The sequence below is a fragment of the Chitinophaga terrae (ex Kim and Jung 2007) genome (genome assembly GCF_900107795.1).
GTDB lineage: Bacteria > Bacteroidota > Bacteroidia > Chitinophagales > Chitinophagaceae > Chitinophaga > Chitinophaga terrae.
In genome coordinates this window covers 1-57671 of sequence record NZ_FNRL01000030.1, presented here as the reverse complement: position 1 = coordinate 57671, position 57671 = coordinate 1, and the positions used below count along the sequence as shown (strand labels likewise).

The window sequence follows — 57671 nt, the reverse complement described above, 5'->3', positions numbered from 1 at the left end:
CGGCAAAACCAATCCATATCTCCATTTCCTGGAGGAGCGGGCGCAGTTGGCCGATACCACTTCAGGGCGTAAGCCCGGCGGCTTTGTTCCGAAACACGACGCCACCACCCTGCTGAACACTGGTAATACAGATGCGCTTTACGCTTACCAGGGCCCCGACAGCGCTTATATGGACCGTTTGTGGAGAGGCACTACCAGCGTGGAAGCGGCAGACAAAGACGGTTGGGTGGTTTCTATCACCCCCAGCGGCGGATGGCTGCCTGCCTGCATAGCAGGAAAAACAGGAGTAGGTATGAGCCAGCGGGCGCAGAGCTTTGTGCTCGATTCGGCTATCTGCCCCTTTAACGTAATAGCTCCCGGCAAACGTCCGCGGGTTACCTTAACTCCTTCCATGGCGTTGAAAAATGGCAGACCATACCTCTGTTTTGGCGTACAGGGAGGCGATACGCAGGATCAGAACCTGCTGCAGTTCTTCCTGAACGTAGTGGAATTCGGGATGACCGTACAACAGGCGTCGGAAGCCTCCAATATCAATACCAATCAACTATGGCTTTCGTTAGGCGGCTCTACGATCAAAGACAGGGCCCCTCACCCTGGCGAGATCCTGTTGAATAAAAATACGCCTGAAGCAACCCGGAAGGCATTGGAGCAGATGGGCTACCATCTGAGTTTTGGAGAAAGAACAAGCGGGCCTATTAACGCCATCTATATCGACAGCGCCCATGGTTCGCTCTGGGGCGGAAGCAGCAACCATGGCGAAGACTATGGCATTGGCTGGTAGTTAACCGGTTAAGATATCTGAAAGGGGCGTAAGATGTATTCCTGTAAGGAAAGATCTTACGCCCCTTTTCCATTTATATTGTTTTGCCGGCAACTATTCTGTCCGGGTCCAGATCTCGTGGATCGGGTCACCTTTGGAACTTAGTCCTGAGTGATCCCAGTTATCGCCTTCCACTTTGCCTTTAAAAGACAATGATGCGCCAACGCGGGAATTGTCCCTGGAAAAGAATTCCAGTTTCTCAGTATAGGTACCGTCTTTAAAAGTATACGTACCTCCTCCTGATCCGAAGAACTCGCCGGTTTCTGTATTAATAGCAACCCATTGAAAGCGGGTGCCTGTGAGGATTTTAAGCGTTCTCCTGGCGGCCAGGGGAATGGAGTTCATCTTACCGTCCTGTTCCCGGGACGTGATACGCCAGTTGCCTGCAAGTGGTCCTTCGCCGTCGTCGATTTTTGTCCATTCCTGGGAAACGCCGCCCCCGGAGGTAGTTAAACGCCCATTGTCCATACTGACAGGCACTTTAGAGGTCTGGCCAACCTGTGACTTATCACTGGTATTGTAATACATGGTGATGGCCACTTCTCCGTTTTCGCCGCCTTTCCATGTACCGCCGTAGCTGGAAAGGAATTCTTTTTCCTTGTAATCTGTAACGGTGAACCAGGTTGGAGTGATGAGCAAAATGCTGGTTACATCGCCGTTCGTGGACTTCCATGCGCCAATGGGGGCTTGTTGGGCGGTTAATTTTCCTAACAGGGAAAAACATAACGCCAGCATTACAGATAGTGTTTTCATAACATAAGCTTTAAGGTAATAACTCGAATACAGGTTTAAGCCTCCGCCCAGCCAGCCCGGTTGGAGCAACTTTCTATGCAATGTTCTGCAAATCTTTCAAATTCTTCTTTAAATAATTCTTCATACACAACATAACCAATAAATCCAACAATTTCAGCTTCTGCGTCGCAGGTAGCCAGGGAAGGGTCCTGGTCGATCTTTTCATAATAATCTTTTCCCATGCCTACAATAAAACAGCGGCAATAGAGGAACCCGTCGTCGCTCCCGTCTGTATAGGCCTGAACCTCCTTCCTGTCGATCTGGTAAAGCTTTTGTTCCATCCAGCGATTGAACCGGGTCAGCTCTTCTTTGCTGAGGGTCAGCAAAATATCGCGGATATTATTGGTAATAGGACCATATACGCTTCCCGTCAGATCTTCGATAATAGCGGCATCATTTGTTTTCAATACCTCGTTACGCATCTTCAGCAATTCAGGAGAAGCGGCCCAGGCATCTTCAATGACCTGCCAGAACTGGTATTCATTCATAATTCAGGATTTATTGGTAACGAAGATATTTTTCAGCAACGCATCAGATATGCGTATTAAATGGTGATGGTGCCAGCGATCCTAAGCCTGTCGCGCATAGAAAATAAACTTACATAATTATTTCTTACTATACAATATAACCATCCCGGCCCGGCGATATTTTATTTTATTATTAATTTTGTCTCCCCTAAATTTACTTTTATTCACCTTAATTGTTCGAGTCTAAATTACTGGTTTTGCTGAATCAAATGCCAACAGACGAATCATTCCTGCTTCAACTTGTTGCCAAAGGCGATACCGCTGCTTACACTCAACTTTTTAACTATTACAGCCCGCAGGTCTTTGATGCGGCCTTGTTATACTTAAAAGACGAACAGGCGGCAAGGGAAATTGTCCAGGAGATCTTTTTAAAGATCTGGCTGAAGAGGGAAGAAATGTCTGGCGTTAAAAGCTTCCGCGACTACCTCTTTATCCTGACCCGTAACCGCGTATATGATGGGTTCAAGAAGCAGCTGGTCAGGCTGAAAGCTATGGACTACCATTTCAAGCATCTCCCCGATTCCCAGAACGATACAGATCACCTTTTGTTACAAAAAGAATACGCCGATATTGTTAATAAGGCTGTTGAACAGCTCCCGCCCGAAAGAAAAAAGGTTTACCTGGCCAAAAATGCCGGCTGGAGCAATGAAGAGATCTCCAACCAGCTTAACATCTCGGTCAATACAGTAAAAAAACAGATCAGCCTCGCCACAAATTCGATTCGCGCCTTCGTAAAAGCGCGTATCCAGAATGATATTCCCCTGACTATCCTGTTGCTTCTTCTCCTGAAAAGATAGGCTGGCAGCCATTCTTTAAAAAAAGTTAAATTTTTTTTAACCTGCATACTCCTTTTGGAATAGTTGCGCGTCTTTAGAACTGCCCGACTTTCTAAACGCATCAACTTATGAATGAATTACAGCAATTGCTCGAAAAATACAAACTTGGTCAGATCAGCCATGAAGAGCTGTTGCGCTTGCATTCGCTCATCGAGTCAGACGATTATGCGCCGGAGGTGAAAGCCGATATACTGAATACATTATATCAACCGCCCCCGGTAGAAAGCAAATGGAAGGAAGAATATGGAGAAGCGATCCTGGAGGAAGTTTTCAATAGCTCCCGCCGCAAGGTGTTCCCGTTTAAGGTATGGCAGATGGCAGCGGCCATGGTAGCAGGTATTGCTATTATCGGGGGAGCATTGTTACTCAGGAAATCGCCCTCCCAGCCTGCCAGGCAAGTTGCGGTTAATATTCAACCAGGATCTGATAAAGCCATGCTGGTGCTGGCCGACGGCAGAAAAATCCCGCTCGACAGCAGTGTTCAAGGGTCATTGGCGCAACAGGGGAGTACAAGTATTGTCAATACCCAGGAAGGGCTCTCCTACCAGTCAAACGGGCAGGATAACCAGGTGGTATACAATACAGTTGTTACTCCCCGGGGTGGTCAATACCAGCTCACCCTGGCAGATGGCACCAAAGTTTGGCTGAATGCCGCCAGCAGCATACGTTTCCCTACCTCCTTCGATAAAGGGGAAAGAAGCGTGGAGCTAACCGGCGAAGGCTATTTCCAGGTAGCGGCCAATGCCAGCCAGCCTTTTAAAGTGAAGGTAAAAGGCAACTCCGATATGTCGGTAGATGTACTGGGAACAAGTTTCAATATCATGGCCTACCCGGATGAACAGGGAGTGGTAACTACCCTGGAATCGGGCGCTGTACAACTGGTACACGGAAATACCAAAAGCCTGCTGGCGCCGGGCTACGGCGGTACGCTGCTGCAGGGCTCCGACAATTTCAATATTCAGAAAGCAGATCTGGAACAAGCGCTTGCCTGGAAAGATGGCAAATTCAGGTTCCGAAACACCAATATATATACAATCATGCGGCAGATCTCCAGGTGGTACAACATAGATGTGGCCTACGAAGGCGATCTGTCCGACAAACGGTTCACCGGACTTATTTCACGCAGAGAAAATGCATCATCATTATTACAGATCCTTTCAGCCACCAAGCTGATAGACATCGAGTTCAATGGAAACAAAATCCTGGTAAGGCCACACGTCCCTGCAGGTCACTAGTAAATATTAATCCACTTATGAATTAATCACTTGAATATGAACAGTATTGAAACTTAAACTTATCATCACTTGTCAAAAAAAACCGGAAGCACTGCAATGCCCCCGGTGAATGCTGGCAATTTCAATTCCCTTACTCGTTAGAAACTGATTTTTTTAAGCCAACAACACAAATGTATGGAACTACTCGGTACATGCAAAGTCCGTGGTATAAGCGGGCGTATGCACAGAAAATTATTCCTGATTATGCGATTAACTGCAATACTGACATTGGTATTCACTCTTAATCTGAGCGCTAAAACTTTTTCACAAACCGTTAGCATCAAGGGTAAAAACCTTCCGCTGTACGACGTATTCAACGCAATCAATCGTCAAACCGGTTATGAATTTATCTACGATGAAAAACTGCTGCAACAAGTCGCTCCGTTAAATCTGAATATGCACCAGGCGCAACTGACTGACGTTTTGAATGCCTGCCTGGATAAAAGATTATTTCAATATTCCTTTGTTGATAAAACCATTGTTATCAGCCCTAAAGGGATTGCCAGTTCTGCAACTGATATCCTGCAGCAGGTAAGCCCGGTGCATGGCGTGGTTAAAAGCCCGGCTGGCGAGCTGCTTCCCGGCGTATCTATACAGATCAAAGGCACCAGCAAAGGAACCATTACCGATGAGAAAGGAAACTTCTCCATCAACGCCAACCCCGGCGATGTGCTGGTCATCAGCATGGTAGGTTACGAAAGCAAACAGGTGACAGTAGGCAACGATAAGAACATCACTGTTTCCCTGGCCCCGCAAGACAGCCAGTTAGGCGCCGTTGTGGTAACAGCACTGGGTATCAAACGCTCTGAAAAGACAATTACTTATGCTACCCAGCAGGTTGATGGTTTAGAGATCACTAAAGCAAAAGATCCGAACCTTATTAACACCCTCAATGGTAAAGTAGCGGGTCTGACCATCAGCTCCAGCTCTTCCGGCGTGGGCGGATCGGCTAAAGTGATCCTGCGCGGTAATAAATCCGGCATGAACAGCAACCAGGCATTGTATGTGATCGATGGAGTTCCGATGAACAACAACCTCACCAACCAGCCTACCAGCGTTTATGGCGGTAGTACGGCTTACGACGGAGGCGACCCGATCTCCAACCTGAACCCTGAAGACATCGAAAGCATTTCAGTACTGAAAGGCGCTTCCGCCGCCGCTCTTTATGGCAGCCAGGGCGCTAACGGCGTGATCATCGTTACCACCAAATCCGGTAAAGCAGGCAAAACACTGGTTAGCCTCTCTTCCGGTTTCAACGTAAGCCAGGCGGCATATAAACCAAAATTCCAGAACAGTTACGGCCAAACGGCCCCCGGATCCACTACCAGCTGGGGCGATAAGATCAGCGGAGGAACCGACAACCTCTCTTCCTTCTTCCAGACAGGTACCAATTTCACCAACGCCATCAGCCTTTCAGCCGGTTCAGAAAAAGCACAGACCTATTTCTCTTATGCCAATACCAGCGCAAGAGGTATTGAGCCGGGAAATAAGCTGGGCAGACATAACATCAACTTCAAAGAAACAGGTCACCTCTTCAACGACAAGCTGACAGCTTCCGCTGATGTGAACTACATGACCCAGAAAATTGACAATACGCCGCTCTCCGGGTTCTATTTCAATCCACTGACTGGTCTGTACCTGTACCCGCGAGGAAAAGACCTCAGCGTATATAAGAACCAGTTCGAAGTGGCTGATCCGAGCAGGAACTACCTGATGACCCAGAACTGGGCATTTGATGAAGATGTTCAGCAAAACCCCTGGTGGATCATCAACCGTAACCCTAATTCGCTTGACCGTAACCGGTTATTGCTGAACGCCAGCCTGAAATACGATGTAAACTCATGGTTCAATGTACAGGCCCGCGGAAGCATAGACAGGATCACCGATACTTACGACCAGAAAGTTTATGCAGGTTCCCAGAATGCAGTTTCTTCCCCGAATGGCGTCTATAATTTCAGCAACAATACCGTTACACAACAATACGGTGACCTGATCGCCAACTTCAACATACCGGTAAAAGATTTCCAGATCACCGGCCTGATAGGCGGTAGCATCAGGGACATAAAAACCCAGGGCATATTCATGAACTCCGGCAAGGATGGATTATATATCCCGAACGTTTTCACCCTGCAGAACTTCCAAAAGATCAATGCCAATAATACAGGTACCAGCCCTGAAAAACACGGGCAATGGCAATCTGTTTTTGCCAGCGCGAATATCTCTTACAAAAACTGGTTATTCCTGGATCTGACAGCCCGCAACGACTGGTCTTCTGCCCTGGCGTTCACGCCAAACATGTCTTACTTCTACCCGTCTGCGGGCTTGAACGTGATACTGACCGAAGTAGCCAAGCTGCCTGATTTCATCTCGTTCGCCAAAGTACGCGGATCATACGCCGAAGTAGGAAACTCTCCGTTACCTTACCAGAGCAACCCGGCTGAGAACACCATTGGCCCCGGTGGAAACATCATCGTAAGTACCGCTATTCCATTCAAGTTATTAAAACCTGAAAAAACAAAATCGCTGGAATTCGGTACCGAATGGCGTTTCTTCCAGAGCAGGTTAAACGTGGACCTCACTTATTATAAAACCAATACCCATGGCCAGACCATGGAGATCCTGGCTCCGCAGGGAACATTGTACAACACTTATTTCATCAACGCCGGTAATATCCAGAACGAAGGTCTGGAAGCCATGGTGAGATATGATGTACTGAAAGACAAGAACCTTAGCTGGACAACAGGTCTGAACTTTGCCACTAATAAGAACACTATCGTATCATTGAGCGACCAGGTAGATCGTTTCTCCCTCAGCGGTCAGTCAGGCGCTAACTACGCTTCCCAGTTCAAAGTGGGCGGTTCGTTCGGCGACATCTATGGTACTGTACTGGCAACAGATAACCAGGGCAGAGTGCTGATAAAAGACGGAGCTCCGGTAAAACAAGGCGGAGACATGGTTTATTTAGGCAACGCCAATACAAGATGGCAGTTAGGTTGGAATAACAACTTCGCTTATAAGAACTTCACTTTCTCTTTCCTGTTAGACGGCAAGTTCGGAGGCAAGGTAGTTTCTATCACCCAGGCGATGATGGATAGCTATGGCGTATCGCAGGCTTCTGCCGATGCCCGTAATGCAGGCGGAGTAAAAGTAAACGGCGTGGATGAGAACAACAATCCTGTCAGCGTAGTGGATGCACAGAAATGGTATTCGGTGGTAGGCGGCCGCGAAGGCGTTTCTTCTGCTTACCTGTACGACGCTACCACTATCAGGTTGCGTGAAGCGGCAATCGGTTATATGTTCCCGATAAAAGACAAATTCTTTAAAACATTAAAGCTTTCACTGGCTGGCCGCAACCTCTTGTACCTGTCTAAGAAAGCGCCATTTGATCCGGAGCAAACTATGTCGACAGGCAATGGTTTAAGCGGTGTAGACATTTTCATGCCGCCTGCTACACGCAGTTATGGTTTAACACTGAATGCTTCCTTCTAATTTGTCACTGAAAACTGATTACAATGAAATTATCTAATATACTTCGTGGTTTTAGTGTCCGGGCGCTTGTCGCAACCGGTATCTTATCCGCTTCTCTAATCGCTTGTACTAAAAATTTCGAGTTGTACAACACCAACAACACAGGTGTTTCTTCAGATCAGTTAGGCCCGGATTTCAATGGGCTGGGCCTCTATCTGAAATCTGCCCAGATGGCGATCTACAACTTCTCCGGGGGCGGCGATCCGAACTCTTTCCAGTTACAGCAGAACCTGAATGCCGACTGTTACAGCGGTTATTTTATGACGGCTACCAACTTTGCCAGCGGCGTTAACAATACTAACTACGGCCTGGTAACAGGATGGAACGGTGAGCCATTCAAAGTGGGTTACCTCAGCGTGATGTCTCCTATTTTTAAACTTCGTGCAACAGGAATAGAAAAAACCTTTCCTGCCGTATGGGGCGTTGCATTGATAGTGAAAGTAGCCGGTATGAGCCGGGTTACTGATATCTATGGTCCTATCCCTTACAGCAAGGTAGGATTGAATTTAACCACCGTGCCTTACGACAGCCAGGAGCAGATATACAATCGTTTCTTCCTGGAGCTGGACACCGCAGCGCAATACCTGCGCGCGCAAATTGCAGATACCAAACCGCTGCCATTCAACTTCGGCAATTTCGACGTAGTATACAACGGCAACTTTACCCAATGGCTGAAATTCTGTAACTCGCTGCGCCTGCGCCTGGCGATGCACATCAGGAATATAGCGCCGGAAAAAGCGAAGGCAGAAGCAGAAATTGCGCTGAATCCGGCCAACGGCGGCGTGATCACTGATAACGCAGATAATATGAATGTAAAGGTTGGACAAGGATTCACCAATCCGCTGGTATTCATTTCCACTATCTGGGAAGATATACATATCAATGCCAGCCTGCAATCTTATCTCACAGGATATAATGACCCGCGTATTGCCAAATACATGAGCAAGTCAACCGACGACAAGTCAGCAGGCCAGTACCTGGGTATCCGTATCGGCAGTGCAGTATCAAAAGACAACTATGGCAAATACTCTTTCCTGAGCAAGACTGCATTCAACCTGAATTCACCGGTTCAGTTGATGACGGCAGCAGAAGTTTACTTCCTGAGAGCGGAAGCCGCGTTAAAAGGATGGGCTAATGCCGGCGGATCAGTGCAAAGTTTATACGAGCAGGGAGTGACCGCCTCCATGAATCAATGGCAGGTGCCGATAGGCGATTACCTGTCGAATAAAGACAGCGTGATGGCTGATTATAAAGATCCGCGGAATTCGGTTAACGATATCAAAAAGGTATCTACCATCACTATCAAATGGTCTGAATCGGCGGCTGAACCGGAAAAACTGGAACGTATCATCACCCAGAAATGGCTGGCAATGTTCCCTGAAGGACAGGAAGCATGGACAGAGTTCCGCAGAACAGGTTATCCTAAACTGTTCCCGGTTGTGGAGAACAAGAGCGGCGGAACTATCGATACAAAGATCCAGATCAGGAGATTGCCTTTCCCGCAAAATGAATACAGCACCAACCCGGCTACGGTGGCAGAGGGAGTGAAATTGCTTGGAAATAAAGATGAAGGAGGCACCCGCTTATGGTGGGATACCGGAATAAATAAATAGTTTAGAATAGTGAATCTTTCAAACGCCCGTTGAGTATTTACTTAACGGGCGTTTTCACATAACCTGCTTCTTGTTGCAGCGCTTCTATTCCATTAGCCAAATACACCAACGGCGCATTCCAGTTAATGGCTATTTCATTAGAGGCATAAGAAGCCGTTTGATCTGTATAAGCTCTTTCAGGATCTGTAAATTCATATTTGCATTTATCCTGCATCCCGGGGTTAGGCCCCCCTGCCACCAGGCCGGGAACCGGTTCGGCAATCCCGTCGGCTGCCGATGGCCGGTGATGAGGGAACATAGGTGTTTTGCTTCCATACCCTGTTACGAACGAATATCCCGTCGCATTTCTTCCTAAAATATAATCCAGGTTTTCCAATGCCCTGTTCACATACCGTTTGTCGCGGGTGAGGCGGTAAGCAAATAACAGCAACATCCCCTGGTGCGCTGCCACATCGTTGCTTCCCCAGGTAAAATCACGCACCGACTGCCCCATTACCGTATGAAAAGCAGAGTAAAAATCCAGGTAATGCGTGGCCAGTTTTAACACATCTTCCTGCAGGCGGGTCGACAAAGAAGATGACCGATCTTTGCGCAACATGGTATAATAGCCCAGCATAGCGACGTTGCCCCAGTTAGGCAATTGTACGGTATTGGGTAAATAGGCTTCGAATGCCCGCAGGAATGCCGCATCTCCAGTTGTGGAATAAAGCTCGGCTGCAGCCCATACCCATTCGTCATGGAAGCGGTTATCGCCATATGTACCGGTAGAGATAGCGGGGCTGTATAGCTTGTTGATGCTATCCTGGTTATAAGGTACCCCGGGATGTCCTTCGGCCCATTTCCATGCTTTCCGGGAAGCCTTCAGGCAGCTGTCGGCCAGGGCGGGTAAAAAAGGTTTCAATACCCTGGAAGCCTGCGCAGTAACGGCGGCAAAATCGAGCGCTGCTGCCGTGCTCTTTTGTACTACGTAACGGGTAGCCCTGGCTTTATCGGGCATTACCATGTTATCGAAACCGGCGTTGGTGCATTTGTGATATACGCCTCCATCGTTGGCATCCTGCATGGTCAGCATCCAGCGCAGGTTATAGATCGCTTCATTGAGCAGGTCGGGAACCTGGTTGCCGCTTTCAGGAATATTAGTAGAAAGATGGTTAAAGTATTCAGGAAAATCTTCGTAGGCCCCTAACAGTGTGCCCATGGTGATACCGGAGTTGACGATGTATTTATTGTAATCGCCGGCGTCGTACCAGCCAAGAGGAGTTGGGATTTTAGTACCGGCGGGCCTGAACTGGTCAGCAGCGTTGGGATGGATGGTCACGTCGGCATCCGGATGCCCGGCAGCACGCGCCCATTTGCCTGCATAGGCGGGCAGCAGGGGCATGGAAGCCCGCTGGTAATAGTATCCTTTCAGCACTGCAATAGCTACAGCATTCATCACAGCCGGCCTGATGTAAAAAGGATAAGAGGTAACGGCGCCCGGCACCGCGAGCCGGTAAGTACCGGTATCAGAGAACGCTGAAAAATCAATCAGCCTGGTAACCAGGTTTGAATTGGAAGAATGTTGTTCTGCTCCCAGCTTCCCTGTAAAAACGGTATCCTTTGCTTCATTTAACAGGTAAAAACTGGCAGCAGTTACAGGACCCGCTACCACAGCGAATTTAGGGGCATAAGGATAAAAGCCCGTCTGGTTTAACATAATCTCGCTCTCTGCGCTTGCTCTACTACTGGCGGTTAACAGGTAAAATAAACTAAAAGCGATGAGTCGATAAATTGACATAACTGTTTGTTTAAAGCCATCGGACAAGGTAGCGCATTTTTTCGTGGATACAGAATACCTGCGATACTATTAAAAGCAACTTTTTTATGTTATATTACGGTAACACTCATTAGATCTTTTCAGATGACACAAAACAAGAGCTTGAAGAAGACACTTACTCCGTTTATGTTGTGGGGACTTGGAGTAGGATACGTTATTTCAGGAATGTATTTTGGATGGAATCTGGGTTTGGAAAAGGGTGGTACGGGAGGTATGGCCCTTGCTACGCTGGTGATCATGATCATGTACATCACCTTTACTTTCAGTTATGCAGAACTGGCCTGCGCTATCCCCAAGGCAGGCGGCGTGTTCGATTATGCAGGCAAGGCAATGGGTCGCAACTGGGGCTTTATTGCCGGTATTGCCCAGGTAGTGGAATTCATTCTTGCCCCTCCAGCCATTGCATTTGCAATTGGCGCTTATTTCAATGCATTCATGCCACAGGTGCCTATCCTGGGCAGCGCAATCTTTATCTATCTCATTTTTACCGGACTGAATATCTATGGCGTAAAAGCCGCTGCCAGTTTTGAAGTGATCGTAACGATACTGGCCGTAGGGGAATTGCTGTTGTTTTCAGGTCTCACCCTTCCTTCCTTTAAAGCAGAGAACCTTACTCATCATGCATTACCCAACGGCTGGCAGGGGGCCTTTGCTGCTATTCCTTTTGCCATCTGGTTCTTTTTAGGGATAGAAGGAATTGCCAATGTGGCGGAAGAAACAAAGAACCCGCAGAAAGACATCAGCAAAGGATTTGGATGGGCCATATTTACGCTGGCCATATTATGTATACTGATCTTTGTATCGGCAACCGGGATAGCCGGATGGGAGACCATCGTATACAAGAACGGAAGCAGCGGCGAAACTTCCGACTCTCCCCTCCCACTGGCCCTGGCCAGGGTAACAGGGCCGGATCATCCTATGTATCACCTGTTGATCACTGTTGGCCTGTTCGGGCTTGTTGCATCCTTCCACGGACTTATACTGGCCGCCGGCAGATCTACCTATGAAATGGGAAGGGTACAAAACCTGCCCGCTGTTTTAGGCAGGATCTCTCCCCGCTTTCATACGCCGGCCAACGCTTTGGCCGCCAACATGGTTATAGGCATCCTGGCGCTGTTGTCCGGGAAAACTGCGGAGATCATCATCCTGTCTGTTTTCGGGGCGCTCACGTTGTACATATTTTCCATGATCTCGTTGTTGTTGTTAAGAAAGAAAGAACCCGGCCTGCACCGTCCTTTCAGGGTGGCGCTATACCCGCTTTTCCCCCTGTTGGCACTCGGTATCGCGATCATTTCCATTGTGGCGATGTTTATCTTCAATCTTTACTTAGGCATCATTTATTTCTCCATACTACTAATCAGTTTTCTATTATATCTCATTATTAAACCTGGCCAAGTATGAATCATCCTGATATTTTATCGTATGTTCAGCATCACCCTGCCGGGAAGGTGAAAATTGCGATCGCAGATATTGATGGCGTATTGAGAGGAAAATATATCTCTGCAGAAAAATTCAGGTCGGTAGTTCAGGGCCGGCTTGGGTTCTGTGATGTTACGCTGGGTTGGGATGTGGGAGATGTGGTATATGACAATGTAGATTTCACCGGCTGGCATACCGGCTACCCTGATGCATTGGTACGGATCGACCTCAACACTTTCCGCAAGATCCCCTGGGAAAACGACCTGCCGTTCTTTCTGGGAGAATTTGTAACAGAGAAAGACGAACCTGTTCATGCCTGTCCGCGGCAGCTCCTCAAGAAAGTGATTGCCGAGGCAACAGACAGCGGGTATACGCCTTATTTTTCACAGGAGTTCGAATGGTTCAATTTCACTGAAACGCCGGATTCTGCACAGCAGAAAAACTACAGGGACCTTGCTCCCATTACTCCCGGGATGTTTGGATATTCCATTCTTCGCAGCGCGTTAAAAAATGAGTTTATGAGCAACCTGTTCGAATGGCTGGTAAAATTTGATATACCGGTAGAAGGGTTGCATACAGAAACAGGTCCGGGCGTGTATGAAGCGGCGATCAAATACGCGGGTATATTGCAGGCGGCCGACCAGGCGCTCCTGTTTAAAACGGCGGTAAAGGAGATTGCTTATAAACATGGCATCATGGCCACTTTCATGGCTAAGATAAGCGAAAATCTCCCGGGTTGCAGCGGCCATGTACACCAGAGTTTATGGGATAAAAATTCAGAACATAACCTGTTCTATTCGGCTGACGATCCGCATACAATGAGCGAAGTAATGAGAAGCTATATAGCAGGTCAGTTATATTGTCTTCCTCATATCCTGCCTATGATCGCGCCTACCGTCAATAGTTATAAACGACTGGTAGAAGGAGCCTGGGCGCCTACTAACCTCACCTGGGGGATAGACAACCGCACAGTTGCCCTCCGCTCGTTGCCCTGCGGCAGCAAAGCTACCCGCCTGGAAACAAGGGTTGTGGGCTCGGATACCAATCCTTATCTTGCTATGGCAGCCTGCCTGGCAGCGGGATTATATGGAGTGAAGAATAAAATGCCACTCGATAAAGCACATACAATAGGAAACGGCTATAAAGACACTTCCAACGGCGTGTTGCCGCAAACCTTGCAAGCCGCCACGCAGCAAATGAAAACATCCGGCCTGGCCAAAGAGCTTTTCGGAGAAGCATTTGTGACGCACTTCACTCAAACAAGAGAATGGGAATGGCGACAGTATGCAAAAGCAGTAACCGATTGGGAACTTAAAAGATATTTTGAAATCATCTGATCTATGGTATTCCAGTATAATTTTCCGACCACTATCCGTTTTGGCGTTGGCGCCATTAACGAGTTACCGGCTTATCTGCAACAGAAGGGACTGCAAAAACCGCTGATAGTGACAGACCCTACAGTAGCTACCCTTCCTTTCTTTAAAGCCATCGTTGATGACCTGGAGAAGAAAAATATTTCTGTAGCCGTGTTTTCAGACATTCACAAAAATCCTGTTAAAAGCGATGTATACAAAGGATGTGAACAATGGGATGATACCGGCCGTGACAGTATCATTGGCATAGGCGGCGGCGCGGCGATAGATGTGGCCAGGGCCATTGCCTTACGGGTAAACCACAGGGAAGATCTCTTCAAATACGACGACCTGGTAGGCGGCGATGTTTATGTAACCAATGATGTACCTCCATTCATTACCGTTCCTACAACCTCAGGTACAGGCAGTGAAGTTGGACGAAGCGCTATTATTGCCGACGATGTCACTCATCAGAAGAAAATATTATTCTCTCCCAAACTGATGGCCAGCATCGTGTTTGCTGATCCGATGCTCACCATGGAACTTCCTCCTTTTATTACGGCGGCTACAGGCATGGATGCACTGACCCACAACATGGAAGCATTCCTGGCCAAGAATCCTCACCCGCTTTGCGATGGTATTGCGCTGGAAGGCATGTCGCTGATCAAAGATGCGATCGTGGAAGCTACGAACCAGCCAACCATCGAAAGCCGCAGCAAAATGCTGATGGCTTCCATGATGGGGGCCATAGCATTCCAGAAAGGCCTGGGAGTGGTGCATTCACTGGCGCATCCGTTATCGTCCCTGCTCGACACCCATCACGGTTTAGCCAATGCCGTTAATATTCCTTACGGCATGCAGTTTAATATAGAAGGGTTTGAAGACAAATTCAGGAGAATAGCCAGAACGCTGGAACTGAAAGAAGAAACGGGAGAAGCAGTGGTACAGTATTTATTTGACCTGAACAGCAAGATCGGTATTCCTCACAGGTTAAAAGACATCGGCGTACAGCCGGAACACCTGGATACGCTGGCAGACCTGGCATATGCAGATTTCGCTCACCCCAACAACCCCAAACCGGTGAGCAGGGACCATTTCCGGGCACTGTATGAAACCGCTTTATAACAGTATAAGACCATGAAAAAGAAAATCGGCATCAGTTATACAGAAGCCAATTTCCAGAATTATGAACAATGGTTCACCGCCCAGGACCTGGGAGATGACCTGGAAATAATCATTCTTTCATTTATAAAGAATAATACGGAAGATATCAGCAAATGTGAAGGGTTTGTTCTAACAGGCGGCATAGATGTGCAGCCATCCCTTTATGGAGGCGACATGGAGTATGCATATCGTCCTACTGCTTTTCTACCGGAGAGGGACCAGTTTGAAAAGCTCATCTATGAATATGCAAAATCACATCGCCTGCCGGTACTGGGCATTTGCCGGGGACTTCAATATATCAATATCCTGGAAGGAGGAAAAGTCTTTGAAGATATAGGCGAACTATCTAACGGCATTCATAAAAGGGCCACCGTTGATAAAGAACACCGGATCACTATAGTACCTGATACGCTTTTACATAGTATTACTGAAGTGGATCGGGGAATCGTGAACAGCGCGCATCACCAGGCTATCAGGCCCGACATGCTGGGAGACAATATCATGATCAGCGCCTATTCCGATACCGATGGCATCATTGAAGGGATCGAGTATAAGGATAAAACCAACAAAGCCTTTATGCTGGCCGTACAATGGCACCCCGAGCGGATGAAAAGGAAAGAGGAAAGTCCTTTCTCCCGTAATATCAAATCAGCATTTATTAACGCAGTCAGAACCCATAAGTATGCAGATCTTTAACCCAGCTACCGGAGGATATATTAAAACAATAGGCGAAGACAGGTTCATTGACCTGCAGGCAGAGTATGACGTGATCGTGGCGCAACACCAGCAATGGAAGGCCACCCCGCTTTCTGAACGTATTGCATTGATGCAGAAGTTCGGAGAGCAGATGGAAAAACGGAAAGACAAGATCGCCGCCGTGCTTACAGAAGAAATAGGCAAGCCAACCTGGCAATCGTACAACGAGATCAACGGCGCTATCGGTCGCGTTAAATGGCTGACCGATAATGCAGAGAAATACCTGTCAGACGAGCTTATCACACATTCCGATACCCTTTATGAAAAGATCACGTATGAGCCTATAGGCGTAGTATGCGTGATCTCGGCCTGGAACTACCCTTATCTTGTTGGGGTGAATGCGTTTGTCACTGCGTTGCTGGCAGGCAACTCCGTGCTTTACAAGCCGTCGGAATACGCCTTGTTAACGGGTATGGAGATTGACAGGTTAATGTATTATGCGGGTGTGGGCAATCATGGGTTCAGGTTAATATTGGGAGGCAGGGCAACCGGCGAGAAAATGACGGAGTTGCCATTTGACGGTTACTGTTTCACCGGCTCTTATAAAACGGGTAAAGCGGTATTGAAAAAAGTGACGGAGAGAATGGCGCCTTGCCAACTGGAACTTGGCGGCAAAGACCCGGTATATGTGATGGATGATATAGACGATATCCCGAAAGTGGCGGCGGCTGTGGCGGATGGCGCGTTTTATAATAATGGGCAGAGTTGCTGCGCTGTAGAGAGGGTGTATGTGCATGAAAATATCTATGATGCGTTCCTGGAATCGTTCCTGGCTACTGTGAAATCATGGAAGCTGGGTTACCCGACGGAGGAAGGCGTTTATTTTGGCGCTATCACGCGGCGAAGCCAATTGCAGGTACTGCAATCGCAGGTCGAGGATGCGCTCAGCAAAGGCGCTACGCTGCGCCTGGGAGGCAAGATCATTTCGCATACCGGTAATTATTTTGAACCTACAGTGCTTACAGAGGTGAATCACCGAATGGCGGTAATGACGGAAGAGAGCTTCGGTCCTGTCATTGGCATTATGAAAGTGAAAGACGACAATGAAGCCTCCCAGTTAATGGCGGATACCGAATATGGTCTGACGGCGGGCGTATACAGCAAATCAAAGGAACGTGCAGAAAAGGTTCTGTCGCGTATTAACAGCGGCACCAGTTACTGGAACTGCTGCGACCGGCTAACGCCGGGGCTTCCGTGGAGTGGCAGGAAACATTCAGGTTATGGCGGTGCAACGCTTTCGCACCTGGGATTCCGGACTTTTACGCGGCCCAGGGCGTGGCAGATGAAGTCGCCGGAGGCGTAATGGGTTGGTGTGGCGCTAACGATGTAATGCTTCAATGAAACTACAGGCATGTTTGTATACTAAACCCGGCAAGTTAATCATCAATGCCGCAGTAAACACAGTTGTTTCAATGAAAACTACACGCATGTTGACATGAGAAGCTGGTAGACAATTCATCAACACATAGCAAACACAATCGCTTTGACGAAACTGCCCGCATGTTTGCATGAGAAGCCTGGCGGACCAACCTATTCACGCCAGGGCAATAACACCGCAAAGCTTTAACGAAACAGGAACACCTGTTTGGCGATTACGCTTTACAATCTTTCCACTTCACTCAACTTGATCTTGAGTACCTGTTTGCCGTTGGAAAGGCTCAGCATGAGTTCACCATATTCTAAGAAAAGCTGCGCATCCACCGGGGCGTCTTTCGACCTCCATTTAATATTGCTATTCTTGACCTTACTCTTAAGGATATTAGCGGGTTCCCATTCACGGGTAGCCAGTTTATCGCTATATGCCCTGTAACCGGCCGGTTGGCTGGCAGCGATCCTCATTCTCTTGATATCTCCTTCCTGCCCTATGTAGTAAATATGCCGGCGTGGATCGGACGCGAGGTGCAGGTAATGTTTTTCGGCAGGCTGCAGCTCCTTGTAGGCGCTAAATAAAAAGGCTTCTTTTAATGTCCCGTCAAAATGATCGAGACCCCTGGGATAACTTTGTCGCACAAAATATTTATGCCCATGCAGCAGCAATGCATCCAACAAGTCTTCGGATAAAATAGCGAGGGGGTTATGCATAACAATACTAAATTAATTAGCAAAACAATTTATTAAAAAGCCCCCAAGAAACGCCAAATGCAGAAATAGCGAGCCTCAGAGGCTTTTATAATATGTCTGCGACAAAAATACTAATTATTTTAGTATTAAAAAATTTTAGGCAAAATAACTTTTGATCGCACTTCCAATCTTCAGCAATTTCTCAGGAGGATTTGAAATATCCCTGGGTTTTATTTCCCCATCGTCAGATACACAATATACTGTATCGGCATCGCAGGCTTTTACTATGTAAAGCTGTTGGAGATTGGACTGCTGTGTTTGAATGGTATAATCCTTACCTTCTACTGTTACGATGATTTCCTGCATAACTGAAATATTTTGTAGGTTAACTATATAGTAAACTCGCTGCCAGTCTGCTTATCCAATCATTTTTTACTATGCTTTTTCCCTGTTAACAAGTTAATCAAAAAATGCCAGTTTTGGAATAGGGAAATTCGAATTTTAATGGCAAGACAGGTAGGTTATTGATTTTCAGGCGGTCGGCTAGCCAGGGTGTGTAAAAAAATGTTGACTAACTGACTATGCGAAAATGAAGGCACAAATATTTAAAAATAAATAGGGTGTTCCTTGAACACCCCATTTATTTACAGCTGCTTGTTCAGCTTAAATGTTCTATCTGATATCTGAGAAACCGCCGGATAAGTCCAGTCATTCACCGGTATCCCCAATTGCTGCGGCGTCTTATACATGAAGCTGCTGCTTCTTCCCATTATCCTGACAGTGCCGTCGCCGCCTATTTCAACCCTTGCCCATAACGGATCACGGTAATAAGACATATACTTCAGTAAAGGATATTGTTTGTGCAGGGCTGGTCCAAATGGTTCATCAACATACTTAGTTCCTCTCCAATAATAGGTAGCGCTGTTGATCTGAACATGATGCACCCCGTTTATAACATTGTAGTAATCCTGGTGAAAATGACCCGAAAATGCCATCTGTACTTTGCGGAAGCCGCTCTTCCTGTTGGCATGTTCTATCAATAACCTCACTTGTGCAGCATTATCTACGCCTCCGTCATTATCAAATCCCTGGTGACAAAATATAATAACAGGCAACCCGGTTTTATCAAGATCCGCCGCCAGCCATTGCATTTGTTCCTCCCCGATATAATGCTCATACTTTAGTTTAGGCTGATGAGCCGGGTTATGATCATTCCCATCCAACACAACAAAATGATATCCTTTCAAATCGAAGGAGTAATAGCTGTTAGGCATTTTCCAGTACCTGGCCGCATCTGCAGGCGTAAAACCTGCATCGGTTTCATGGTTGCCAACTACATGATAAGCAGGGCCGGCAAACCGGTTCCAGATATCCATGATTACATCATTCTCCTTTTTAGGTTGACAAAAATCTCCCAGTTGAATGATCATATCAGGCTTCCATTTCTGCATATCGCTGATAAAAGCCTCCAGCCTGGCCGGTGCATCAAAGCTAAAATCCTGATGCAGGTCGCTGATAATGCCGAATCGTATAGGCGTAAAGGTACTTTTCCTGTTGCTTGCATGGCCAACAGCGCTTGAAAGCTGTGGCGCATTAAGCGCTGCCAATAACGACACGGAAGTGTTCCTGATAAAATTCCTTCTTTTCATGGTTTATTTATTTTACATCGTTTAACTTTCTGATCCATAACTGGGGCGCCAGCTGGCCCGCTCCATTGGTACGCAAATAAAAGTTGCCGGTGAATGTTCCGCTTGCAGGCAGCAAATTATTTGCAAAGCTGGCATTTGGCTCTGTATGCAATATAATAGTATCAGAACCGCTTACCAGGTAATGATCGCCCCTATATGCAGCATTATCGCCAGGTTTCACTTTTACATTTCCTTTAATGGTTACAAGCGAGCAATCGAAGTCGGTTCCGTTGTTTTTCAGTACAGGCAGGGCATTCGTATTTGCTTTGGCGCCTTTATTCTTCGCCAGTACCTGTATTGAATCGGCTTTCACATCCTTTATAGCTAATGTGCCATTGTCTCTTGTTATGGTATGCCCCGTTACATTTACTTTAATAGAATCTCCCAGCTGGAAAGATTTCGCATCATCAACCAATAATACAATGGCCCTGTCGGCAAATTGTACAGTTACGTAATTCGACGGCGTATTGCCGTTGCTGTGATCATTTGTTACCACTCCCCAGATGAGGCTGGGAGGCAGCTGCGCATCAGCGCCTTTATATTGGTATCGTACTTCCCACAAAGAATAAGGATCAGCAGTATACGTATCCTTTTTGCAGGATGCAACTAATATGAACAGGCAAATAAGTATATAAATATTGCGGAGCATAAATTGCTGTTTAATTGAATACTGAATTATCGTTGTTGCCACCAGACTTTTGTATTGATATCGTCTTTTCCTATCCGTTTTACCACATCCAGGTAATTGGCCCTGTTAAAAGTAAGTTCCGTATTAGGGTAACACAACCTCGAAGGCATCACCCCATCGTTATACATTTCCTCGCCTTTATTGAGTACCGGGAAGCCTGTGCGGCGGTATTCAAACCACTGCTCGAAGCCATTCTCGAACAGCGCAAAATACTTCTGCGTAATAATCTGTTCCATTGTCCCGTTATAAGCAACTTTCGGATGCGACAGGAAAGCGTCAGGAATGCTTGTAACTCCCCAGTAGCTGCAGGAAGCGGCAATGCCATTGTTGTAATGCTTCTTCGCATCATCGGCCATATAGCCATTCAGACAAGCTTCGGCCAGGAGGAATTCCTGCTCGGCATATTGCAGGATGCTGCCGAGGTAGCTCGATGTTTTAAGCCCCAACTGGTAAGTTGAGAATACGGTACCCGATATGGCGTCTTGCTGCGATAATGGAAATCCTGTTGGTATACCGCTGTAAGTACTGCCGGTTTTTGTTGCCCAAACCGGCAACCTCGGGTCCTGCACTTCTTTGAGGTAGTCTATAAAGAACTTGGCATAGTTGTCGCTTCCGTTGAAATCGAAATCCCTGGTGCTGTAATATGGATTCTGGAAAGGAATTATGTTGGTATAGTACAGGGAAGCGCCGTCAGATACGCTGTTCATGAGCGGGTACTTTCCCGGATCTGCCAGCATGGCTTTCAGCTGATCGGCATACACGGTCGATTTATGCGCGATACGCATCAGCAAACGAAGATGCAAAGCATTGGTGAACTTCTTCCACTTCAGCACATTTGCTACATTCTGGTTGGCATTGAATAACAGGTCTTCCCCACTCAATACTTTATTGACATTATATAATGTGTTGGCCCTTTCAAGATATACAAGCAATGAATCATAAACCTGCTGCTGGGTATCAAATACCGGCGTGGTGTTCTGTTCTGCGCCCAGCAATGCATTACTGAAAGGAATATCACCATGGGTATCGGTCAGTATTGATCCTGCCCATGCTTTAAGGGTATAGGCAATCGCTTCATAATTTACATCATTTCTTTTCTGCGCCAGGTCCAGCATCGTCTCAATGTTGCGAAGCTGTTTGTATAAAGGATTCCAGAATACTGTAAATACAGAGGGCAGTATACGGTACCGGTCTGGCCCGTTGCCATTGTTCTTCGTTGCAGCTACCTGCATCAGTTGGTTATTGGTAGTATGGCCTGCACGTATAACCGTTGTTGTTAGGGTGTATAAAGTATTTGACAGGAAGGATGAAGGTTGTGCGCCATTAACAGCCTCCGGATCAATCCTGTAATCATCAAGGCTTTTAAGACAAGCTGTTGTGCAAGCAACTATTAATATCAGGATGAAGTATATTCTTCTCATAACTAATTTCTTAAAAATCCAGTTTTAAATTTGCGCCTATTGCCCTGGTAGAAGGAAATTGGCCTATCTCAATTCCTGCCATGATCTGCGACCCGTTCATTGTAGCCGTTTCGGGGTCGTACATCGGGAATTTTGTCCAGTTGAACAGGTCCCTGCCATATACCCCGACAGCCAATTGCTTGATAAATGTGCCTTTCAACCATTTTTTGGGAAGATCATAATTCAGTGTTACTTCCCGCAGTTTCACAAAACTTGTGGAAAAGACATTTGCTTCCATATTAGTGTAATTGAAGTAGCGGGAGTAATAAGTAGCTGCAGAAACGTTAGTTGTATTAGGCACATAAGTACCGTCCGCTTTTTGTACAACGCCTGGCCCTACAATTCCTGTTTCTCTCCCCGGCAATGTTTCTCTTAATTTCCCATTGGCCGCCATAATAGCATGAGAATAAGACATCATCTTACCTCCCTGGCGTATATCTACCAGGAAAGAAAATCTTAGCCGTTTATAAGAAAGTTCATTTTTAATACCTCCCTGCCAGTCGGGGCTGATGCTTCCCCTGTTTTGCAGCGTATCCGTCAGCAATGGAAGCCCGGAATTATCATAGATCACCTGGCCATCAGGAGTGCGTTTCAATCCTAAACCATAGAGCTGGGGGAAAGATTTTCCTTCCTGCGCTACTACCTGGATGCTGGCCCAGCTTACATTATATAAGATCAGCATTCCTTCTGATCCCGGGCTGGTAGTTAACTCCAATGCTTTACTCCTGTTTGCCGCCCAGTTCAAAGTTACATTCCACCTGAAGTCACGGTTGTAGTAAGGAATACCGGTAAGCATAATTTCAACTCCCTTATTCTGCACTTTCCCGATATTCACCATAGCATTTGAATACCCACTTGCGCCGTCGATCGGCAGGCTTAATATCTGGTTGTTCGTCACATTGCGGTATACAGACCAATCGATGCCCAACCGGCTGTTCAGGAACCTGAAATCACCTCCTGCTTCAATGGCGTTCGTCAACTGGGGCTTCAGGTTCTTGTTAGGCAATGTGCCTGGCGATGTAAGCGATCCCGGGAAGCTGGTGGACGAATAGTTTTCCAGGAAAGTATATGCTGTTCTTGCATCCACACCAGTGCTGGCGTACGAAGCCCGAAACTTGGCCTGCGATACGAACTGCGGCAGTTTTACAAGCTTATCCAACAACACGCTGGCATTGATACTTGGGTAAAAGAAGGATTGATTTTGTTTTGGAAGCGTAGAAGACCAGTCATTCCTTCCTGTTAATTCCAGGAATACTTTCTCACGAAAATTCAGGTTCAGGAATCCATATAAACTGTTAACCAGGAAGCTTGCCCTATCAGGAATGGTAACAACAGGGTCCCTGCTGTTTCCCAGGTTATAAACCCCTGGTATCACCAAATTATCCGCCCGGTTATCCGTGTATTTATAATCGTTAAACCGTTGGTTGCCTCCGAAGCTGGCTGTATACTTGATTCCGCCGGGCAGTTTATTGTCATACTTCAACAGGAAATCGCTATTGTTCTCTATCCTGAAAACAGATTGCTGCCTGTACATACCTTGCTTAAATTTATAGGTAGACATAGGACGTAGCTGTGTTCTGAATTCGTAGTTCAGATCCATGCCCGAACGAAGCGAAAGACTAAGCCTGGGAGTAAGCTGCACCACTGCGTTAATATTGCCTATGACATCGTGTTTATCTGTGCCATTCAGCATTTCATACGAAATAAGGTATGGATTATCCATTCCCGGCCAGAATGGGCTTTGTTGTGCTACCTGCTCCTGGTTAGGAAGCCACATGGGTTTATTCCATTCCACGTTATTGTTTGGAGCCGTCTGGTTCACGTAATACATGATGGTTTGGTTGTTGTAGCCCTGTGCCGGCAGGTTATCGCTAAACTTCCGGTTATAGTTCAGCTTTCCGCTGATGGTAACTTTGTTTGATATTTTCTGGTTTCCCGAGAGCCAGGCAGACACCCTGCTAAAGCCTGAATTTGGGGTTATCCAGTTATTTTTAAGATAGGTAATTCCTGCTCTCATATTTGGCCCGGCTACACCAATTGTATTTGTGCTTGTAAAACCGTTCCTGAAGATTCCCTTATAAGCATTTTCATAAGGTACCCATGGTACGCGTTCAGTTCTTTGCCCGGTAACCGGATCGATCGGCGAATTGTACTGGAAGTAAGACTGGCCCGCAAACCTGGCACCCCAGGCCGCCGTTGCTGTTTGCAACGAATTGCCATCCACCGTGTTGCCATACGAATAATACCTGGCGCCGCCACCGCCCGCGCCGTATTCATATTGATAATCCGGCCACCTGTTCACCTGGCTTATTTCCTGGACGGTGTTGGCATAGACGCCCCAGCCTTTTGTTTTGTTATTTGATTTTGTTGTAATGACGATGGCGCCGTTGGAAGCCCTTGACCCATACAGTGCAGTAGCACCCGGGCCTTTCAACACCGTGATGCTTTCAATCTCTTCTGGGTTCAGGTCACTGAGCGAACTTCCAAAATCTACAGGGCTGTCTGCATCCACTAATGGACCGTTCCCGGTTCCCGACTGGGCTGTGCTGATAGGCACCCCGTCTACCACTATCAGGGCTGTGCTGCCTCCCAGCGCCAGTACATTGTCGCCGCGCAATACAACATCGCTTGAGCCCAGCGGGCCTCCTACCTTGTTGAGGGTAAGCCCTGCTACCTTCCCGCTAAGCGCGTTGATCCAGTTATTTGTTGGAGCGCTGCTTACTTCATCTCCATCTACTTTCTGAATGGCGTAGCCCAGCGATTTTTCGTCTTTCTTTATACCCAATGCCGTTACCACTACTTCCTGCAGTTTGCCTTCCTGGCGTTGAAGTGCGATATCCAGCCTGGTAGTTGTTCCCGCCTTAATGGTTACAGGCGCTATGCGGTTGTTCTTATATCCAATGAATGACGCTTCAGCGATATAGGTACCCTCCGGCAACTCCAGTGTATATATTCCCTGTTCATTACTTGCAGCGCCTTTGCTTCCAACACGGATACCGGAGCCTATAAGTATTTCCCCGTTGGCGGCATCGGTAATTTTACCTGTCAGTTTTCCCGGTTGCTCTTTGCCGGAAGAAGAGGAAGCACGTACAAGGGCCACAGCGATATTTTTGCCAAGTACTGTATAGTCAACTCCTGTCTGTGCTTTTAACTGCTCCAATACAGTTCCCAACGGCGTGTTCCTCCAGTTAACCTGTTTTAGGCGAATAGCAGATAACTGGGGCTGATCGTAGGAAAAAATGTAGTGTGTCTGCTGTTGCAGTTGCTGCAGAACTGTAGTTAACAGTATAGCTTCTGCTTTAAGCGTTACGGGGGCTGATAACTTTTCTGTCTGGGCATTTGAATAGGCAGATGGCCAGGCAGACAGCAGCCCAATGAAGGCAATAAGGATCCAGGCGCCTGACTGCTGTCGCAGGCGGTTTACCTTTTTTTTCATACTTTGCGGATGTTTTAAGCGTTTTTTCGGAACGTTTTTTTCGGGCAGGGCCAGGCGAGGCCCTGCTTTTTTATTATGGTTTTGATGTAATAACTATATTTCCCATTGCATCTTTGGTGATTTTCAACTGGTAGATGAACAGCATATGGTTTAATACTTCTTCCAGCGTGGCTTCAGCAGGGTAGTCTGCGGTCACTACCTTGCCAGAGAGCAGCGAGTCGTCCGCGAATACCGGCTTGTTATAATGCTCGCTTACTCTCTTCAGCGCTTCTTTCAGCGGGATCTGGTTGAATATCATATTGCCATGCATCCATCCGATAACATCAAGGCTTCCTGTTTTGACAATCTCTCTTTTGTTCTCCTTGTTTATAAGCGTTTCTCCGGGTTTCAGCTGAGCTGAAAAAGAATTTTCCGGATCGCTGACTTTAATTGCCCCGGATATTAATGTTATGCGCAGGTTTCCGTCTACGTTGTTATCTATATTGAAAGTTGTTCCCAGCACTTGCGTTATAGTTCCGCCACTCTCAATGGTAAGCGGGTGTTTGGGATCGGTAGTAACTTCAAAATAAGCCTCCCCCTCCAGTTGCAGGGACCGGTCATTTGCGAAATCTTCGCTTACCAGGAGGGTACTGTTTTTATTTACCCAAACCTTCGACTGATCAGGTAACACGACCAGTTGCGGTGCGTTGCCCGTATTTGTTTTACCGCCATAACTCTTTACCCCGCGCGCGTTTGTGTTGAGGTTCAGGTACAAGGCGTAACCTGCAAACAGGAACAGGACGGCGGCGGCAGTACCTGCATAGTAATAAAATGAACGCCGGATAAGGGGCTTCCTGACGCCTGCGGCTTCCTCCAGCTTTTTACGCAAACGCTCCGCCATTTGGGCCGGCATGAGGTCGCTGCCCTCCATTTCCCGATTCATTACCTCCTCAGGATAAGGACCTTCGCCTTTCTCCAGCATTTCATACAGCGCCCGCAGTTCCGCCTCGGTGGCGGTACCATTCATATATCTCTGCCAGATGGATTTATCCTGGTCCATATCGTAGGATTTAGTTTTTTTGATACTTCTTGCATATACATGTTCGTTAAAGCATTCACTTTCCGCCAATGCCTGTGTAAACTAATTGTTAAGGAATTTTTTTGTTGGGAATGAGAAAAAATTATCTATTTTGTACTTCGTATTCCACATTATGAAATTTATGTTAAGCGGACCTACTTGTATTCCAGTCGATTAATTTTGCCGGCTACATGCAAATCACTAGTGAACATACGAATGAAGCCAACGCTTTCCTGGAAGCCTTTGAAAAGTCGAAAGACCGGCTTTACCGGCTTTTCATGAAGCATACAAGGGATGCTGTGCTCTGCGAGGATCTGTTGCAGGATTGTTACCTGCGTGCATGGGAAAAAAGAACTGTTGTAATCAGCCATCAATGGGAAAATTATATTTTCGGTATCGCTTACAACCAGCTGATGGACTGGCACCGCAAACGTCTCAAACATCAGCTTATACTAAAAGGCGATTGGACGACAGATGAAGAAGCAATTGAAGATTATACGCCCGCAACCCAGTTGTCGTTCAGGGAAACCCACCAAACCATTGCTGCAACGATCGCCCGACTTTCTGTGCAAAAGCAGGCAGCATACAGGCTTATAAAGGAAGAAGAAAAGTCTTATAAAGAAGCGGCCGTTGAACTGCAGGTTCCTGTCAGTACCCTGGAGAAACAGGTAGCCTCCTGTTTAAAAGCTATTCGAAAAGCATTATACAGTCTTTTTTAAGATCATCAATATAACAACTAAAAAACAAGGGTTGGCCTTTACCGGTCAGCCCTTTATCTTTGCCGAACACATTAAATACAGCATTGCGACATGAAAGAACAACTGGATGACTTGATTAAAAGATCTAAAGAGAACGCCGTCACTTTCAAAGAAGTGATTGATTTTATAGAAACCCATTACCATCATCAGCCTACAGCTTTCAGGAATGGCGATGCGTATAACGAAGCTACCCAGAACCAGGGCAGCGCAAAGGTTTTCTCTTTTGCCAAAATACACCAACTGAAAGAAGAGGACACACTGCCTTTATTTGCAGAACATTACCAGTCTGTATTACAGAACCCTCATGGAACGGATCACCAGAACATCAGGCAGTTCGTAGCCCATGGCTGGGCTGGTATTGCCTTCGAAGGAGAAGCGCTGACCGCTAAATAAACATCAATGAAAAAGGTCTGCCTCCCGGTGAGGAGACAGACCTTTTTTTGGATTAATCTTTTACTCGTTGCCCGCAAAAACCATTGTGCGGTAGATTGCTGACTTCAGCCTTTCCATTACCCACTCTTTTTCTTCAGCAGAAAATTCTTCCAGTATATTACCATAATTCTCTTTAAAATCGGTGAGCACATCTTCCAGGAATTCCGACTGGATCTCCGCTACTCTCGTTTCATTATTCATATCCAGGGCGCCGATCTTGGAAACAGCGCTTTTGAGCCTGTTAACCGTAACATAGGTTTTCAACTCATCTACGATGTAAGAAAGATCCTCCGTTTTCGAAGATACTTCCGGGATAAAAGACCAACGGGCCGCCTGGTGAAATTTTTCCTCTTCATCAAATTCGGGGTTCTTCAACTTCACGATAGGCCGGTCGGCAAACTGGCTGTCAGCGGGCTGATTAAAAGGCTTTACAACCACGCCTTCTATGAGGTTATTGCTCAACTCAGGCAGCTGGAAGGCTGAAGGAATAGCCGAATTGATCCTGGTATTGAAATTGAGCGCCTCGTTAAATCGGCCTATGAACAACGGCTTTGCGTAAAATATCCCAAACTGTTCGAAATAATTCACTGCTGTTTCATAATCCAGGTATTGTTTGCCGTCTGCTGTTTCTATTGCAATATCAAAAGCGCAGAAATGTATGCCCGGCGTATAATAAACGCCTGTTTGAACAGCCTGTACCTGCTTGTCTTCCGCTACTTCCGGGTGAGGATATTTGCCGCCAAACAACTCGCCGTATACAATGTATTTAGCACCCTGTACTTCAGCGCTGAGGCGCTCAAACAACCGGAGTATATTGTTTTCCAAACGGCTCACTACCAACTGGAATCCAAAGAAATCATCCGTCCATTTCAGGTATTCCCTTCTCTTGGCAAATTTCAGGCTGCCATCTTCATACACAAAACTAAAATTCGCGCCATGCACTTTTTCCGTAACCACCCACTTCAATTTCTCCAACCTGGAAAAATCACTTTCATCCAACTGCAATTTTTTAAAACTATTGGGCATCTTTTCATAGCCCGAAAACTCACTCATAACTCTATTATATTTCTTGCCTGGTTATTCCCAACCGCAACATCTTCCTGCAATGGGAACAAGACATTTAATCTTTTCTTCATTATTCATTCTCCCTGTTCGCGTTCAACTCGGCCAGGTATTTTTCATTCAACGGAAAGATCTTCTTTTCCAGCAATGCAAAAAACTCCAGGGCCTTTTTAAACTTTCCTGTGTCTGTAACCGAAACATTATACACAGTACTATCGTACCCATCTGCATCTTGCGTCCGCAGCGTTACCCGTTCATTGCCTGCTTCATCTTTGATGATATCAAAATGGAAGAAAGCAAACCTGTCATCTTCCTCTTCCGCATGAGGTATGCTTTGGATGATACCGATCCTGGGCGCCCGCTCCGTTGCAGGATCTTCCTGCCTGAATTCTATCATTAAATTGCCTATGTACAACACTTCTGCCTCATCGTTATAGTAGTCGCTGTATCTTTGCTTCACCAGCGGAAGCGCCATAATCGTCCTGGCTTTTTCCAGTGTAACTTCTTCCCTGAATTTCTGCTGGTAAAATTCCATGGCCGAAAATTCTTTCAACAGGTTTTTATATCCTGTTTCTAACAGGCTACGGAGATGAGGTTGCGGATGTTGTAAATCCAGGGAATGCCATTCCTGGTCGTCGCCTGTCAGCGATTTATAGGTAATGGCCCGGCGCAGCGAATTTTCATATTCAAAACAGAAGACCATTATCGCATATTCCTCTTTATGCTGGAAATAAAGATTGGTAGAGAGAGGCTTATCCTGTTGTACAGTTACCCTTGTAAAAGTATCTTCTCTCCAGAATTCTATTTTCTTCAATGCACTTTCAGAACTGCCAAAAAGGGAGAAGAGGAAAGAGGTCCTGAAACGTTCCATATTGTTGTCTGTAAGGAAATCGCCCTCGAAGACATACGGGATGGTTTCTTCTTCCCGGGCGGCGATCTCACCGCGCAATACCGGCTCATTCGCCCCAAGGCGCCTGTTTATCTCGGCAGCATCCAGCCAGTCTTTAAAACTATAAATTTCATCCGCTTCTACGTCATCAACCAGGCAGGCCTCTTCAAATGCCGATTCCATCACCTCCCTGGAGATATCCCCGTTTGCGTCGTCGTCGTTTGCCAGCAGGGCGATATCAACATTCTCTTTCCGGAGGAAACGCTTCCAATCGAAATGGTATTCGTCTGTAGCCATGAACACCCGTGCAGCAACATGCCCCTCTGCCTGCAGCTCCCCGTGGTTGTAGTCTCCCCAATAGAGGTCATGCACCAGAAGGTCGCCGCAAACGTAGATCTCCTGTCCGCCTACGGCGATATTATCCGCCTCCAGGTTGCCGAGTACAATTAACGACACCGCCCCATCTGTTTCAGCGTTCATTATATTTTTAGCCCGCAGGTTTCCTGTTATTACTATCAAACCAATACTCTCCCTCAACGATTCGTCGTTAAGCGAAATATCCAGGTTAAAAAAGTCGAGATTGATATTTTCTGTAACCGCATTTCCTTCATAGAATGCAGCATATTCGTTTGACATGTCTTCATGGCGCCTGTGCTTTATCCACCAGGAACCTGCCGGCAACAAATGCTTTATGTCGTTAAATTTCTTTACTTCAAAAACCGGTTGCATATACTTTTTTTAATCCTGCGGGAAAATCTCCGCAGCTTTCCGTTGTAAATAATCTTCTGCGTATTTCAGTTTAGCTGGGTCCAATTGGGCGACAGATTCCAGTTCTGCATCCAGGCGGGCAGTATTCCCCTCAAAGGTTATGTAAACGCTCAGGTCTTCATCTCCCCAGAAAAAGGGAAAGACAATGCAAAAATCGTCCGGGTTATTCTCTTTATACTCCGCCAGGCTCAGAATAAACGACAGCATAGGGATCATTTCCCCGTAGTTCTCTGAAAAAAAGATCAGGCCAAGGTTCAGCGTCTGCCCCGTTTCATCATAATCATAGAATGTTCCCGTATTCTTATTCTCCATCCAGCCATCAAGGATAGCTTTATTGGATGCAGCATTATAAGCATAAAGATCATTTTCGCTCAGGGGATGCGGGCTATACATTTTACGTGTATTCCACCAATTTGTCCAGTTGGCATCCAGGACGGGCGGCTTGGGCGGGGCCGCTAAAAAGGTTTCAAAACGCTCTTGGGAGAGGTGTATTCTCGCAAACAATGAATTGGGTTCCGACATAATATTTACTTAAAAATTAATACAACACGATATCTATCGTTGATACATTTGCAAATATGAGCCAGGAAAATAAATTTTTAGGTTAAAACAAAAAATTTATTTTCCATTTTATATTCGTTAGGTATATGCCCATTCCTGCAAGGAAATCACTTCTGTATTAAAGCATTGGCGAAAAAAGTTATAAGGTTTATTAAGATGAATAACCTGGAAAAATCACAACCCTTCACGGTAACTGTCAACCAACCCAGTATCGGCGTTTTAACTACGCTGGTAGCAGAAAACGAGGTATCGGAAAAGAAAACACCCTGCTGGTATTGAACTGGCGACTCAGTTAAGATCTAAGGCAACCGGGGAGAGATTTCTCCCCGGTTGCTTTTTCTAATTGCAGGTATCACATTGCCGCTGCCTGCACGGCGAGCGACAATGCGGCAATATCTCCTATATTTTCGGAAAGAAAATTATTTTTTCCCAGCCTTTAACTTCAGGTACTCCTCTTCCGTATAAAGATGCTCCGCCGGCAGGTCGCCTGCAAAGCGGTCGTATTCCGGCGTAACAGCCAATGTTGTTCCTTCATCATCTTCCAACACAATATATAATGCAGCAAACCTGAAATGCTCGTTCATTAAGAACTTAACAGCGGTGCAATGCCACTTTTTATCATCGGCGTATTCATATCTTTTTCCGTCGAGGATATTGGTATAACCGGGCTTTACATAAAAGTATCCTTTCCTGTACATGTAGAAGTTCTTATTCAACCAGGTTTCGCGCAGTTTAGCCAGCTGCCCGCTTATTGCCACATCATAGCTCCGCAGGTCTGTAATCTTTACTTTCCAGGTAATGGTTTCACCGGCATCATCTTTCAATTCAAACTCATAAAAAGGAACCGCCGCTTTCGCGTTTAGTTTAGCGCCGGTAATGGTAAAGGTCTTGTTTTCGAGATCAGAATAATCAGTGCCGGGAAACAGTACGTTAGTCGCCCTATTCCAATACAGGGTGGGTTTATAGATGCTGGTTTGTTCGCCCGTCTTTTCCGCAAGTTCATATTTCGGCAGCTTGTTGGTAACATCCGCCACATACAGGTGATTAGAAGGCTGGCGTAAAAAACTCTTCATTTCAGTGGTGAGCAATGCGCCGACAGGCACAGAATGGGAGCGGAACACAAAGAACACTGTATCTTCTTTCGTGAACTCCCCGCCTTTGAAACCACGGTTGCGTTGCAGGAAAATGATCTGCTGCCCCACAAGAGAAGCCGGATCGGTATACCTGTATCTTCTTTCCTGGTTGCGCGAGAGATCCCGCGTCACCAACGATGCTAAACTATAAGTACTATCGTATGTCCGTAACCGTGGCATATCGCCATCTTCATCCTCTATCCCCTGCGCCCCGGCAACGATCACAGATAACAGCAGGAAAGCAGTCGTAAAACATTTCATCATGGGTTTGTTGATATTGGCCCGTTTATGCCTGGCCGAACACCAACAAAGTTACTTATAACTAATTCTTTTTACCATCCTTCTCTTACTTCATATAAAACAGCCGCAATACACAATATGCCAATAAGAAAGAAAACCGATCCCGGAAAGCGCTGCCGGTAAACAAAGAACAACAAAAATCCGACGATGATCAATAGCGGCCCGCTGCAGTAAACATGGATGTAAACCTGGTTGGGGAATGCCGGCAGTAAACGCCCCAGGCCCAGGTAATAAGATAAAAGCGGGTAAACCATTAAAATACCGACAATATAAAGCATGGTCAAAACAGTTGTCTTGACAGTTGCAGGAACAGGCATAGCTTACTATTTAAAGTTTAACAGTTGTAGGGTCACCGGTGAGTGCCATACAATCTTACAAATTCCATTTAAACTCTGTGTTAAACATAAAACCCAAAAGAATGGTTTGCCAAAAAGAAAAGTCCCCCGGCTTTCAGGCGGGAGACTTTTCGTTACACTTTAACCGGCTTATTGTATTATTTTTTGAATACAACAGCGATATTGTCTGGAATGGTAATTGGCATGTAATGTTCTATTAGCCAGCATGCTTTTTCGCCATTCTTCAAAACCTTGTTAGTTCCTTACTTGATCTTTACGATCCTGATATTGTCTATCGCCCCGTAAAAACCTGTGGCAGTTGGTACAGAAAGGAAATTGGCCGTTTGGATATTAATAGGACTGAAAGCATCAGCGCCCAGCAATTCAGTCAGGCTGCCTGCACTTACTCCTTTCCCGCTGTTGGTTCTGAACATGGTGAGCGGAATGGTTACTGTTCGCCATCCTTTGGCGGAATAGTTCACCGCGGCGCCTGTTGAGCTTACCCAGGGTTCGTACCTGGCAAGGAACGCCATGTCGTAATTCCGTACTACATAGAGGGTTGTTCCATTCCATGTTGATGGTACATTCAATTCAAACTTCAATGCATACCCGTCGATCGCGGTGTTAAGGCTATCTTTAGGAATCCATTGTACATTGTTTGTATTGATGCTTCGCTGGTTGTTCCACCATGTACCGTCGCCTGCCGCCAGTACATCATTCTTTAATACAGCATAGGTGCCGCTGTTCCCGGGGAATTCAGTGCTGCTGTTTTCCAGGTTGGTGCCCCAGGAGAACGGGTTGATGTCATCGAAGTTGCAAATCACGCCGGTTACCGGATCGTTTACATTAAACCTGGTAGAATCGACTCCTGATTTTGTAGTAACAATAACCTTACCGCTATGAGCCAGATGTGGCAGTATAAAGCCAACAACGGTACCGTCTGCAGCCATCGAGAAATCGCTGATCACTTCCCCGGCGAAGGAAAGCTTTTCTATAAAGAAAAGGTTGGAGCCATAAATATATACAGAATCGCCTGCCTTGGCATTTTCGTTTGAAATGGATGTTATCGTTGGCGGTGGCGCCAGGATATCAAACTTGTAACTAGTCGTTCCTTTTGAAGTTACATATGTTATTACGTTTAGCTTTTCGGCCGGGATAGTAGGGAAAGGTATAACAGCCGGCACCTGCATCACTGCGGTGGTATCAGAGAACATTACGCTTTTTATGGAAGCAGGTACGCCGTTGAAACTTACCTGCAAAGCATCGCTGAGGCCATGGCCGGATAATACAACCCACTGGCCGGCAAATACGGAGGTCACCAACGTATCATTAGGAGATGCAGCGTAATTTCTCACGTGAGTGATTACAGGTCCTGCTTTTTGTTCATCTTTTCTGCAGGCAGATTGTCCTGCCATTGCAACCAATGCCAAAAAAAATAACAGTAAACGGTTGCTGGTTGAGTTAGAAAATATTTTATCCACTGGAAATATTTTTTAGCTTAATAATAAGATACCGGCGCTTCCAGTAATTTCGGATTAGCTGTGATTTCAGATGATGGAAGCGGGAAAGTGAAAGTGTTGACAGTAGGCGGAGTGATTGGTCCCCAAGGGTCTTTTTCTGTTATTACGCCATCTGTGTAACTAAATGGTACACGTTTTTCACCTACCAGTATACTAATCGCTTTTTTAGAGTTGTAGTAAGACAATCTTACGAGATCTGTCCAATAGTGCCCCTCTCCTGCTAACTCTATCCGGCGCTCAATCATCAGGCTATCAGCATTCACCTTGGTTGCAGGCGCCAGGCCGGCCCTTTCCCGCACTTTATTAAAGTAAAGAAGTGCTTCGCCATCGGTGGTGTTGGTGTTGTTACCGAGTATAGATTCTGCGTATATCAGGTACACATCTGCCAATCGCAACAACGCATTATGTTCAATGGATGAGAACAAGTTCATAGTTGGGGCGTTGTTGTCTTTATTGGTTCCTATGATATGCTTCTTTAAGGCATTGTCGCCGGTAAAGGTAAACCCGCCGCCGGCCGCATTCAGTTCAGGATAATGATCGCCTTTCAGCATAAAAGTAGCTTTCCGCCTGATCGAATCTTTTAATGTATAGAGCCTGAACATATCTACGGTTGGCCCAATACCAAACCAGCCGGCCGTTCCGTTCGGTGAAATTTCGGTTCCGCCGGAAGAATAGATCTGCAACATATTTCCTTCCAGCCATCCGCCGCCGGGCGCCCACTGCAATGCAAACAGGGACTCCGGATTATCATTGAATTGCGCTTTGAACAGGTTGGCGTAATTAGGCAGCAGCGCTAACCCGCTGTTCTTGCAAACATTGCCCGCATATTTCTTTGCACTGTCGAGCAAGGCGGTGTTGCGCGAACCATTCTGGTTCAGCCCCGCAATTGTCAGGTAAGCTTTTGCCAGCATTCCCTGCGCCGACCAGGTGGTTACCCGCCCGGCCACATCTGTAACAGGCAGATGTTCGGCTGCAAATCGCAGGTCGTTGATCGCAAACTGGTATACATGTTCAGTTTTTACACGGTTAACCAGCGGAGTAACAACAAGCTTGCTGTTATCTTCTATAATAGGTACCGCCCCCCATAAAACTGCCAGGTTATAGTATATAAAGCCCCTGATAAAGCGCGCTTCTGCGATGGCTGCATTCTTGTTAAGCAAAGGAACAGAATCAGGAGTTTTCTCCTCGATCGCTTTGATAGTAACGTTGCAATGCGCGACAACTTTGTAGAACGCTCTCCAGTTGGCTACCATGATCTCATTGGCGCCGGTAATGGCAAACGTGTTCAGCTGAACGGCATCTCGCCAATAACCTACCGACATGTTGCCGCTTAATACATCACCTATTGGCAGGTAACAACTGTAATTCCACTCGCCCCAGGGAGTACCTGCATACAGCGCCGCTGTTGCCAATCTCAGGTCGTTGCTTGACTGATAAAAATTATCTGCGCTGATCTGCGACAGTGGCGGACGGTCCAGGAAACTCTTTGAACATCCTGCCAACACTATTATCATTATCTGGCAGTAGAGTAATTTTTTTATTAATGTCTTCATACTAATCAGGTATTAAGATGAATGCCTTTATTTGGTCAGTTTAATATTCGCTCCAATTGTGTATACGCGGGGTTGCGGGTAAAATCCGTTGTCAATTCCTGCATTTAACGGGTCCCATGATCCGATCTCAGGATCCATTCCCGAATACTTGGAGATAATAAAGGCGTTGGTAACATTGAAATACACCCGCAGGTAGTGAATACTGATCTTGCTGAGTAATTTTTCAGGGAAAGAATAACCTAAAGTAATATTCTTGCAACGCAGGAAGCTGCCGTTTTCCACGAACTTGTCTGAGTTCCTGTTATTGTCATTCGTATTATCATTCCTCATACCTACTACCCTGGTTTCAGGGTTCTTAACATACACATTATTGATGTCGGTAGCCGAACCTTTAGGATCTATCAGTTCCAGTTGCGCATAATTCATGAGGTTACGCAGGTAACCAAAGCTGGTGCCGGGATATTCTCCATTTTTCCGCAGCTGGTTGAATACTTTGTTGCCAATATTGGCATTGAAAAAGATATTCAGATCGAAATTTTTATAGGAGAAACTATTATTAAAACCAATCTGGTATTTAGGGATTGGCGAGCCCAGGAAAGTCTGGTCGGCCTCGTCGATAACTCCATCACCATCCAGGTCTTTGAATTTCAGGTCTCCGAACCAGATGCTTCCGCCGCTGGCGCCTACAGGTGCAGGCACTTTGTTCTTGGCCGGACGGGGATGCGTTTCCAATTCCTTCGCCGTAGCAAATACTCCACCGTCTATCACATAACCATAAAACTCGCCGATCGATCTGCCTACCACCGTATTGGTGTATTCACGGTTGAGAGATGCGCCATCTGTATTCAGTTTGAGCACTTCATTAATATTCCTTGAAACGGTGATATCAGTTTTCCAGCTAAACTTCTTCGTCTGGATATTGGTTGAGCTGATCCTGAAGTCAAAACCTTTGTTATTAACCGTTCCTATGTTAACATAAGGAGCATCCAATGCACCCGGCGCATAACCAATTGAAGTACCGGAATATAATGGAAGCGGTATTTGCATCACCAGGCCGTCTGTTCTGCGGTTATATACGTCTAAGGCAAAATTCAATCGCCAGTTAAACAACGTACCCTCCAGGCCTATGTTTGCATACTTGGTTTTTTCCCACTGCACAAGCGGGTTGCCCACATTCACTGTAAGCTGGGCTATACCGGTAAGGCCTGTAGCTACCGTAGTTAAGGTAGAAGTATACGCATAGTCCCTGATATTCTGGTTATTGGTCAGACCATATCCCTGTTTCAGTTTTAAATCGTTTACGTTCCTGGATTGCTTCAGGAATTCTTCATTTTTGAGCTTCCATGCGAAGGCGCCGGAGTAAGTGTTCACCCAACGGTTATCTGGCGCAAACTTGGAAGATCCGTCTGCCCGCAGGTTGACGGTGAACAGGTATTTATCATCCAACCCAAAGTTCACCCTGCCGAAATAGGATTCCAGCGCATTTTGTCCCTTTGTTCCCGTATTAGTGGCGGTGGTAGGGTCTCCGCTACTGATCACCTGTACATTGTTGGAAGGAAAATTATTCCTGGTAGCGCTGGAGCCTTCGTTGGTACTCACCTGGGCTTCGTGTCCCAGCAATGCGTTCACATTGTAACGGCCCTGGAAATCATGGGTATAAGTAAGATAGTTCCTGATAGTAGTGAACTGGTTCTGGTTATAGATATAGGAAGCGCTGTTGAGTGTATTTTTAACCAGGCCAAAGGTGTAGGTAGGATTAAACCTGTCTTCTGTGGCGGTAGAGTAACTGATAGTCGCTTCATTGCGGAGACTGAGATCTTTGTAGAACTGGATCTCAGCGTATAAATTTCCAAACAGCTGGTTCCTGTTCACCTGGTCTTTATTGATCAGGGCGATGGCGTATGGGTTGACAATATTATTGTTCACCCAGCCGTCGGGATTGTAGTTCCCGCCCCAGCTTCCGTCAGGGTTTTTCACCGCAATATCCGGTGTTTGGCTCAATGCTGTATTGATCACACTAGACCCTGAGGTGTTCACATTTTCTTTAATATTCACCAGCTGCAGGCTGGTACCGATCTTTAACCAGTTGGTCGTTTTATTGTCGAGGTTCAGGCGAACTGAAAGGCGTTGGAAGTCAGATCCTACAGCAATACCTTCCTGTTTAAAAAAAGAACCTGAAAGCAGGTATTGCGTTCTTACATCGCCACCGTTTATAGTAAGGGAATGATTAGACATAGGGGCATTCCTGAAAAGTTCTTTCTGCCAGTCGGTTCCTTCACCCAGGTATTGAGGATTCACAAATTCTTCGCGGGTATCAAATCCCCAGCCTATACCTTTATTTCTTTCATTAATAAAAGTGGCATATTCTCTCAGGTTCATTAGTGGCAATCTTTTCGGGATCTGCTGGTAGCCCATGTACATATCGTAAGAGATGGCAGGAGGCGCCACCAGTCCTCTTTTTGTAGTGATCACGATCACGCCGTTGGTAGCCTGCGAGCCGTAGATAGCTGTTGCGGAAGCATCTTTCAGGACGTCGATAGACTCAATTTCAGAGGGGTTGATACCAGCCAGCGGGTTCGTTCCTGCTCCCAGGTTGGCTGTTCCTCCTATTATCACGCCGTCAATTACATACATAGGGGCGCTGCCGCCAAAAGAGGAAAGACCGCGAAGCTGTACAGATACCGCTCCACCCGGCTGCCCGGAGATCTGTTGTACCACCAGCCCGGGTACTTTTCCCTGTAAAGCCTGGTCGAAAGTAACCGGCTGTGTTTTCCTGATCTCGTCGCCGCTTACAGAAGAAATGGAACCGGTAACATCTTTACGCTTTGTTTTACCATAACCTATCACCACCACATCTTCCAGTTGGGAAACGTTGTCTTCCAGCTCTACTCTCAGGTTTGTGTTCTTGCCTACAGTTACTTCCTTCTTTTGATAACCTATCATGGAAAATACCAGTACATCGCCGGCCGAAGCAGCGATACTGAAACGGCCATCCTCGTCGGTAATCGCATGCTGACGGAGACCTTTTACCGTGATGGTAGCTCCCGGGATAGGGGAGGATGTTTTTTGATTGATTACAATTCCGCCAATCTTGGCTGTTTGAGCATAAACGTCTGCAGAGAAGAATAATCCCAGCAGCATCAGCCCCAACAACGCAATCTGGAAGCGCTTAATTTTGGTTGAGTTCATACGTGTTGCTTTAAAATGACAAAATTTTAACCTGTGTTCCGCACTCTCGCAGTCCGGATAAAAATCCAGACGCCCTGGTATGGCGCGAAATGGTTGCTTGTAACTTGTTTTTGCAGATTATGAGAAATAGCTTCCGGCCAGGAAGCCTGGGGCCTCACTCCTCCAACGGCTTCTGACGTCCGGCGAACAGTATCGGGTCAGTAGATAAAAATGGCGTAGGGAGAGGTGAAATACGTGGTACTAAGTAAAGGGTAGAAAATACATTCAATGCCCCAATTAGTCGCAAATAGCTTTTCAGGCCAATTAGCAATTGAAGTTTCATATACGTGGATTAAGTACCGTAAAACTAACTGTTGAGTAGAAGAGAGACGGTCCCAGATTGTTTCAAATACAAGGTCAATTTGTTACAATACCTCCTGCTGGCAGGGGGATTTCAGCGTAACAACCGGTTGCTAAACACTTTTATGATTAGCCGCGTATTGCGAGGGAGTGATGTTAAATTCTTCTTTAAAAAACTTCCTGAATACCTTCGGATCATTAAACCCGACCTGGTACGCCACCTCGGAAACCGACATTCCGCTTTTCTGTAATAATTGAGCTCCTCTTTTCAGCCGAACGGATCGGATGAAATCGGAAGGCGACTTGCCGGTAAGCGACATGATCTTCCGGTATAAGGTAACGCGGCTAACGAACATTTCCCGGCTGAAATCTTCGATGGAAAAACCCGGGTTATCCATCTGTCGTTCAGCAATTTCCAATGCCTGTTTTAAGAATTGCTCGTCAATAGAGGTGACAGTGATCTCACTGGGTTTAACCTCTACCTCGTGCTGGAAACGTTTCTGAAGGTGTTTTTGCTGGGCTAATAGATTTTTCATTCTGGAAACCAGGATTTCGTAGGTAAACGGCTTGGTGACGTAGTCGTTTACGCCAACAGATAAGGCCTCCAATTGTTTTTCTTCGCTGCCCATGGCGGTAAGCAGAATAATAGGTATATGAGAAGTAGTCATTTCAGAGCGGATCTTCTTTGCCAGTTCTACCCCATCCATCAATGGCATCATTATGTCGCTGACCACCAGGTCAGGAATGAGCGACCTTGTTTTCTCCCAGCCTTCCAGCCCGTTAGTCGCTTCTATGATATTATATAACCCCTTCAGGTTATCTTTCAGGTAGAAACGCAGGTCCTCGTTGTCTTCCACCAGGAGCAAAGACTTCTTCTTGCTCTTTTTATCGATGAACTCTGGTTCGTTGACAGCAGCCGTATCAGCCTCCGGAAGTGCAGGAACGTTCAACATCTTCCTCGCAGGCAGCATCACGGTAAAACAGGAGCCTTTTCCCGGCTCACTTTTAACAGTGATATTACCTCCATGAAGCCTTACAAATTCTCTTGTAATGGCCAGGCCAAGGCCTGTACCCTGGTTTACCATGCTTTCAGGGACATCTGACTGGAAAAACCGGTGAAAGATCTTTTCATGTTGGTCTTCAGGTATCCCTATCCCTGTATCTTTCACTTCCAGGACTATGGTACCCTCCCGTTCCATATCGGGCTGCATGGTATATTGGAGGCTTACCGTCACGCTGCCGTTTTCATGCGTGTATTTAAATGCGTTGGAAATCAGGTTCAAAAGGATCTTTTCCACCTTGTCTTTATCAAAATAGACCTCCAGGTTGTCGACATCCGACGTAAACGACAGGTGTATATTCTTCTTTCCGGCGATATCATTAAACGAAAAACAGATATCGCTGGTAAACCTGACGATATCGCCTACCGACGGATGCAACTTCATCTCCTGCACTTCTATCTTCCGGAAATCCAGCAATTGATTTACCAGGTTAAGCAGGCGACCGGCATTTCGCTGCACGAGGTTCAATTGTTTCCGGTGCTCTTCATTGGAAGTTTGTTTGATAATCCTGTCTAAAGGCGCGATAATGAGGCTCAAAGGAGTGCGGAACTCGTGGCTGACATTGGTGAAGAACTTGGTCTTTATCTGGTCGATAGCTCTTATCCTGTCGGCCTCCCTTCGCTGCTGCTGCAACACGAAACGCATGTGTATCCGGTCGAGGATCATTTTGCGGACCAGGAAGAATATACACAAACTTACCAACAGGTAAATGATATAGGCCCATGGGGTTCGCCAGAATGGCGGCGTAATATTGATGTTCAGGGTTTTAATGGGTCCCCAGCTCCCTCCTTTATTCAGCGCCTTTACTTCAAAGATGTAATGCCCCGGGTCCAGGTTCGTATAAGTGGCCCTCCGCTGGCTTCCATCGGCATATAACCAATCGGTATTGAAACCTTTCAGGCGGTAAGCATATTTATCATACTTGCTGGCGGCAAAATCCAGGGACGCGAATTCTATAGAGAAAACATTTTCATGGTATTTGAGATTCACTGTTTCCAGCTTCGGCAAAGCCTCCGGCAACAATACCCGGTTATTCACCACCTGGCCGGGAACAATACTTTTATTCAAAATATCGAAGCCGGTAAGCGTGATCGCCGCCGGATAGGAATGTTTCCCGATCTTTTCAGGATCAATGATATTAAAGCCTGCAGGCCCGCCGAAAACCAGCTCCCCTTTTGCAGTTTTAAGCGCTGCATTTTCATTGAACTCCCGGCTTTGCAGGTTATTGTTCTCATCATAATTTACAACAGCGATCCTGATACTGTCTTTGTCCTGGGTTGGTATGATATTGCATAACCCGTTGGAGGTAGAAACCCAGATGGAATGATGCGCATCCTCCAATATATTCAATACCAGGTTATCAGGCAGCCCCTCTGATACCGTAAATGTTTGTATGCCCCCGGTTTTACTGTTTATGATATTCAGTCCTTCCCTGGTACCTACCCATATATTCTCCCTGCTATCTTCCAGCAAACATATTATGCTGCTGCTACTGAGGCCATTCTTACCGGCCGAATACTGGTAAACACGCAAACGGGTTCCGTCAGGTTTATGTACTGAAACACCAAAATCGGTTCCTATCCAGAGGTTGCCTTTCCTGTCTTGCAGGATAGCGGAAACGCGTTCTGAGGCCGGGGCTACCGCCTCGCTTTTAAAATGCTCAAACTTCCCGGTTCTCCTGTCTAAACGATCCAGGCCTCCTCCCAGCGTTCCTACCCACAACTGCTGGTCTTTATCTTCAAATATTTCCCAAACCTTATCGTCCGACAGGCTGGAAGTATCCGCATTGTTATGCCTGTAGGCAGTAAACCGTTTTCCGTCGAACCTGTTTAACCCGCCCACATAAGTACCTATCCATAACACGTTGTCATGGTCCATCCATAAGCTTACAATCACATTGTTACTAAGACTGTTTGGATTGCCCGGCTCGTGCAGGTATTGTTTAAAAGTGTTTTTTTGCCTGTCGAAGTAGATAAGTCCGCCTCCATTGGTTCCTATCCACAGGTTGCCCTGCCGGTCTTCAACAAAGCGGTTTACATCGTCGTATGGCAGGCTCGTTGTTCTTGCGCCCTGGTGGCGGTAATAGGGGAACTGAACGATGCTGTTGTTCAGGTAATTTACTCCCAGTTTGTAGGTGCCCAGCCAGATGATCCCCCTGTCGTCTTTGTACATGGCTGTGATGCTGTTCTGGCTGATGCTCTTAGGATCATCGGGAATATTGACGAGGTTTTCAGTTTTGAAGTTGTTCTTTTTGTCGATCAGCGTTATACCGCCATGATCGGTGCCTATCCAGATAATCCCGTGGCTGTCCTGCACCACATGATTTACAATACTGGCATTTAGCCTGGTGGGAGAAGTATTTTTATCTATCAGCCTGGTGCTGTAGGTAGCAGGGTTAAAGAAGATGATCCCCGTGTTGAATCCCCAGAGCCAGATATCTCCATCTTCGTCGATATACATATCTTCAGGCTTGCTGGAACCATTCTGGATCACGGTACTGGCGGTCAGGAGTTTGCCCGAACCTGCATCGTATGCTTCAATAAGTTTGCTGTCGTAGAGTATCCAGAGCTTCCCATCCTTCGTTTCACCCATGTCAATGATCTTCTCCCGTCCCGGTTCTCGGGGGGATGAAGGAAAGGCTGAAGACCGTTTTGTAGATGCCGAGTACCGGAACAGTTTTCCATCGTTGTACAGGAACCAATACCTTCCATTTCCGCCTTTCCTGATATGTTTAATCCATCCGCCCGGCAAGCCGAGTTCCTTCAGGTAAGCATCCCCATTTGCATTGAACCGCTCGGTATCGGGGTTATAGATGCAAAGACCTTCTGTTGTTCCCACTCCCATTTTCCTGTCAGGCAGCTCATACAACGACACGATGTTATTGCTCTTCAATGCAGTGCTGTCGTTATGCACGGTGCGAAAGATCCTGCATGAGTATCCGTCAAACCGGTTAAGGCCTGATACAGTAGCTATCCAGACAAAGCCATCGGAATCCTTTAATATGGCATTCACCTGGTTATGGGATAAGCCATTCTGTATATTAAGTTTAGAAAAATTAAAGTATTCACTCTGCGCAAAGGAGATAAGTGACTGCAACAATAAAATTATCAAAATCTGTAACCGCATTCCAAATCGTTTATCCCTTTTTCAAAAGTACCCATAGTATAATTTTTAGGTTTTACCTTTATCGATAAAAAGTTATACTTTATCGATCTACCATCAAACTGACCAGATATGAGCAGAGAACTGACGCAACCGAATTTTATCTTACTGAATATTGGTCAGGCCCTTCACAATGCCGACTGGAACTGGAAAAATGTATGCAGCCCGTTCATCAGGATACATTTTATTGAAAGCGGCACAGCCAAGCTGATCAGGGACAATAAAGTATACCGGCTTCATAAAGACCATTTATATCTTACGCCTGCCTATACGAATCATGGATATGAATGTGACGGCCCTTTATCGCTCTATTATATACATATATATGAAGAACTGTCTAATCACCCCAGTATCTTTGACCTGATGGACTTCCCGGTTGAAATCCAGGCAGACCAGTTGACCATACAACTGATCAAGCGGCTGGCGGAGATCAACCCCGAAAGAAAATTGCAATATTTCGATCCCTGGTCTTACGATAACCTCCCTACCCTGGTCAGGAATATATCGCTGCAAAAAAGTGTACCCTTTGGCTATGAAATGGAAGCCCAGGGCATCATTAAACAGCTCCTGTCGCGTTTCCTGGTACAAGCTTCCGACAAAAAACTGAATATCGATAAACGTATCCAGCAATCGTTGCATTACATACGTACCAATCTCCACAAGCCGATCAGCATTGATGTATTGGCTGAAACCTGTTTTCTTACAAAGGATCATTTCATCCGGCTGTTCAAGAAAAACATGGGTTGTACGCCAGGTAAATACATCAATGAAAAGAAAATAGAAAAAGCCCAACGGATGATGTTGACCCAGGACATCACCATTAAAGACCTGGCTTACAGCCTGGGTTTTGAGAACAACTCCTACTTTAACCGTTTCTTTAAAAAGATGACAGGCGAAAATCCCGGCAGCCATAAAAAGAAAATATTGCTCCTGGCAAAGAACAGCGACTACTGAAACAACATCCTCCAACTGCCGGATATTCTATTTTTACAACTCTCCTGTCAGCTTCTCAACTGAATAGCTGTATCGTGCCTTTTCCTGAGTGATAATAAACGGGCGAATCTGCTATTTCCTGGTAAAATATTCACCGTAATCTTCATAACTGGAATCTTAACGATGGCAATTTATAAATTATAATTGTCATTATAACAATTATGTAAATTTTGAAGCAAAAAAACGAGGTAATTAATTAAGTGTCAATTTAACCCTATAAGCAATTTGTCTTGTTCCCAGGCTGCCTGGGCCGCAATTTTAAAGGCCCTGTAACATTTTACACCCTAATCTAAAACATCTGTGCCCCTTGGCATTGCCCTGTGCCGTATAACTTTGAAATCCTTATTCCATGTAGCTGATACTTCGTATAAAAACCACGAAAGAGGCACTCAGGTCCTTTTACCACGTACACAGGGCAGGTATGCTGTCCTGAACCGCCGGTAAAGGATACCAACAAACAGTTGTATCCGCAGCGTTACAAATCCGATAAAGTAAAGCAGAATGACTAAATTTTCCTATTTCACGCTGTTGATAATTATCTTCTCACTACCCGGTCGGGGGCAACAACCTGTCAATAGCAGGATTCCTTTCGATTTTGACTGGAAGTTCACGTTAAATGATCAAACTGGCGCAGAGCAGGTACAATTCGACGATTCGCAATGGCGCTCTTTAGATGTTCCGCATGATTTCAGTATTGAACACCCATTCGATTCCAGTTACCGTTCCGGGGCCGGTGGAGGATATGCATATGGCGGAACCGGTTGGTACAGGAAACATTTCAAAACAACAACTACATTGGCAGGCAAGCAGGTTGATATACTTTTCGACGGCGTTTATCGCAACAGCGAAGTATGGATCAATGGCCATTACCTGGGTATTCGTCCTTATGGCTATTCATCTTTTTATTACGACCTCACCAGGTATCTGAATCCTGCCGGCAAGGATAATGTGATTGCGGTAAAAGTCAATACCCGCGAGCAACCCAACTCAAGATGGTATACCGGCGCAGGTATATACCGTCATGTATGGCTGGTTGCCAGGAACCCGGTACACATTGCCCAATGGGGGGTGTTTGCACATACCACAGAAGCTAATAGCGATGAAGCGAAAGTTGATATTTCCATTGAACTGGATAATAAAAAAAATAAAGTTCAACATTGTACCATAACAGCCAAACTTATAGATCCTTCGGGCAAGGTAGCTGCGAGAGCTGAATCAGGAGTTGATGCACAGCCTGGCGTTACAACAAGCAAACAAAACATCCGGGTTGGTCAACCAATCCTGTGGTCTGTAGACCAACCTGCCTTATACCAGCTATCTGTAGAAGTAAGATCAGGCGGTGCGATAACCGATACGTATGTTATGCCTTTCGGTATAAGAACGGCCCGTTTCGATGCTGATAAAGGATTTCTCCTGAATGGCAAACATGTGAAACTGAAAGGTGTAAATATGCACCACGACGGAGGACCATTAGGCGCGGCGGTGTTTAACGATACCTATAAACGCCGGTTGCTGCTGCTTAAACAAATGGGATGTAATGCACTCAGGATGAGCCATAATCCACCGGCGCCGGAATTGCTCGCCTATGCCGACAGCCTGGGTTTGGTGGTGATCGATGAAATATTCGATGAATGGGCAGATGGAAAAACACCCGCAGGTTATTCACCCCATTTTATGAAATGGTATGAAAAAGATGTAGAGAACTGGATAAAACGCGACAGGAACCATGCCTCTGTAATTGCCTGGAGCCTGGGCAATGAAGTACGTGAACAGTATAATAAAGAAAATGCATTAAAGATAACAGGCATGCTGATGGCTGCCTCGCGCCAATACGACGATTCCCGCCCGTTTACCGCAGCCTGCAACGAAATAGTTAATGTTAACAATTTCGGGATGGCGCAGATGCTGGGCATGGTTGGTTACAACTACCAGGAAGCATTTTATAAGACAGACCATGAGAAATATCCGGAGCGGGTAATATTCGGATCAGAAACTGTCATTTATCCCTATCATCCCGGTTCTTGCTGGCAGCTACGCTCATACGACCAATGGCTGGAAGGGCAGTTGAAAGACTACGTTGCAGGCGAATTTCTATGGACCGGTTTCGATTATATCGGGGAAGCGGGAATAGGCGACGTAGGCAGCGGCTGCGACTTCTGGAAAGTATGGCCCAACTGGCCATGGCGTGGAGCATCGTGCGGCCTTATTGATATGTGCGATTTTCCAAAACCTGCTTACTGGTTCAGGAAAGCATTATGGAACGACACGCCAATGGTGCATATAGCAGTACAAACCGACGAATCGGCCCGCAACAGGGAGGTATGCTCGTTCTGGGGCTGGCCTAAAGTGGAAACCCACTGGAATCATAACAAGACCGGTGATACGCTGGCTGTGCATGTTTATACCAATGTTCCGGAAGTGGAGTTGAAACTGAATGGCAGATCGCTGGGCGTACGGAGATGGGATCTTAAAAAAGAAGCCTTTCTTTTCTGGGAAGTTCCTTACGAACCAGGCAAACTGGAAGCAATAGGAAAAACAGCGGATGGCAAAACAGTTTCCTTTGCTGTTCAGACAACAGGAGAACCCGCAAAAATAGCGCTGTCGCCTGACCGGGAAACATTAAAAGCCAACCGGCAGGACTTATGTTATGTAGCAGTGCAATTGCTGGATGCCAATGGCGCCCCTGTTCCTTTTGCGGATAATGATATCAGCTTTGAAGTGAGCGGCGCGGGAAAACTGGTAGCGGTAGGCAACGGTGATCAGCAAAGCCATACCCCGTTAAAAGGCGATCACATGGAAGCCTGGCAAGGGAAATGTATGGCCATCATCCAGTCAACCAACCGCAAGGGAAAGATCACCCTTACAGCCAGGAGTAAATCATTGCCTATGGCAACAACGATATTGAAGGCGGAATAAACCGGCGGAGAAGCTTTTTGCCAGGTAGAACTTTAAAGAAAACATGCCTGTTAACTGAAAATATTATGGCCGGTAAAAAACAATCATCTCCCCTGGCTGGCATCAGCTGCAGGAAGGAACGATGGCCGGCAGACAGCATTGGATACCTTTTAAAAGGCGACCAATAGACAAATGGTGATTCAACACTGAATAGCTGTTAATTAGAGTGAATGAAAATTAACCCCGCTGACGACCCGACTGACGACGGCGGCTGGCAATAGAACAAATGCTATGAATACGGGCATTTTTCGAATAAGGGTACGCGCCGGCGCCGTTTGTCAGTGTCAGTTACTTATTGGTTTAAACTGAAAGCATTCCTGCGAATGCAAATGAAAGGCGTCCCGGTTTCGAGACGCCTTTTTTAATGCAGCGAAACATCATGATCGATGCCCGCCGTGGTTGGCTTTTCTAATCTTCCGCTTCGTGGATCGCCTTCACCGTTTTTATGATTGCATCTGGTGTAACTGAAATACTTTCTATGCCCTGCGTTACCAGGAACTTGGTAAATTCAGGGAAATCGGATGGCCCCTGCCCGCAAATACCTACTTTTACCTTGTTCTGCTTTGCCACTCCTATCAGGCGAGCGATCATACGCTGAACAGCAGGATTAAGCTCATTGTAAAGATTGGCCACCAGGGAAGAATCCCTGTCGAGACCAAGTGTGAGCTGAGTCAGATCATTGGATCCAATCGAGAATCCATCTATGTATACAGAAAATTCTTCCGCCATCATAATATTAGAAGGCAGTTCAGCCATCAGGTAAACCTCCAGCCCCTGCTGCCCTCTTGTCAATCCAAATTCGCTCATTGTAGCCAGCACCAGCTGCAACTCTTCTACCGTACGACAGAAAGGGATCATTACTACTACATTCCTCAACCCCATTACTTCCCTCACTTTTCGTATGGCTTTACATTCCAGTTCAAATGCCGGTTTGTACTGCGGTGAATAGTACCGCGATGCGCCGCGCCAGCCGATCATCGGGTTTTCCTCTTCCGGTTCGAAATACTTGCCACCCAGGAGATTGAAATACTCGTTGCTTTTAAAATCCGAGAAACGTACGATCACTTTTTCAGGATAAAATGCCGCCGCAATTTTTCCTATTCCATATGCCAGTTTATCAACGAAATAACTGGCTTCATCTGCATGCCCCTGTATCAGTTGTGAAATGGCTGTAGAAAGTTCCGGATCATTCAGCTGCCGGTGTTGCAGTAAGGCCAGCGGATGGGCCTTTATATAATTGTTGATAATAAACTCTTCTCTTGCCAACCCTACTCCCCTGTTAGGCAGGTGCGTAAACTGGAAGGCCATGGATGGCGAGCCTACGTTCAGCATCAACGGGGTACGGATAGCAGGCAGTTTACTCAGGTCCATCTGCTCTTCCCTGAACGGCAGGATGCCGTCGTATACAATACCGTCGCTGCCTTCTGCACAGCTGACAGTGATCTGCTGCCCGGCATTCAGCTTTTCGGTAGCGTTGCCGCAACCCACTATAGCCGGGATACCCATTTCCCGGGCTACTATGGCGGCATGGCAGGTACGGCCCCCTTTATTCGTAACAATGGCCGATGCCATTTTCATTATAGGTTCCCAGTCGGGGTCTGTCATCTCCGTAACCAATACATCGCCGGGCTTAAACTGGCTGCCGTTGATCAACCTGTTGTCCAGGGAAAAGAGGATGTTAACATTACCGGCGGCGATCTTGTCGCCTACGGCAATCCCTTTCAGCAAAGTCACAGGCGTTTCGCCGCCATGATCGATAGTGTAAGTGGTAACAATGTTGTGATCCTTGCGGGAGTGGATCGTTTCAGGCCTTGCCTGTACTATATAAAGCTCGCCCGTTAACCCGTCTACCGCCCATTCTATATCCATCGGGCACCAACGGCCTTTCTTCCCTGTATAATAGGTTTCTATACCGCGTACCCAGGTAGCCAGCTGCATGATCTGGCTATCGCTTAAACAAAAATGTTGCTGCTGTTCCTTCGCAACGGGGATAATTTTCGTGCGTTCATCACTGCTTTCTCCATACACCATTTTCTTATCCTTCACCCCCAACTTCTTCTCTATGATCGGCACATAATTTTCCTGCATGCAGGGTTTAAACACAATGAATTCATCTGGCGATACAGCGCCCTGTACTACCATTTCGCCCAGGCCAAAGGAACCGTTGATCACTACCACATCTTTAAAACCGGATTCGGTATCAAGTGAAAATGCAACTCCCGATGCCCCAAGGTCTGAACGCACCATCTTCTGCACGCAAACGGAAAGGCCTATACTAAAATGATCATATCCGAAATTCTGCCGGTAGCTGATAGCGCGGTCGGTGAACAGGGATGCGAAACAATTCCTGACAGCGTCTATCAATGCAACAGGCCCCCTTACATTCAGAAACGTTTCCTGTTGCCCCGCAAACGAAGCATCGGGCAGGTCTTCGGCGGTTGCCGACGACCTTACTGCCACATCTGTCTGTTCCTGCCCATACTGCTGCGACAGCGTGTAATAGGCATCGATGATCTCTTCGCTCAGTTCACGCGGGAAACGGGTGCTGCTGATAGCCTGCCGGATCTTCTGACCGGCCCTCCGCAGGGTCACAATATCGTTGTAATCGACTGTTGCCACCTGCTCTGCGATAAACTGTTCGAGCCCGCTATGTTTCATGAAATCGTAATACGCTTTGGTTGTGATGGCAAATCCCGCCGGCACAGCAACGCCGGCTTCCGAGAGGTTAGCGATCATCTCTCCGAGGGAAGCAGATTTACCTCCCACCAATGCAATAGCATCCATCCCCACCGCTTCCAGCGGCAGTACAATATGCTGTCTCATGTGTAAATGAGTTTAATGAATAATAATGATGGAAGGATCTTACAGGTCTTCCAAAACGTGGTTTAGTTCTATACCGGCAAACATAGCGCATGTTGCAATCGGATAGCGGGGTTAATGAGAAAAGCGAAAACAAAACTAAAAAATAGCGGGGCCGTCGACTTTTTTTCGTTAAATCAGTATGAGTATCCCTATTTTTGGAAAAAAAACCACCATGAGTTTCACACCTGACCAGATCGATATGTGTATAATGGACATATTGCAGGAGGATGCCAGGACCACCAACAAAGAGATTGCAGCCAGGTTAGGTAAGTCGGTTACCTCGATCTTTGAGAGGGTAAAACGCCTCGAAGCAGAAGGGTATATTTTACGCTACATCGCCGTATTGAATAAAAACAAACTGGGAAAGAACCTGGTAGCGTGGACCAGCGTTACGCTCAAAGAACACGGGCACGACAGGCTGCTGGCGTTTGAGCAGCAGATAGATACCTTTCCTGAAGTAATGGAATGCTACAAAATGAACGGCCAGTTCGATTACCTTATTAAAGTGTTGGTAGCTGACATGGAAGCATACGAACTATTTAACCTTACCAAATTGTCTAAACTCGAAAATATCTCCAAGATACGCAGCCTGTTTGCTTTGGCAGAAACAAAACAGGAAGTGGAGCTCAACCTTAAAACCGGACTGCCGCTTAAGTTGCAACAAAAAAATAAAGGAATTTAAAAAGTAGGCTGTCGAAAGGTTCTGTTCAAGCCGGTCAATTTTTTACTCAATATGTTTTTATAAAGAATGAATCTATCTTCCTTTTCACCAGCTCTTCGCGGATTACCTGCAATCGCTGCCTGGCCAATATTCCCTGTGCCGAAAGAGAGTCTTTATCGAAAGTATCGGCAATAAAACAACCGGTATACCCAGGGTCGCCAAGGTATATGACCGCTCTTCTCAAATTCATATTGTTGTACAACGGTTCGGCAGTTCCTTCTTTAAAATAGATGCCGAATACATTTGTATTCTTGCTGCTATCGTTCTTTGTATCAATGAGGATACAAACAACCTGCCCTACGGTCGTATCCCGGCTGAAGAAGATGTTTCCTTTCGCTGTTCGCACTCCTATCTGAAACTGCATGCTGTCGTTGGGCCTGGAACGGTAGCCGTTATACCAATGGTAACCTGCTCTCAGTGTATCCGTAGGTGTTAGCGCATAGATCCTTCCTGTATCTCCCAGGACCACTCCTTCATTTCGTTTAAAGCTTTCTATCAGTCCATCCCTTATGGGTCTGATCTCGGTATTATACCGGTAATCGGAGATACACTTTTTAAGGAGCGGGATCAGGCCGAATAGCACCAGTACAAATATCCAGTTGTAATTAGCTTTAGGAGCGTTAGCAGTATCATTTTTTCGTTTCATCACATTACTCTCCTGATGTTCATTAATGCGCCGCGACGGCCTTTTTTATCAGCATAGCATTCAAAGCGGGCGGTAGCTCCAATGTATAGCCCATCGCTATCTGTTGTGTGGCCCGGAACAGTTTCGCCTCCTGCCCTGTACCAGTTCATTTCCCGGTAGCTGGATTTTCCTACACGGTAGCGGATCCTGAATATTTCGGTAATCGTTCCGGTGATGACCATTTTTTCCTGATACCTATTGGTGAGCCACCAAGAGAAGTAAATAACAGCACTTATCAGCAAAAAGCAAATCAGGTCTATAACAGCAAAGATCCGGCTGGTGTCGCGCGGCGTCAGCAAAAAAGTAAGTATCCAGATACCCGCCATAATAGCGGCGGATATTTTTACGGCATTCCATGAATCCTTTTTATTGTTATAACGCAACCGGTCGTCCTGCGTTATCATTTCATACTCCTTTTTTGCGGCAGGAACGCCGTCATACTCGGCCTGCAACAGCACCTGTTTGGAAGGGGAAATAGCAGCAATATGAAGCCGCACCCTGGCGTCTTTCCGTATATTGGCGTAGAGTATTGAAGGAGGGAGAATGGGGTCCTGCACTTTTATCACCTGCCCACCTACCTCATATATCAGCCATTTATACTTTTTTACCTGTAGTACCTGTACTTTCCCCGAGATAATATACTTTTCGTTCCGGCTAAGGAATTTTTTTACATTCATTAAATTGTATACGCGGTTGGCAATCCTGGCCAGCACCAATAAAATCAGGACAGCCATAAGCCTGATTACGGGAAGAATATCTTTGATTCCTTCCAGGTAAATACTAAACATCCAGGCGGCGCAGCCCAGGAAAAGCATGCTTACTACGCCCCAGACCCAGATCTCGATCTTAAATTTCCGGCTCCAGGCGTTGATCAGGTCCTTGTCTTCTATCCGTAGGGTCGTATATTCTTTTTCCATCGTAAACGTTTATCCGGGGTGGTGATTCATTGCGAACATTGATCCGGTTAACAATAAAATTAAATGTACAACATCTGTTATATTTTAGCAAAGCGATGGTAAACTGCATTTAGTCAACTACCTTTGCAAACCAGAAAAATATCTTGTTCAGGGAAAAACCATAATAAAGAATTTAAATACGATGAATGCCGCCATTTCTAACCCAAAACGCATTGTTCGCCCGCTTGCAATTGCCCTGATAATGTCGGGGATCCTTTCTTCCGCTAATGCACAACAGCGGATCACCGACCAGGCTATCACACAATTTATGACAGGGAATTTCACCAAAGCGCAGTCGCTGGCTACAGATGCAATCGAACAGGATAAAAATAATGCGCTGGCTTATGCGATCCTGGGTCGTGTGTTGGTGACAAACAATGACCTTGTAAACGCCCAGGTTAATTACGACAAGGCGCTTCGCCTGAGTCCCAACAACGGCGCGGTCTTCGCTTTCAAAGCAGCGTGCTATGAGTACCAGGAGAAAAATGACCTGGCGAAGAAAGCGTACGACAAAGCCTATTCGTTGCTTTCCAGTCCTGCAACCTCGCTGGACTATTATGCAAGGGGTACGGTGAACGACTACCGTAAGAATGCCGATGCGGCGTTTGCCGACTATACGAAAGCCCTGGAATTAAACCCGCAGTGCGCGGTTTGCTATGTAAAACGTGCACGGATCTACGCAGATAAACAGCAGAGCGACGCAGCGTTATCTGAATACAACAATGCTTTAAGGATAAACCCTGATTACAGCGCCCTGTATTTTTCCCGGGGTACATTGTATTATGAGCGCCGGCAGTACGACAAAGCAGCGGAAGACTATACGAAATCGCTGCAGTACAAACCTGGTGATGTGGATGCGTTGTTCAACCGGGGCGTTATGTACAAAATGCAGGGAAAATTGGACCTGGCGTTGGCCGATTATGCGCGCGTAGCACAGCTCTCGCCCAACGATGCGGATCTCTATGGCAACCGGGGGAACGTTTATTACCTGCAGAACAAAATGGCGGAAGCCTATAATGACTACAGCAAAGCGATCCGGCTCAATCCTAAGAAGGCTTTATATTATTTGAACAGGGGTAGCGTATATACCCGTTGGGAGCAATACGATTCCGCCTTTGCAGATTACAATACCGCAGTTAACCTGAATCCTGGCTATGCAGATGCCCTGATAGAAAGAGGAAATATTTACATGAACCAGAAACAGCAACCGGAACTGGGTCTGGCCGATTACAGGCGTGTGCTTGAAATAGATCCTAAATATTCCAATGCCTGGATGAACATTGGCGTTTATTATCATAACAAAGAATCTTTCAGCCAGGCAATCGAGAACTATAACAAAGCTATTGAAGCAGACCCTAAAAACATGCTGGCATACCTCAACCGGGCAAGCGCTTATGAGTCTATCGGCAACAGCAAGCTGGCGAACCAGGATAAAAAGAAGTATGTAGACCTGGGAGGCAAGCTGGAACCTTCAGGAAGCAGCGGGTACAAAGAGATCTACCCCGAGGGAGTGTTCGACGCTAAAATGGCGGCAGATGCGCTTGGGCGTGGAACTTCCAGCATCGCCGGGCGGGCATGTACCAAAAAGGACGGGCTTATTTTCAGTGCCGCCGGCGTGAAAGTAAGATTGTTCCCGGTAACTCCTTACCTGGAAGAGTGGCATAAACTCCGCGATAAAAAGGAAGGCGCTCATACGGGTGTGTTTATGTCGAAAGAAGCGAATAAATATTCAATAGAAGCGATATCGGGGGCAGACGGGCGGTTCGTATTTGAAGGACTTAAGCCTGGCAGGTATTTTATCCAGTTGGTGCATAGTTTCAACCAGCGGAAAACAGCGCATATTTATACCGGGTCATACACTTCACAAAATGGTCCGGTAATGACCACTACCAATTACTATTATGACCAGGATTACCTGGTAGCGCGATCACAACGCCTGGAGCGGTTCGTGGAAATAGATAAGGATGGGCAGTTTAAGAAGATTACGTTGGCAAATGGGTTGATTAAGTCGTGTGATTTTTAGGAGGAGGTAAAAGGTGTTTATACCGATATTGATGTGAAATTAATCTAAAGGAAACACGAAGTATTTACTCTATTCAAGTTCGAACAGCATACGGGAGCCGGGGGTGCAATGATAAATTATTGAATATAAATAGCTTTAATTCATATAAACAGTGTTTCCGGCGATTAGGCAAGAAACAATTTTTTTCTCAAAAATGTCGTATCTTTGTAGTCAAACACAATTGATAATCAATGAAAAAGAAGAAGACTTTAGAAAGCAGAATGTACGAGCGCATCCGGCGGACGAAGTCTACCGTGTTGCTTCGGCAAGATTTTGCGGATCTTGGTGATTATGATCAGGTCGGCCGCGGTCTTAAGTCATTGACTGAAAAGCAGAAACTGATTAAAATTAGCCAAGGGGTATATGTAAAGACGCGGAAATCAGCGGCTACAGGAAAAGTTATTCCGGCGGAGCCATTACCTGATCTGGCAAAGAAAGCTTTGGAGAGACTTGGCGTTAAAACCACCCTTACCCGAGCGGAAGTTGCTTACAGGCAGGGGCGATCTACACAAGTCCCCACAGGCCGCCAAATTGCGGTAAATCGACGAATAACGCGGAGGATTGGATTCAATGAGGCATACATTAATTTCGAATATGCCCGATAAACAATTAATTGAAGACGTAGCTGCTGAGCTGGGTATTAGCAAAGCTTTTGTTGAAAAAGATTGGCACGTTGTTCAGGTACTCCAAATAATTTCATCGATACCAACTGAAGATCTTACGCTTACATTTACTGGAGGAACCTCACTGTCAAAGGCTCATAAAATTTTAAAGCGATTTTCAGAAGATATAGATTTTACGGTCATTCCTCAAGAAGAACTAAGCAGTTCCCAGCTACGAAAAAAATTGTCCCATCTAAAGCATGTAATTTTAGATAAAATCTCAGCCATCTATCAGATAAAAGAAGGCAGTTTAATAGCACTGAATGAGAACAAATTTTTTACATTTTTAGTTGAATATCCTAGCTATTACCAGGGCCAGGAAGGCATGAGACCAGATATTAAGGTTGAAGTTTCCTGCAATAAGTTAAATCTGCCCGTTGTTCAAAAAACCGTTACTTCATTTATCAATGAAGTAAGTCAAAAAGCTCCGGAAATTCCAGCTATAACCTGTACAAATCCAATAGAAAATGCCGCCGACAAATTAAGCGCTACAGTATGGCGTGTGATAGATCGCGATCGAACATCCGCAGAAGATGATCCTACCATTATCCGGCATATACATGATCTCCACATGCTAAGCAAAGAAGCATTGATGCATCCTGCATTTAAAACCAGGTGTATTGACACAATAGCCAGGGACGACAGACGTTGTAAGAAAATAGCGGGATGGCCAATGCCTCAAAAGTTTGCAGCAACAATAAAAATTTTTCAAACCGATGAAAAATATGTAACTGAATACCAAACCTTCGTGAATAGTATGTCATATACGCCCGGAACCAGTGCCCCTACTTTTGCCCAGGCCATTGAAACACTGCATACCTATATGCCTGTAATAACTACTATTTATCATTATTGTCCGACAAAAATCGGGTTAAAAATGGCTGTAATCCCTTTCTGATAAGGATTACAGCCTAAAATTTGATTGTTTCAAAATGGGGGGAAGCTCCCAGTCATGGTCGGAAGAAATTCCGACCTTTTCTATGTTTTGAAGAACAAATCAGGATTTCCACCACATTGCACGATGATCATTGCCATTGCCAGATCCCTTATCTCCATACCCAATCTTCTTTTTGCAGTTTTATAACTTAAGTTGTTGGATTTTTTATAGATAAGAACCATCATAGCTACAATCAAAGTCATGTATAAGATAATTTGTATTCCGTTTTTATTCAATGAAACAAGATGACTTAAGTTGAGTTCTTGTTTTAAAAATCTGAAGAATACTTCTATATCCCACCGCCTCCTATATGCTTGAGCAATTTCACCAGCTGAGTGTTCGAAGTCATTGGTTAGAAAATGAAACTCTTTACCTTCATTGATTTTGCTTCGTATTATAACCAGCCGAAACGGTGTGTCTATCAATTGCTCACGATAATAAATCTTACCGTTTTTACTCTGCTGAGGTACACCCGTAAACAATTGAACCTTGCAATCTTTGAGGAGAATGGATTCTCCCAGATCTAACTGACAATCTCCTCTGATAAAGGACTCCAGTTCTACGAACTTTCTGTTTTCCTTTGCGCGACAAATGAATGTGATATCCTGATCACTAAAAGCTGCCATGGCCCTGGTTGATTGAAGGCCTCTGTCTAAAACATAAATATTCTGATGACCGGCTTCTTTTTTTACATGCTCCAGTATCATCTCTGGCAAGGCTATATCCTCACTACCATAACCTGGAGAAGTAAATACATTGAAATGGCAAGGCAAAATTCCATCAAAAGCGATGCTGTATTTAACTGCTTTTTTCCCGCTGTTATTATCCAGACCTTCACTGAGTTTACCACACGTTTCACTCACCATTGAGCTATCAACACGAATCAGATTATACTGGCCTCTTTCTTCTGCGGAATACTGTTGGGAAAATTGATCATAGATACGTTCATATATTTGCCTGAAATAATCCGGATCCATCTTGGAAAGCCTTTCCGATATTGAGCTCCTGCGTATGGTTTCATTTTCATCAAGGTTAAAAAGCTTCTTGAAAACAGAATCATTAAAGGTATCTTCTAAAGTTCGCTGGCTAAGCTTCTCATTTTCTAAAACTCCATACATCAACAAATAGAACATCTTGTTTCCATGAAGAACTTTTGCATAATGATCAACTTTCGTGGTAAGTGATAAATTAGCAATAAGTTCTTCCGGAATGAATCCAAGCAACTGTTTGATGTCTATTTTATGATCTTTAAACCTTGCCATTTCTTAAATAAAGATAAATCACTAAAATAGACTTGAATGTACACAATTTGTTGATTGTCAATATATTGTTAAGAAATCACAAGAAAATATATAAAAAGAAAAAGTCGGAAGATATTTCTTCCGACCATGACTGGGAAGCTCCCCTCCTTTATTACGGTGAAAAGGCAAGCGATGATGCATTGTGTTTTTTTCTCCATGCTTTATATGTGTCTTTAATAAATTCCATC

General features: G+C 45.9%; 42 protein-coding genes (1 of these 42 running past the window's edge). 19 read left to right on the top strand and 23 right to left on the bottom strand.

Going from position 1 to position 57671, the window contains the following annotated elements; translation table 11 throughout:
* Positions 1 to 781, top strand: partial view of a gamma-glutamyltransferase family protein gene (locus BLV62_RS23725; RefSeq protein WP_089764934.1) — the 3' portion only. 1148 nt of this gene lie to the left of the window's left edge; only the last 781 of its 1929 coding nucleotides appear in the window; its start codon lies off the left edge, out of view; the stop codon is at positions 779 to 781.
* Positions 782 to 874: 93 nt separating this feature from the next.
* Here BLV62_RS23725 and BLV62_RS23720 read toward each other — a convergent pair whose 3' ends face one another.
* Positions 875 to 1573: a membrane or secreted protein gene (locus BLV62_RS23720; RefSeq protein WP_139170374.1), complete on the bottom strand. Its 699-nt coding sequence runs from the start codon at positions 1571 to 1573 to the stop codon at positions 875 to 877.
* Between the two features lie 35 nt (positions 1574 to 1608).
* Complete coding sequence (locus BLV62_RS23715; RefSeq protein ID WP_089764931.1) at positions 1609 to 2100, bottom strand: DUF4240 domain-containing protein; 492 nt, start codon at positions 2098 to 2100, stop codon at positions 1609 to 1611.
* 236 nt (positions 2101 to 2336) lie between these two features.
* Between BLV62_RS23715 and BLV62_RS23710 the strand changes: the two genes are divergently transcribed.
* From BLV62_RS23710 to BLV62_RS23695, 4 genes are all read left to right on the top strand, one after another.
* The gene (locus BLV62_RS23710) at positions 2337 to 2936 is read left to right on the top strand and encodes an RNA polymerase sigma factor (RefSeq protein ID WP_139170373.1); all 600 of its coding nucleotides are present in this window, start codon (positions 2337 to 2339) and stop codon (positions 2934 to 2936) included.
* 107 nt (positions 2937 to 3043) lie between these two features.
* Positions 3044 to 4210, top strand: a complete 1167-nt coding sequence (locus BLV62_RS23705) for a FecR domain-containing protein (RefSeq protein WP_089764928.1) — start codon at positions 3044 to 3046, stop codon at positions 4208 to 4210.
* A gap of 243 nt (positions 4211 to 4453) precedes the next feature.
* Positions 4454 to 7738, top strand: a complete 3285-nt coding sequence (locus BLV62_RS23700; RefSeq protein ID WP_089764962.1) for a SusC/RagA family TonB-linked outer membrane protein — start codon at positions 4454 to 4456, stop codon at positions 7736 to 7738.
* Positions 7739 to 7761: 23 nt separating this feature from the next.
* Positions 7762 to 9390: a RagB/SusD family nutrient uptake outer membrane protein gene (locus BLV62_RS23695; protein WP_089764926.1), complete on the top strand. Its 1629-nt coding sequence runs from the start codon at positions 7762 to 7764 to the stop codon at positions 9388 to 9390.
* Positions 9391 to 9427: 37 nt separating this feature from the next.
* Here the strand turns inward: BLV62_RS23695 and BLV62_RS23690 are convergent, their stop codons facing one another.
* Positions 9428 to 11167: a glycoside hydrolase family 9 protein gene (locus tag BLV62_RS23690; RefSeq protein WP_089764924.1), complete on the bottom strand. Its 1740-nt coding sequence runs from the start codon at positions 11165 to 11167 to the stop codon at positions 9428 to 9430.
* 141 nt (positions 11168 to 11308) lie between these two features.
* Between BLV62_RS23690 and eat the strand changes: the two genes are divergently transcribed.
* Genes eat through BLV62_RS23665 form a run of 5 tightly spaced genes read left to right on the top strand, consistent with a single transcriptional unit; the run spans position 11309 to position 17200 of the window.
* Positions 11309 to 12607, top strand: a complete 1299-nt coding sequence (eat, locus tag BLV62_RS23685) for an ethanolamine permease (RefSeq protein ID WP_258522448.1) — start codon at positions 11309 to 11311, stop codon at positions 12605 to 12607.
* Positions 12604 to 13962, top strand: coding sequence for a glutamine synthetase family protein (locus BLV62_RS23680; protein WP_089764921.1), 1359 nt, complete (start codon positions 12604 to 12606; stop codon positions 13960 to 13962). The genes eat and BLV62_RS23680 overlap by 4 nt, the downstream gene beginning before the upstream one ends.
* 3 nt (positions 13963 to 13965) lie before the next feature.
* Positions 13966 to 15102, top strand: coding sequence for an iron-containing alcohol dehydrogenase (locus BLV62_RS23675; RefSeq protein ID WP_089764920.1), 1137 nt, complete (start codon positions 13966 to 13968; stop codon positions 15100 to 15102).
* A gap of 12 nt (positions 15103 to 15114) precedes the next feature.
* Positions 15115 to 15837, top strand: coding sequence for a gamma-glutamyl-gamma-aminobutyrate hydrolase family protein (locus BLV62_RS23670; protein ID WP_089764918.1), 723 nt, complete (start codon positions 15115 to 15117; stop codon positions 15835 to 15837).
* Positions 15824 to 17200, top strand: coding sequence for an aldehyde dehydrogenase family protein (locus BLV62_RS23665; protein WP_089764916.1), 1377 nt, complete (start codon positions 15824 to 15826; stop codon positions 17198 to 17200). Before BLV62_RS23670 ends, BLV62_RS23665 begins: the two co-directional genes overlap by 14 nt.
* A gap of 296 nt (positions 17201 to 17496) precedes the next feature.
* Here BLV62_RS23665 and BLV62_RS23660 read toward each other — a convergent pair whose 3' ends face one another.
* From BLV62_RS23660 to BLV62_RS23630, 7 genes are all read right to left on the bottom strand, one after another.
* The gene (locus tag BLV62_RS23660; protein ID WP_089764914.1) at positions 17497 to 17979 is read right to left on the bottom strand and encodes a hypothetical protein; all 483 of its coding nucleotides are present in this window, start codon (positions 17977 to 17979) and stop codon (positions 17497 to 17499) included.
* Between the two features lie 135 nt (positions 17980 to 18114).
* On the bottom strand, positions 18115 to 18324 hold the full coding sequence (locus BLV62_RS23655) for a hypothetical protein (protein ID WP_089764913.1): 210 nt from the start codon (positions 18322 to 18324) through the stop codon (positions 18115 to 18117).
* Between the two features lie 278 nt (positions 18325 to 18602).
* The gene (locus BLV62_RS23650; RefSeq protein WP_089764911.1) at positions 18603 to 19607 is read right to left on the bottom strand and encodes a metallophosphoesterase family protein; all 1005 of its coding nucleotides are present in this window, start codon (positions 19605 to 19607) and stop codon (positions 18603 to 18605) included.
* Between the two features lie 7 nt (positions 19608 to 19614).
* A complete protein-coding gene (locus BLV62_RS23645) occupies positions 19615 to 20295 on the bottom strand; it encodes a DUF5689 domain-containing protein (RefSeq protein WP_089764909.1) in 681 nt (226 codons plus the stop codon).
* Positions 20296 to 20321: 26 nt separating this feature from the next.
* Entirely contained in the window at positions 20322 to 21755 is a 1434-nt protein-coding gene (locus BLV62_RS23640; protein WP_089764908.1) for a SusD/RagB family nutrient-binding outer membrane lipoprotein, read from the bottom strand.
* Positions 21756 to 21765: 10 nt separating this feature from the next.
* A complete protein-coding gene (locus BLV62_RS23635) occupies positions 21766 to 25230 on the bottom strand; it encodes a SusC/RagA family TonB-linked outer membrane protein (protein ID WP_089764906.1) in 3465 nt (1154 codons plus the stop codon).
* A gap of 73 nt (positions 25231 to 25303) precedes the next feature.
* Complete coding sequence (locus tag BLV62_RS23630) at positions 25304 to 26269, bottom strand: FecR family protein (RefSeq protein WP_139170372.1); 966 nt, start codon at positions 26267 to 26269, stop codon at positions 25304 to 25306.
* 209 nt (positions 26270 to 26478) lie between these two features.
* Between BLV62_RS23630 and BLV62_RS23625 the strand changes: the two genes are divergently transcribed.
* Both BLV62_RS23625 and BLV62_RS23620 read left to right on the top strand, forming a co-directional pair.
* Positions 26479 to 27006 carry an RNA polymerase sigma factor gene (locus tag BLV62_RS23625; RefSeq protein ID WP_089764903.1) on the top strand — a complete coding sequence of 176 codons (528 nt, stop codon included), beginning with the start codon at positions 26479 to 26481 and terminating at the stop codon, positions 27004 to 27006.
* A 90-nt stretch (positions 27007 to 27096) separates the two neighbouring features.
* The gene (locus tag BLV62_RS23620; protein WP_089764901.1) at positions 27097 to 27438 is read left to right on the top strand and encodes a HopJ type III effector protein; all 342 of its coding nucleotides are present in this window, start codon (positions 27097 to 27099) and stop codon (positions 27436 to 27438) included.
* Between the two features lie 60 nt (positions 27439 to 27498).
* Here BLV62_RS23620 and BLV62_RS23615 read toward each other — a convergent pair whose 3' ends face one another.
* The 3 genes from BLV62_RS23615 to BLV62_RS23605 all read right to left on the bottom strand — a co-directional run bounded on the left by BLV62_RS23615 (position 27499) and on the right by BLV62_RS23605 (position 30718).
* Positions 27499 to 28530 carry an RNA ligase family protein gene (locus tag BLV62_RS23615; RefSeq protein WP_089764899.1) on the bottom strand — a complete coding sequence of 344 codons (1032 nt, stop codon included), beginning with the start codon at positions 28528 to 28530 and terminating at the stop codon, positions 27499 to 27501.
* Positions 28531 to 28612: 82 nt separating this feature from the next.
* Positions 28613 to 30157: a hypothetical protein gene (locus BLV62_RS23610; RefSeq protein WP_089764898.1), complete on the bottom strand. Its 1545-nt coding sequence runs from the start codon at positions 30155 to 30157 to the stop codon at positions 28613 to 28615.
* A gap of 9 nt (positions 30158 to 30166) precedes the next feature.
* A complete protein-coding gene (locus BLV62_RS23605; protein ID WP_089764896.1) occupies positions 30167 to 30718 on the bottom strand; it encodes a hypothetical protein in 552 nt (183 codons plus the stop codon).
* Between the two features lie 195 nt (positions 30719 to 30913).
* Here BLV62_RS23605 and BLV62_RS28845 point away from each other — a divergent pair, with 195 nt between their 5' ends.
* Positions 30914 to 31036, top strand: coding sequence for a hypothetical protein (locus BLV62_RS28845; RefSeq protein WP_258522447.1), 123 nt, complete (start codon positions 30914 to 30916; stop codon positions 31034 to 31036).
* Between the two features lie 140 nt (positions 31037 to 31176).
* Here the strand turns inward: BLV62_RS28845 and BLV62_RS23600 are convergent, their stop codons facing one another.
* The 6 genes from BLV62_RS23600 to BLV62_RS23575 form a co-directional block, all read right to left on the bottom strand.
* On the bottom strand, positions 31177 to 32154 hold the full coding sequence (locus tag BLV62_RS23600; protein ID WP_139170371.1) for a hypothetical protein: 978 nt from the start codon (positions 32152 to 32154) through the stop codon (positions 31177 to 31179).
* Between the two features lie 68 nt (positions 32155 to 32222).
* On the bottom strand, positions 32223 to 32507 hold the full coding sequence (locus BLV62_RS23595; RefSeq protein ID WP_139170370.1) for a hypothetical protein: 285 nt from the start codon (positions 32505 to 32507) through the stop codon (positions 32223 to 32225).
* Between the two features lie 281 nt (positions 32508 to 32788).
* Entirely contained in the window at positions 32789 to 34006 is a 1218-nt protein-coding gene (locus BLV62_RS23590) for a glycan-binding surface protein (RefSeq protein ID WP_089764891.1), read from the bottom strand.
* Between the two features lie 17 nt (positions 34007 to 34023).
* Positions 34024 to 35598: a RagB/SusD family nutrient uptake outer membrane protein gene (locus BLV62_RS23585; protein WP_089764890.1), complete on the bottom strand. Its 1575-nt coding sequence runs from the start codon at positions 35596 to 35598 to the stop codon at positions 34024 to 34026.
* A 27-nt stretch (positions 35599 to 35625) separates the two neighbouring features.
* The gene (locus BLV62_RS23580; RefSeq protein WP_211117935.1) at positions 35626 to 38787 is read right to left on the bottom strand and encodes a SusC/RagA family TonB-linked outer membrane protein; all 3162 of its coding nucleotides are present in this window, start codon (positions 38785 to 38787) and stop codon (positions 35626 to 35628) included.
* A gap of 452 nt (positions 38788 to 39239) precedes the next feature.
* Positions 39240 to 43313 (bottom strand): hybrid sensor histidine kinase/response regulator transcription factor, encoded by a 4074-nt coding sequence (locus BLV62_RS23575; protein ID WP_089764888.1) that lies wholly within the window; start codon positions 43311 to 43313, stop codon positions 39240 to 39242.
* A 108-nt stretch (positions 43314 to 43421) separates the two neighbouring features.
* On the opposite strand from BLV62_RS23575, the gene BLV62_RS23570 reads away from it, so the two are divergent.
* Positions 43422 to 44303 (top strand): helix-turn-helix domain-containing protein, encoded by an 882-nt coding sequence (locus BLV62_RS23570; RefSeq protein ID WP_089764887.1) that lies wholly within the window; start codon positions 43422 to 43424, stop codon positions 44301 to 44303.
* Positions 44304 to 44843: 540 nt separating this feature from the next.
* Positions 44844 to 47258, top strand: a complete 2415-nt coding sequence (locus BLV62_RS23565) for a glycoside hydrolase family 2 TIM barrel-domain containing protein (RefSeq protein ID WP_089764884.1) — start codon at positions 44844 to 44846, stop codon at positions 47256 to 47258.
* A gap of 447 nt (positions 47259 to 47705) precedes the next feature.
* On the opposite strand, the gene ppsA is transcribed toward BLV62_RS23565, so the two are convergent.
* Positions 47706 to 50120, bottom strand: a complete 2415-nt coding sequence (ppsA, locus tag BLV62_RS23560; protein WP_089764883.1) for a phosphoenolpyruvate synthase — start codon at positions 50118 to 50120, stop codon at positions 47706 to 47708.
* Between the two features lie 211 nt (positions 50121 to 50331).
* Between ppsA and BLV62_RS23555 the strand changes: the two genes are divergently transcribed.
* Positions 50332 to 50841, top strand: coding sequence for an Lrp/AsnC family transcriptional regulator (locus BLV62_RS23555; protein WP_089764958.1), 510 nt, complete (start codon positions 50332 to 50334; stop codon positions 50839 to 50841).
* A gap of 46 nt (positions 50842 to 50887) precedes the next feature.
* On the opposite strand, the gene BLV62_RS23550 is transcribed toward BLV62_RS23555, so the two are convergent.
* Both BLV62_RS23550 and BLV62_RS23545 read right to left on the bottom strand, forming a co-directional pair.
* Complete coding sequence (locus tag BLV62_RS23550) at positions 50888 to 51526, bottom strand: hypothetical protein (protein WP_089764881.1); 639 nt, start codon at positions 51524 to 51526, stop codon at positions 50888 to 50890.
* Positions 51526 to 52482, bottom strand: coding sequence for a hypothetical protein (locus BLV62_RS23545; RefSeq protein WP_089764879.1), 957 nt, complete (start codon positions 52480 to 52482; stop codon positions 51526 to 51528). The genes BLV62_RS23550 and BLV62_RS23545 overlap by 1 nt, the downstream gene beginning before the upstream one ends.
* Positions 52483 to 52663: 181 nt before the next feature.
* Here BLV62_RS23545 and BLV62_RS23540 point away from each other — a divergent pair, with 181 nt between their 5' ends.
* From BLV62_RS23540 to BLV62_RS23530, 3 genes are all read left to right on the top strand, one after another.
* Positions 52664 to 54544 carry a tetratricopeptide repeat protein gene (locus BLV62_RS23540; RefSeq protein ID WP_089764877.1) on the top strand — a complete coding sequence of 627 codons (1881 nt, stop codon included), beginning with the start codon at positions 52664 to 52666 and terminating at the stop codon, positions 54542 to 54544.
* A 230-nt stretch (positions 54545 to 54774) separates the two neighbouring features.
* The gene (locus tag BLV62_RS23535) at positions 54775 to 55188 is read left to right on the top strand and encodes a DUF6088 family protein (RefSeq protein WP_089764875.1); all 414 of its coding nucleotides are present in this window, start codon (positions 54775 to 54777) and stop codon (positions 55186 to 55188) included.
* Positions 55178 to 56143: a nucleotidyl transferase AbiEii/AbiGii toxin family protein gene (locus tag BLV62_RS23530; RefSeq protein ID WP_168927972.1), complete on the top strand. Its 966-nt coding sequence runs from the start codon at positions 55178 to 55180 to the stop codon at positions 56141 to 56143. The genes BLV62_RS23535 and BLV62_RS23530 overlap by 11 nt, the downstream gene beginning before the upstream one ends.
* 80 nt (positions 56144 to 56223) lie before the next feature.
* Here the strand turns inward: BLV62_RS23530 and BLV62_RS23525 are convergent, their stop codons facing one another.
* A complete protein-coding gene (locus BLV62_RS23525) occupies positions 56224 to 57444 on the bottom strand; it encodes an IS4 family transposase (RefSeq protein WP_089764872.1) in 1221 nt (406 codons plus the stop codon).
* Positions 57445 to 57671: the final 227 nt, after the last annotated feature.

Bases quoted from the DNA above. Each gene is read 5' to 3' on its own strand.
- BLV62_RS23620 (WP_089764901.1), top strand. From the start codon at position 27,097: ATGAAAGAACAACTGGATGACTTGATTAAAAGATCTAAAGAGAACGCC.
- BLV62_RS23705 (WP_089764928.1), top strand. From the start codon at position 3,044: ATGAATGAATTACAGCAATTGCTCGAAAAATACAAACTTGGTCAGATC.
- BLV62_RS23700 (WP_089764962.1), top strand. From the start codon at position 4,454: ATGCGATTAACTGCAATACTGACATTGGTATTCACTCTTAATCTGAGC.
- BLV62_RS23625 (WP_089764903.1), top strand. From the start codon at position 26,479: ATGCAAATCACTAGTGAACATACGAATGAAGCCAACGCTTTCCTGGAA.
- BLV62_RS23605 (WP_089764896.1), bottom strand. From the start codon at position 30,718: ATGTCGGAACCCAATTCATTGTTTGCGAGAATACACCTCTCCCAAGAG.
- BLV62_RS23690 (WP_089764924.1), bottom strand. From the start codon at position 11,167: ATGTCAATTTATCGACTCATCGCTTTTAGTTTATTTTACCTGTTAACC.
- BLV62_RS23540 (WP_089764877.1), top strand. From the start codon at position 52,664: ATGAATGCCGCCATTTCTAACCCAAAACGCATTGTTCGCCCGCTTGCA.
- BLV62_RS23640 (WP_089764908.1), bottom strand. From the start codon at position 21,755: ATGAGAAGAATATACTTCATCCTGATATTAATAGTTGCTTGCACAACA.
- BLV62_RS23630 (WP_139170372.1), bottom strand. From the start codon at position 26,269: ATGGACCAGGATAAATCCATCTGGCAGAGATATATGAATGGTACCGCC.
- BLV62_RS23695 (WP_089764926.1), top strand. From the start codon at position 7,762: ATGAAATTATCTAATATACTTCGTGGTTTTAGTGTCCGGGCGCTTGTC.
- BLV62_RS23680 (WP_089764921.1), top strand. From the start codon at position 12,604: ATGAATCATCCTGATATTTTATCGTATGTTCAGCATCACCCTGCCGGG.
- BLV62_RS23585 (WP_089764890.1), bottom strand. From the start codon at position 35,598: ATGAAGACATTAATAAAAAAATTACTCTACTGCCAGATAATGATAATA.
- BLV62_RS23575 (WP_089764888.1), bottom strand. From the start codon at position 43,313: ATGCGGTTACAGATTTTGATAATTTTATTGTTGCAGTCACTTATCTCC.
- ppsA (WP_089764883.1), bottom strand. From the start codon at position 50,120: ATGAGACAGCATATTGTACTGCCGCTGGAAGCGGTGGGGATGGATGCT.
- BLV62_RS23720 (WP_139170374.1), bottom strand. From the start codon at position 1,573: ATGAAAACACTATCTGTAATGCTGGCGTTATGTTTTTCCCTGTTAGGA.
- BLV62_RS23615 (WP_089764899.1), bottom strand. From the start codon at position 28,530: ATGAGTGAGTTTTCGGGCTATGAAAAGATGCCCAATAGTTTTAAAAAA.
- BLV62_RS23670 (WP_089764918.1), top strand. From the start codon at position 15,115: ATGAAAAAGAAAATCGGCATCAGTTATACAGAAGCCAATTTCCAGAAT.
- BLV62_RS23675 (WP_089764920.1), top strand. From the start codon at position 13,966: ATGGTATTCCAGTATAATTTTCCGACCACTATCCGTTTTGGCGTTGGC.
- BLV62_RS23570 (WP_089764887.1), top strand. From the start codon at position 43,422: ATGAGCAGAGAACTGACGCAACCGAATTTTATCTTACTGAATATTGGT.
- BLV62_RS23595 (WP_139170370.1), bottom strand. From the start codon at position 32,507: ATGCCTGTTCCTGCAACTGTCAAGACAACTGTTTTGACCATGCTTTAT.
- BLV62_RS23550 (WP_089764881.1), bottom strand. From the start codon at position 51,526: ATGAAACGAAAAAATGATACTGCTAACGCTCCTAAAGCTAATTACAAC.
- BLV62_RS23565 (WP_089764884.1), top strand. From the start codon at position 44,844: ATGACTAAATTTTCCTATTTCACGCTGTTGATAATTATCTTCTCACTA.
- BLV62_RS23610 (WP_089764898.1), bottom strand. From the start codon at position 30,157: ATGCAACCGGTTTTTGAAGTAAAGAAATTTAACGACATAAAGCATTTG.
- BLV62_RS23655 (WP_089764913.1), bottom strand. From the start codon at position 18,324: ATGCAGGAAATCATCGTAACAGTAGAAGGTAAGGATTATACCATTCAA.
- BLV62_RS23525 (WP_089764872.1), bottom strand. From the start codon at position 57,444: ATGGCAAGGTTTAAAGATCATAAAATAGACATCAAACAGTTGCTTGGA.
- BLV62_RS28845 (WP_258522447.1), top strand. From the start codon at position 30,914: ATGAATAACCTGGAAAAATCACAACCCTTCACGGTAACTGTCAACCAA.
- BLV62_RS23665 (WP_089764916.1), top strand. From the start codon at position 15,824: ATGCAGATCTTTAACCCAGCTACCGGAGGATATATTAAAACAATAGGC.
- BLV62_RS23660 (WP_089764914.1), bottom strand. From the start codon at position 17,979: ATGCATAACCCCCTCGCTATTTTATCCGAAGACTTGTTGGATGCATTG.
- BLV62_RS23530 (WP_168927972.1), top strand. From the start codon at position 55,178: ATGCCCGATAAACAATTAATTGAAGACGTAGCTGCTGAGCTGGGTATT.
- BLV62_RS23650 (WP_089764911.1), bottom strand. From the start codon at position 19,607: ATGAAAAGAAGGAATTTTATCAGGAACACTTCCGTGTCGTTATTGGCA.
- BLV62_RS23545 (WP_089764879.1), bottom strand. From the start codon at position 52,482: ATGGAAAAAGAATATACGACCCTACGGATAGAAGACAAGGACCTGATC.
- BLV62_RS23555 (WP_089764958.1), top strand. From the start codon at position 50,332: ATGAGTTTCACACCTGACCAGATCGATATGTGTATAATGGACATATTG.
- BLV62_RS23580 (WP_211117935.1), bottom strand. From the start codon at position 38,787: ATGAACTCAACCAAAATTAAGCGCTTCCAGATTGCGTTGTTGGGGCTG.
- BLV62_RS23635 (WP_089764906.1), bottom strand. From the start codon at position 25,230: ATGAAAAAAAAGGTAAACCGCCTGCGACAGCAGTCAGGCGCCTGGATC.
- BLV62_RS23715 (WP_089764931.1), bottom strand. From the start codon at position 2,100: ATGAATGAATACCAGTTCTGGCAGGTCATTGAAGATGCCTGGGCCGCT.
- BLV62_RS23600 (WP_139170371.1), bottom strand. From the start codon at position 32,154: ATGATGAAATGTTTTACGACTGCTTTCCTGCTGTTATCTGTGATCGTT.
- BLV62_RS23535 (WP_089764875.1), top strand. From the start codon at position 54,775: ATGAAAAAGAAGAAGACTTTAGAAAGCAGAATGTACGAGCGCATCCGG.
- BLV62_RS23645 (WP_089764909.1), bottom strand. From the start codon at position 20,295: ATGCTCCGCAATATTTATATACTTATTTGCCTGTTCATATTAGTTGCA.